General features: G+C 66.6%; 58 protein-coding genes, 1 tRNA gene and 1 pseudogene (2 of these 60 cut by a window edge). 29 read left to right on the top strand and 31 right to left on the bottom strand.

All coding sequences use genetic code 11. From position 1 onward, the window contains the following. On the bottom strand, positions 1–706 hold the 5' portion of the coding sequence (locus ACOGXQ_RS09030) for a hypothetical protein (RefSeq protein WP_419947075.1). It extends 68 nt beyond the left edge of the window; the window shows 706 of its 774 coding nt (coding positions 1–706); the start codon lies at positions 704–706; its stop codon lies off the left edge, out of view. Positions 707–778: 72 nt separating this feature from the next. On the opposite strand from ACOGXQ_RS09030, the gene ACOGXQ_RS09025 reads away from it, so the two are divergent. From ACOGXQ_RS09025 to ACOGXQ_RS09000, 6 genes are all read left to right on the top strand, one after another. Next, positions 779–970, top strand: coding sequence for a hypothetical protein (locus ACOGXQ_RS09025; protein WP_419947074.1), 192 nt, complete (start codon positions 779–781; stop codon positions 968–970). 90 nt (positions 971–1060) lie between these two features. Beyond that, positions 1061–1549, top strand: coding sequence for a prepilin peptidase (locus ACOGXQ_RS09020; RefSeq protein ID WP_419947073.1), 489 nt, complete (start codon positions 1061–1063; stop codon positions 1547–1549). Positions 1550–1940: 391 nt separating this feature from the next. Continuing rightward, positions 1941–3674, top strand: a complete 1734-nt coding sequence (locus ACOGXQ_RS09015) for an ABC transporter substrate-binding protein (protein WP_419947072.1) — start codon at positions 1941–1943, stop codon at positions 3672–3674. Positions 3675–3827: 153 nt separating this feature from the next. Continuing rightward, on the top strand, positions 3828–4784 hold the full coding sequence (locus ACOGXQ_RS09010; protein ID WP_419947071.1) for an ABC transporter permease: 957 nt from the start codon (positions 3828–3830) through the stop codon (positions 4782–4784). Beyond that, entirely contained in the window at positions 4781–6718 is a 1938-nt protein-coding gene (locus ACOGXQ_RS09005) for a dipeptide/oligopeptide/nickel ABC transporter permease/ATP-binding protein (RefSeq protein ID WP_419947070.1), read from the top strand. The genes ACOGXQ_RS09010 and ACOGXQ_RS09005 overlap by 4 nt, the downstream gene beginning before the upstream one ends. Further along, complete coding sequence (locus tag ACOGXQ_RS09000) at positions 6715–7773, top strand: ABC transporter ATP-binding protein (protein ID WP_419947069.1); 1059 nt, start codon at positions 6715–6717, stop codon at positions 7771–7773. The genes ACOGXQ_RS09005 and ACOGXQ_RS09000 overlap by 4 nt, the downstream gene beginning before the upstream one ends. A 97-nt stretch (positions 7774–7870) precedes the next feature. Here the strand turns inward: ACOGXQ_RS09000 and ACOGXQ_RS08995 are convergent, their stop codons facing one another. The 7 genes from ACOGXQ_RS08995 to ACOGXQ_RS08965 form a co-directional block, all read right to left on the bottom strand. Then, the gene (locus ACOGXQ_RS08995; protein ID WP_419947068.1) at positions 7871–8746 is read right to left on the bottom strand and encodes an amidohydrolase family protein; all 876 of its coding nucleotides are present in this window, start codon (positions 8744–8746) and stop codon (positions 7871–7873) included. Continuing rightward, entirely contained in the window at positions 8743–9810 is a 1068-nt protein-coding gene (locus ACOGXQ_RS08990) for a 4-oxalomesaconate tautomerase (RefSeq protein ID WP_419947067.1), read from the bottom strand. Before ACOGXQ_RS08990 ends, ACOGXQ_RS08995 begins: the two co-directional genes overlap by 4 nt. A gap of 22 nt (positions 9811–9832) precedes the next feature. Beyond that, a complete protein-coding gene (locus ACOGXQ_RS08985) occupies positions 9833–10741 on the bottom strand; it encodes an MBL fold metallo-hydrolase (RefSeq protein ID WP_419947066.1) in 909 nt (302 codons plus the stop codon). Between the two features lie 126 nt (positions 10742–10867). Next, positions 10868–11551, bottom strand: a complete 684-nt coding sequence (locus ACOGXQ_RS08980) for a 4-carboxy-4-hydroxy-2-oxoadipate aldolase/oxaloacetate decarboxylase (RefSeq protein ID WP_419947065.1) — start codon at positions 11549–11551, stop codon at positions 10868–10870. Continuing rightward, the gene (locus ACOGXQ_RS08975) at positions 11551–12618 is read right to left on the bottom strand and encodes an amidohydrolase family protein (protein WP_419947064.1); all 1068 of its coding nucleotides are present in this window, start codon (positions 12616–12618) and stop codon (positions 11551–11553) included. The genes ACOGXQ_RS08980 and ACOGXQ_RS08975 overlap by 1 nt, the downstream gene beginning before the upstream one ends. A 74-nt stretch (positions 12619–12692) precedes the next feature. Beyond that, positions 12693–12965, bottom strand: coding sequence for a ribbon-helix-helix protein, CopG family (locus ACOGXQ_RS08970; protein ID WP_419947063.1), 273 nt, complete (start codon positions 12963–12965; stop codon positions 12693–12695). After that, positions 12962–13225: a hypothetical protein gene (locus ACOGXQ_RS08965; protein WP_419947062.1), complete on the bottom strand. Its 264-nt coding sequence runs from the start codon at positions 13223–13225 to the stop codon at positions 12962–12964. Before ACOGXQ_RS08965 ends, ACOGXQ_RS08970 begins: the two co-directional genes overlap by 4 nt. Positions 13226–13341: 116 nt before the next feature. Between ACOGXQ_RS08965 and ACOGXQ_RS08960 the strand changes: the two genes are divergently transcribed. After that, positions 13342–14262, top strand: coding sequence for an alpha/beta fold hydrolase (locus ACOGXQ_RS08960; protein ID WP_419947061.1), 921 nt, complete (start codon positions 13342–13344; stop codon positions 14260–14262). Here ACOGXQ_RS08960 and ACOGXQ_RS08955 read toward each other — a convergent pair. Continuing rightward, a tRNA-Val gene (locus tag ACOGXQ_RS08955) sits at positions 14236–14309 on the bottom strand. The genes ACOGXQ_RS08960 and ACOGXQ_RS08955 overlap by 27 nt on opposite strands. A gap of 67 nt (positions 14310–14376) precedes the next feature. Here ACOGXQ_RS08955 and ACOGXQ_RS08950 point away from each other — a divergent pair. After that, positions 14377–15687 carry a cytochrome P450 gene (locus ACOGXQ_RS08950; protein ID WP_419947060.1) on the top strand — a complete coding sequence of 437 codons (1311 nt, stop codon included), beginning with the start codon at positions 14377–14379 and terminating at the stop codon, positions 15685–15687. 32 nt (positions 15688–15719) lie between these two features. Here the strand turns inward: ACOGXQ_RS08950 and ACOGXQ_RS08945 are convergent, their stop codons facing one another. The 4 genes and pseudogenes from ACOGXQ_RS08945 to ACOGXQ_RS08930 all read right to left on the bottom strand — a co-directional run. Next, positions 15720–16223 carry a PrpF domain-containing protein gene (locus tag ACOGXQ_RS08945; RefSeq protein ID WP_419947059.1) on the bottom strand — a complete coding sequence of 168 codons (504 nt, stop codon included), beginning with the start codon at positions 16221–16223 and terminating at the stop codon, positions 15720–15722. 23 nt (positions 16224–16246) lie between these two features. Continuing rightward, positions 16247–16507, bottom strand: coding sequence for a type II toxin-antitoxin system HicB family antitoxin (locus ACOGXQ_RS08940; protein WP_419947058.1), 261 nt, complete (start codon positions 16505–16507; stop codon positions 16247–16249). Further along, positions 16504–16707, bottom strand: coding sequence for a type II toxin-antitoxin system HicA family toxin (locus tag ACOGXQ_RS08935; protein ID WP_419947057.1), 204 nt, complete (start codon positions 16705–16707; stop codon positions 16504–16506). Before ACOGXQ_RS08935 ends, ACOGXQ_RS08940 begins: the two co-directional genes overlap by 4 nt. A 119-nt stretch (positions 16708–16826) precedes the next feature. After that, a pseudogene (locus ACOGXQ_RS08930) lies at positions 16827–17045 on the bottom strand (TrpB-like pyridoxal-phosphate dependent enzyme); the annotation flags it as partial. A 157-nt stretch (positions 17046–17202) separates the two neighbouring features. On the opposite strand from ACOGXQ_RS08930, the gene ACOGXQ_RS08925 reads away from it, so the two are divergent. From ACOGXQ_RS08925 to ACOGXQ_RS08910, 4 genes are all read left to right on the top strand, one after another. Next, on the top strand, positions 17203–18255 hold the full coding sequence (locus ACOGXQ_RS08925; RefSeq protein WP_419947056.1) for an LLM class F420-dependent oxidoreductase: 1053 nt from the start codon (positions 17203–17205) through the stop codon (positions 18253–18255). A 13-nt stretch (positions 18256–18268) separates the two neighbouring features. Further along, the gene (locus ACOGXQ_RS08920; protein ID WP_419947055.1) at positions 18269–19027 is read left to right on the top strand and encodes an SDR family NAD(P)-dependent oxidoreductase; all 759 of its coding nucleotides are present in this window, start codon (positions 18269–18271) and stop codon (positions 19025–19027) included. A 94-nt stretch (positions 19028–19121) separates the two neighbouring features. Beyond that, positions 19122–19385, top strand: coding sequence for a sulfatase-like hydrolase/transferase (locus ACOGXQ_RS08915; protein ID WP_419947054.1), 264 nt, complete (start codon positions 19122–19124; stop codon positions 19383–19385). Positions 19386–19439: 54 nt separating this feature from the next. Then, positions 19440–19796, top strand: coding sequence for a hypothetical protein (locus ACOGXQ_RS08910; RefSeq protein ID WP_419947053.1), 357 nt, complete (start codon positions 19440–19442; stop codon positions 19794–19796). Between the two features lie 78 nt (positions 19797–19874). On the opposite strand, the gene ACOGXQ_RS08905 is transcribed toward ACOGXQ_RS08910, so the two are convergent. From ACOGXQ_RS08905 to ACOGXQ_RS08895, 3 genes are all read right to left on the bottom strand, one after another. After that, positions 19875–20597: a hypothetical protein gene (locus tag ACOGXQ_RS08905; protein ID WP_419947052.1), complete on the bottom strand. Its 723-nt coding sequence runs from the start codon at positions 20595–20597 to the stop codon at positions 19875–19877. After that, entirely contained in the window at positions 20594–21478 is an 885-nt protein-coding gene (locus ACOGXQ_RS08900; RefSeq protein WP_419947051.1) for a DNA-methyltransferase, read from the bottom strand. Before ACOGXQ_RS08900 ends, ACOGXQ_RS08905 begins: the two co-directional genes overlap by 4 nt. Positions 21479–21833: 355 nt before the next feature. Further along, positions 21834–22262 (bottom strand): abortive infection family protein, encoded by a 429-nt coding sequence (locus tag ACOGXQ_RS08895; protein ID WP_419947050.1) that lies wholly within the window; start codon positions 22260–22262, stop codon positions 21834–21836. Positions 22263–22314: 52 nt separating this feature from the next. On the opposite strand from ACOGXQ_RS08895, the gene ACOGXQ_RS08890 reads away from it, so the two are divergent. Then, positions 22315–23160: a VOC family protein gene (locus ACOGXQ_RS08890; RefSeq protein WP_419947049.1), complete on the top strand. Its 846-nt coding sequence runs from the start codon at positions 22315–22317 to the stop codon at positions 23158–23160. A gap of 6 nt (positions 23161–23166) precedes the next feature. Here ACOGXQ_RS08890 and ACOGXQ_RS08885 read toward each other — a convergent pair whose 3' ends face one another. Further along, positions 23167–23898: a J domain-containing protein gene (locus ACOGXQ_RS08885; protein ID WP_419947048.1), complete on the bottom strand. Its 732-nt coding sequence runs from the start codon at positions 23896–23898 to the stop codon at positions 23167–23169. 158 nt (positions 23899–24056) lie between these two features. On the opposite strand from ACOGXQ_RS08885, the gene ACOGXQ_RS08880 reads away from it, so the two are divergent. The 5 genes from ACOGXQ_RS08880 to ACOGXQ_RS08860 all read left to right on the top strand — a co-directional run bounded on the left by ACOGXQ_RS08880 (position 24057) and on the right by ACOGXQ_RS08860 (position 28561). After that, positions 24057–25535, top strand: coding sequence for an acetyl-CoA acetyltransferase (locus ACOGXQ_RS08880; protein ID WP_419947047.1), 1479 nt, complete (start codon positions 24057–24059; stop codon positions 25533–25535). Between the two features lie 490 nt (positions 25536–26025). Then, positions 26026–26304, top strand: a complete 279-nt coding sequence (locus ACOGXQ_RS08875) for a hypothetical protein (RefSeq protein ID WP_419947046.1) — start codon at positions 26026–26028, stop codon at positions 26302–26304. Continuing rightward, positions 26289–26756 carry a hypothetical protein gene (locus ACOGXQ_RS08870; RefSeq protein ID WP_419947045.1) on the top strand — a complete coding sequence of 156 codons (468 nt, stop codon included), beginning with the start codon at positions 26289–26291 and terminating at the stop codon, positions 26754–26756. The genes ACOGXQ_RS08875 and ACOGXQ_RS08870 overlap by 16 nt, the downstream gene beginning before the upstream one ends. Positions 26757–27185: 429 nt before the next feature. Next, on the top strand, positions 27186–27968 hold the full coding sequence (locus ACOGXQ_RS08865) for a crotonase/enoyl-CoA hydratase family protein (RefSeq protein ID WP_419947044.1): 783 nt from the start codon (positions 27186–27188) through the stop codon (positions 27966–27968). Beyond that, positions 27953–28561 carry a class I SAM-dependent methyltransferase gene (locus ACOGXQ_RS08860; protein ID WP_419947043.1) on the top strand — a complete coding sequence of 203 codons (609 nt, stop codon included), beginning with the start codon at positions 27953–27955 and terminating at the stop codon, positions 28559–28561. The genes ACOGXQ_RS08865 and ACOGXQ_RS08860 overlap by 16 nt, the downstream gene beginning before the upstream one ends. Before the next feature lie 49 nt (positions 28562–28610). On the opposite strand, the gene ACOGXQ_RS08855 is transcribed toward ACOGXQ_RS08860, so the two are convergent. From ACOGXQ_RS08855 to ACOGXQ_RS08840, 4 genes are all read right to left on the bottom strand, one after another. Then, a complete protein-coding gene (locus tag ACOGXQ_RS08855) occupies positions 28611–28913 on the bottom strand; it encodes a hypothetical protein (protein ID WP_419947042.1) in 303 nt (100 codons plus the stop codon). Between the two features lie 75 nt (positions 28914–28988). Continuing rightward, a complete protein-coding gene (locus tag ACOGXQ_RS08850; RefSeq protein WP_419947041.1) occupies positions 28989–30659 on the bottom strand; it encodes a long-chain fatty acid--CoA ligase in 1671 nt (556 codons plus the stop codon). Positions 30660–30728: 69 nt separating this feature from the next. Further along, entirely contained in the window at positions 30729–31859 is a 1131-nt protein-coding gene (locus tag ACOGXQ_RS08845; protein WP_419947040.1) for an epoxide hydrolase family protein, read from the bottom strand. A gap of 61 nt (positions 31860–31920) precedes the next feature. Next, positions 31921–34308: a CoA transferase gene (locus ACOGXQ_RS08840; protein ID WP_419947039.1), complete on the bottom strand. Its 2388-nt coding sequence runs from the start codon at positions 34306–34308 to the stop codon at positions 31921–31923. Positions 34309–34507: 199 nt separating this feature from the next. On the opposite strand from ACOGXQ_RS08840, the gene ACOGXQ_RS08835 reads away from it, so the two are divergent. The 3 genes from ACOGXQ_RS08835 (at position 34508) to ACOGXQ_RS08825 (ending at position 38689) form a co-directional block, all read left to right on the top strand. Then, complete coding sequence (locus ACOGXQ_RS08835; RefSeq protein ID WP_419947038.1) at positions 34508–35416, top strand: polysaccharide deacetylase family protein; 909 nt, start codon at positions 34508–34510, stop codon at positions 35414–35416. A gap of 288 nt (positions 35417–35704) precedes the next feature. Then, positions 35705–37411, top strand: coding sequence for an ATP-binding protein (locus ACOGXQ_RS08830; protein WP_419947037.1), 1707 nt, complete (start codon positions 35705–35707; stop codon positions 37409–37411). A 174-nt stretch (positions 37412–37585) separates the two neighbouring features. Further along, entirely contained in the window at positions 37586–38689 is a 1104-nt protein-coding gene (locus ACOGXQ_RS08825) for a histidinol-phosphate transaminase (protein ID WP_419947036.1), read from the top strand. A gap of 56 nt (positions 38690–38745) precedes the next feature. Here ACOGXQ_RS08825 and ACOGXQ_RS08820 read toward each other — a convergent pair whose 3' ends face one another. Next, positions 38746–40206 (bottom strand): pyridoxal-dependent decarboxylase, encoded by a 1461-nt coding sequence (locus ACOGXQ_RS08820; protein ID WP_419947035.1) that lies wholly within the window; start codon positions 40204–40206, stop codon positions 38746–38748. 172 nt (positions 40207–40378) lie between these two features. Between ACOGXQ_RS08820 and ACOGXQ_RS08815 the strand changes: the two genes are divergently transcribed. The 6 genes from ACOGXQ_RS08815 to ACOGXQ_RS08790 all read left to right on the top strand — a co-directional run bounded on the left by ACOGXQ_RS08815 (position 40379) and on the right by ACOGXQ_RS08790 (position 45737). Continuing rightward, entirely contained in the window at positions 40379–41449 is a 1071-nt protein-coding gene (locus tag ACOGXQ_RS08815; protein ID WP_419947034.1) for a phosphotransferase family protein, read from the top strand. A gap of 32 nt (positions 41450–41481) precedes the next feature. Then, positions 41482–42147, top strand: a complete 666-nt coding sequence (ung, locus tag ACOGXQ_RS08810; RefSeq protein ID WP_419947033.1) for a uracil-DNA glycosylase — start codon at positions 41482–41484, stop codon at positions 42145–42147. Positions 42148–42254: 107 nt separating this feature from the next. Continuing rightward, complete coding sequence (locus tag ACOGXQ_RS08805; RefSeq protein ID WP_419947032.1) at positions 42255–42515, top strand: hypothetical protein; 261 nt, start codon at positions 42255–42257, stop codon at positions 42513–42515. An 83-nt stretch (positions 42516–42598) separates the two neighbouring features. Further along, positions 42599–43828 (top strand): ATP-binding protein, encoded by a 1230-nt coding sequence (locus ACOGXQ_RS08800; RefSeq protein ID WP_419947031.1) that lies wholly within the window; start codon positions 42599–42601, stop codon positions 43826–43828. Then, complete coding sequence (locus ACOGXQ_RS08795; protein WP_419947030.1) at positions 43825–43965, top strand: hypothetical protein; 141 nt, start codon at positions 43825–43827, stop codon at positions 43963–43965. Before ACOGXQ_RS08800 ends, ACOGXQ_RS08795 begins: the two co-directional genes overlap by 4 nt. Positions 43966–44873: 908 nt before the next feature. Next, positions 44874–45737, top strand: a complete 864-nt coding sequence (locus ACOGXQ_RS08790) for a hypothetical protein (protein WP_419947029.1) — start codon at positions 44874–44876, stop codon at positions 45735–45737. Positions 45738–45805: 68 nt separating this feature from the next. On the opposite strand, the gene ACOGXQ_RS08785 is transcribed toward ACOGXQ_RS08790, so the two are convergent. The 7 genes from ACOGXQ_RS08785 to ACOGXQ_RS08755 all read right to left on the bottom strand — a co-directional run bounded on the left by ACOGXQ_RS08785 (position 45806) and on the right by ACOGXQ_RS08755 (position 50427). Next, positions 45806–46198, bottom strand: coding sequence for a PIN domain-containing protein (locus tag ACOGXQ_RS08785; protein ID WP_419947028.1), 393 nt, complete (start codon positions 46196–46198; stop codon positions 45806–45808). After that, entirely contained in the window at positions 46185–46427 is a 243-nt protein-coding gene (locus ACOGXQ_RS08780) for a type II toxin-antitoxin system VapB family antitoxin (protein WP_419947027.1), read from the bottom strand. The genes ACOGXQ_RS08785 and ACOGXQ_RS08780 overlap by 14 nt, the downstream gene beginning before the upstream one ends. Before the next feature lie 137 nt (positions 46428–46564). Beyond that, positions 46565–47413, bottom strand: a complete 849-nt coding sequence (locus tag ACOGXQ_RS08775; RefSeq protein WP_419947026.1) for an AAA family ATPase — start codon at positions 47411–47413, stop codon at positions 46565–46567. A gap of 383 nt (positions 47414–47796) precedes the next feature. Continuing rightward, positions 47797–48165, bottom strand: coding sequence for a DUF5615 family PIN-like protein (locus ACOGXQ_RS08770; RefSeq protein ID WP_419947025.1), 369 nt, complete (start codon positions 48163–48165; stop codon positions 47797–47799). After that, complete coding sequence (locus tag ACOGXQ_RS08765) at positions 48162–48392, bottom strand: DUF433 domain-containing protein (protein ID WP_419947024.1); 231 nt, start codon at positions 48390–48392, stop codon at positions 48162–48164. Before ACOGXQ_RS08765 ends, ACOGXQ_RS08770 begins: the two co-directional genes overlap by 4 nt. A gap of 106 nt (positions 48393–48498) precedes the next feature. Further along, positions 48499–49794 carry an ATP-binding protein gene (locus tag ACOGXQ_RS08760; RefSeq protein WP_419947023.1) on the bottom strand — a complete coding sequence of 432 codons (1296 nt, stop codon included), beginning with the start codon at positions 49792–49794 and terminating at the stop codon, positions 48499–48501. Positions 49795–49965: 171 nt separating this feature from the next. Beyond that, positions 49966–50427, bottom strand: a complete 462-nt coding sequence (locus ACOGXQ_RS08755) for a MaoC family dehydratase (RefSeq protein ID WP_419947022.1) — start codon at positions 50425–50427, stop codon at positions 49966–49968. A 201-nt stretch (positions 50428–50628) separates the two neighbouring features. On the opposite strand from ACOGXQ_RS08755, the gene ACOGXQ_RS08750 reads away from it, so the two are divergent. Continuing rightward, complete coding sequence (locus tag ACOGXQ_RS08750; protein WP_419947021.1) at positions 50629–51918, top strand: ATP-binding protein; 1290 nt, start codon at positions 50629–50631, stop codon at positions 51916–51918. Here the strand turns inward: ACOGXQ_RS08750 and ACOGXQ_RS08745 are convergent. Further along, the gene (locus ACOGXQ_RS08745; RefSeq protein ID WP_419947020.1) at positions 51845–52714 is read right to left on the bottom strand and encodes a hypothetical protein; all 870 of its coding nucleotides are present in this window, start codon (positions 52712–52714) and stop codon (positions 51845–51847) included. The two genes, ACOGXQ_RS08750 and ACOGXQ_RS08745, sit on opposite strands and share 74 nt — an antisense overlap. 31 nt (positions 52715–52745) lie before the next feature. Further along, complete coding sequence (gene aceE, locus ACOGXQ_RS08740; RefSeq protein ID WP_419947019.1) at positions 52746–55448, bottom strand: pyruvate dehydrogenase (acetyl-transferring), homodimeric type; 2703 nt, start codon at positions 55446–55448, stop codon at positions 52746–52748. 21 nt (positions 55449–55469) lie between these two features. Here aceE and ACOGXQ_RS08735 point away from each other — a divergent pair, with 21 nt between their 5' ends. Beyond that, a protein-coding gene (locus tag ACOGXQ_RS08735; RefSeq protein WP_419947018.1) for an RNase H family protein crosses the window boundary here: on the top strand, positions 55470–55871 show its 5' end (the start). 669 nt of this gene lie beyond the right edge of the window; the window shows 402 of its 1071 coding nt (coding positions 1–402); its start codon is at positions 55470–55472; the stop codon falls past the right edge of the window.

The raw sequence follows: 55871 nt of genomic DNA, 5'->3' as shown, positions 1-55871 counted from the left end.
CGGCGCCCAGGCGCCAGATCTGACGGTCCTCGGCTCGCATGTAGCGACTCACCAAGTTCTGGATCTCCAATGCCCTCGCGGGCTCGACGACGTAGACGATGTTCCCGCCCTCCATGTGATCGAGAGAAAGCGTCCCCATGAGCGTGAGGTTTCCCGCGGGCGAGGCGGAACCGCCGATCAGCCCCTCGCCTGTCCCGAACGCTTGGCTCGGATCATTGGACGTCTCACGTCCGATGAGAGCGATCGTATCGCCGACTTCGAGCGCACCATAGGTGACCTCGTTGGCCGGGAGCGTCACCTGGATCGCGATGCTGCGGGACTCCTCTGCGCTGGACAGCGGCGGGGGACGGAACATTCGCGGCGTGACGAACGTGCCAGCGGGGATGAATCCCGAAGCCCATTGACCGGAGATGGCGCCGAGTTGGCCGACCGTCATCACGGAAGCGTCTGCGACGTTCGCCTCGACGGTTCTGAAGTCGTTCTGGCTCACTCGCTCCCAGCGGGATATGTCCCGAGACGACACGACGTACTGCTGACGCTCGTCGACACTCGCGAGAATGAACCAGAAGCCGAATGCGGTGCCGACCACCAGCACGACGCCGATGATGACCAAGCCGTAGCGGCGCTTCTCTGTGCCGCCGGGCATGGCCACCGGCCGCACCTGGCGCTGCATCTCACCGGCCTGCTCGTGGGTTGGATCGGACACGACACTGCCAACTTAGCCAAGACATCGAGACAACCCGGACATTCGAGACAACCGGGACATATGGTGAGCACGGTGAGCACGGTGAGCACGGTGAGCACGGTGAGCACGGTGAGCACGGTGAGCACGGTGAGCACGGTGAGCACGGTGAGCACGGTGAGCACGGTGAGCACGGTGAGCACGGTGAGCACGGTGAGCACGGTGAGCACGGTGAGCATTTGCCGTCTCGCCCGATCGAACGGGGGGCTATGGACTCGCGCGGGCTGAACGTCGGTCGGCCGGCGGCCGGCCATGCGGGCGGACCGCGCGTCCGGGACTGCTCGCGTTGTCCCTCCGAGAACCCGTCGGCATGACGGCATGACCTGGGCGTCGGCACTTGTGGCCACAGCCATGACGGTGTGGGGCGCTGCGGCGGTTGCGCTGTCGATCGCCGACCTCCGGACTCGCCTGCTGCCGACGAAGCTCATTTGGCCGACCGCGGCGCTCGTCTGGGTGCTCTATTCCGGGGCATCGCTGCTGCGCGGAGAAGTCGACGGATTGCTCGGCGCTCTCGCCGGAGCACTTGTCGGCAGCGCGCCCGTGTTGCTCATTCACCTGCTTCACCCGCCCTCGATGGGTTTCGGAGACGTCCGCTTCTGCGTGCTCAACGGTCTCGTGTGCGGCTGGTGGGGGTGGCACGTCGCACTGCTCGGCGTGACAGCGAGCTTTCTGGCGGCCCTCCCGGAGGCAGTGGTGATGATGGCGAGGCAGGGGATCCGCGCCAGTCGTCCCCTCGGCCCGTACCTTGCGCTTGGCACTGCTGCCGCTGCGATCTGGTCCGCCGCCACGTCTGGCTTTGTGCCGTAGACCCCCGCGACCCCCCGTTAGGGTGCCTCGCCAGCCCAACGGAACGACAACTATGCGCGTAGGAGTCCTCAGCAAGGACAATGGCCGCAAAGTTCCCGACGTCCACGATGCCACCCACATGCTCGCCGAGCCCAACAGGTGCGTCGAAGACCTCGGGTTCGCCGCGGTCTGCGTGAGCCCGAACCCAACCGGAACTCGTTCCTCGCCGCGACTGCACGCTGGTCAGCCGTCAGCGCTGAGTGTTTCCGCAACCGTCGGACATCGCTGAGTTCAAGCGGCAGCGCGAATGGGCACTGGCCGGGCACTAGTATCACAGCCACTCGCTGAACTGTTCGCCGTCGGCAATCGATGCGTGGCGGCATTCTCAGAACTGGGGAGAAGGGATGAGTCAATGAGCAGAATCGGATGGAAACGAGGCATCGGCCTTGCGTTCGCGTTCAGCCTGATCGCCGCGGCTTGCGGAGACGAAGGGGCCACAGGCACCCCGCCTGCGATCGTCGAGGATCCTGGGGCCAGCAACGACGACACCGCACCGGTGGCCACCGCCCCCGACGGGGCGAGTCCCGCAACGCCGAGCGAAGAGGAGCCGACCGAAGAGGAAGAGACCGCCGACTTGGGACAGGTAGTCGTCGCCGAGACTGCCAATTGCGCAGCCGACGTGCCACCACTGGCGCCAGGCACATTCGCACCGAGCGGGGACTTCACCTACGCGATATCAATCGCGCTCAATTCGCTGAACCCGCACGACGACCAAACCCCTGCGACGTTTGCCTACTACGGCTGGATCTATGAGGGCCTCGTCCGGCAGAATGCGGACGGCAGCGTCGTCCCTTGGCTCGCACGCTGTTGGGAGACCAACGACGACGGCAGTGAGGTGACGTTCTACCTGCACGAGGGCGTCACCTTCCACGACGGAACGCCATTCGACGCCGACGCCGTCGTCGCCAACGTCGAGTTCGTCAAGACGGCTGGGCCACCGCAGGTGATCCCGCCGGTTGCCGGCCAGCTCGGCATCGTGGACACGGTCGAGGCGATCGATGAGCACACGGTGCAGTTCAATCTCGCCGGACCCGGCGAGATCCTGCTGCTCAGCGGTCTGATCCGCAACTCCGGCTTGATGGTGTCTCCTGCAGCACTCGGCAGCGCTGCGGGCAGCCCAATCGGGACCGGCCCGTACGTGTGGATCGGATCGAACCCGGACTTCACCGAGAACGACTTGGCTGCCAATGCCGACTACTGGCAGCCGGGCCTCGTGGGCCTCGAGACAGTCAGCCTCATTGCTGCAATCGACCAGGTCGCGCGCGTCGACGCGTTCAACGCAGGCCAGTACGACGCCGCTGTCGTCCGACTGAACGATCTTGACATCCTGACGACCGGCGACATCTCCACAAACTTCACGGTGCGCATCGGTTTCGTCGTCGCGGACTGGACAGGAGAGCAGATCCCGCAGCTGGCGAATCGCGAGGTGCGGTGCGCCATGGCTCAGGCGCTCAACCGTCAGGGCATCCAGTCGCAGCTCAACGACCCGGACGCTGTCAACTACCAGTTCGCTACCAACCCGTCTGACTACGCCTACATCGACGACTTGGACGTGCCCGACTTCGACATCGAAGCGGCCAAGGCACGCTTCGATGCCACCGGCGAGGAGGGATTCACGTTCACGAATGGGCATCTGCCCGGAGGCTTCTGGCCCACGGTGTCCTCTGCGTGGAGCACCGCTCTGTCAGAGTTGGGCATCACCATGCAGAACGAGGCGCTGGACCCGCCGACCGGCGGCGAGATGTTCGGCCGGCTCGCACGGGGTGCTCACCCGGTTCAGATCATCCCCTTCAACGAGCCGAATGCGCTGATGTCGCTCGTTGCCCGCACGGGGACTGCGGGCTTCAACCCATCCGGATCCAGCCCCGAGGGCGTCGTCGAGCTCGTCACCGCAGCGAGGGGGAAGAACTTCGCAGACGGCGAGGCCGATGTGGCAGCGGCTTGGAAGATCATGCTCGAGGAGTGCATCTTCATCATCAACAACACGCTGACGACAGTCGTGGCGTATCAGGACGGTGTCGAGGGCCTGCAGCACACCCAAGGCCTGCCGATTCACTTCTGGCCCCACGGCGTCACGAAGAGCTGAGACCGCGCCGATTGAAACGATTGAGACCTGAGCCCGCGCCGACCCCGAGGACGTATGGCGTGCTCAGTGTCCTCTTCGGGACAGCCGACCTGCCCGGCTCTGAGCATCCGGGCAGGTCGGCGCGTCGCGACGTGATCTGAAGGCCGTCTGCTCATGGCTCGCTACATCGGCATCCGCCTGCTGGCGATGATTCCCCTGCTGTTCGCGATTGCCGTCATCTCATTCGCGATTGCCGTCGCGATGGAAGCGAGAGGCTCGATCGCCGGCTCCGTCTGCGGCGAGGGCGCCACGATGGAGTGCATCGACCAAGTCGAGCGCCAACTCGGTCTGGACGATCCGGTGCCGGTCAGATTCGTGCGCTGGCTCGGAAGTGCTCTCACGGGTGACCTGGGCACATCGCTGAAGAACGAGAGCGTCAGCGTGTCCAGCCTCATCGCCGACCGGATCGGACCCACGCTCAGCATCGTCACGTACAGCCTCGTCATAGGTGTCGTCGCCGGCATGGCAATGGGGATCGTGTCGGGGGTTCGGCCTGGCGGAAACGCCGATCGGGCACTCTCGATCGCCTCGGCTGCGCTGATCGCCGCTCCGGGGTTCGTGCTCGCCATGCTGCTGTCGTGGTGGCTGGCCGTGAAGTGGGGATGGCTCAGCCCAGCCGGCTACACGCGACCATCCGAGAGCGTGTGGGGGTGGATCCGCAGCATCACGCTGCCGGCACTCGGGCTGGCATTGCCGACCGTTGCGCTCGTCCAGCGCCAGCTGCGCAGCTCGATGAGCAATGCACTGCAGTCTCGCTATGTGCTCGCGGCCCGAGCCCGCGGCGTCGGGCGGACCTCGCTGATCGGCGAGCACGCGCTGCCCAACGCCATGATCCCCACCGTCACAGCTATCGGCTTTCGAGCGGCCGCTGCCCTCGGCTTGACCTTCACGGTGGAAGTGGTCTTCAACATCAACGGGATGGGCACGCTGCTGACCAACGCCATCCAGACGCGCAACGTGACGGTGTTGCAGGGCTCGATGCTCGTCGTCGGCATCGTGGTGCTCTTTGTCAACTTGCTCGTCGACATCAGCTACGGACTGCTGAACCCGAAGGTGAGGCTCACCAAGTGAGCGACATCTCGGCTGCTGCAAGGCCCACTGCCACGAATGCCCGCACACGATTCTGGCAGCGCATGTTCCGCAACCCCCTGACCGTTGCAGCAATGGTCTGGGTGACGCTGCTGGCGCTCGCTTGGGTCTGGCCCGGTCTCTTGGCCCCTCACGACCCCTACGCAGGCGACGTGACCTTGACGCGCACCTTCGAAGGCCCGAGTTGGGACTACTGGCTCGGAACCGACAGCCAAGGTCGCGACTACTACAGCCGGGTCGTGCACGGCGCACGGTTCGCAGTGACATCGATTCTCATCGCCATGGCGGTGGCCATCGGGATCGGCGTGCCGGTGGGGCTGTTCTCGGGTTGGCGCGGAGGCCGCACAGATCGCGTGGTCATGTGGCTGAACGACGTGCTGTTCTCATTGCCGATCGTGTTGCTCGCAATGGCGGTGATCATCATTCTGGAGCCGAGCCTGACATCGGCGATGCTCGGGGTCGGGCTTGCGATGGCGACGCGGTTCGCACGCCTCACGCGCGCCGTGACGCTCGCGGAGAAGGAAGAGCTGTACGTCGACGCAGCCCGAATCACAGGACTGTCGCCGACCACGATCCTGAGCCGCTACATCACCCCGAATCTGCTGCCGTCGCTCGTCGTGCAGGTGGCAATCATCTCGGGAGCAGTCATCCTGATCGGCGCCACGCTCAGTTTCTTGGGCATCGGCGCGAAGCTCGACGACCCCGACTGGGGGGTCATGCTCGCGCGCTCGCGCGCCGACTTCCGCCTCGAGGGCATTTGGCAGATCATTCCCCCAGGCGGGGCGGTGGTGCTGACAGTGCTCGCATTCAATCTTCTCGGCGACGCCATTCGCGACTCGCTGGGACGCGACGCCTCTCACAATGCACTGTCAGTCCCACGACGAGACTTCGTCCGGCCGGCGGCTGAACCCCACGCCGCTGGCGCTGCCCTGTCGATCCGCGAACTCAGCGTCGAGTTCCCCGCGCCGGGGGGGGGTGCAAGTCAGGTGCTCAGCGGTGTCTCGCTTGAGGTCTTCCCGGGAGAGACGCTCGGTGTGGTTGGAGAGTCGGGCTCGGGCAAGAGCATGACGATGTTGGCAGCGCTCGGACTGACCCCGGCACCGGGTTACATGACGCAGGGAAGCGTCGAGTTCGACCGACGCGATGTCACCCTCCTGCCGGAACGGGAGTGGCAGGAGATCCGTGGCAGCGACATCGGAGTGATCTTTCAGGAACCCGTTGCAGCGCTCAATCCGGCCCTGCGGGTGGGTCGCCAGTTGTCGCAGTCGCTGAGGATTCATACCGGCATGAGCAGGTCTGAGGCGTGGACTCGGGCAGCGGAACTGCTGGCAGAAGTGCAGGTGCCAGACCCTGAGCGGCGCCTCGATCAGTACCCGCACGAGTTCTCTGGCGGCATGGCACAACGAGTCGGCATCGCCATGGCGCTGGCCTGCGAGCCGAAGCTGCTGATCGCCGACGAGCCCACCACCGCGCTCGACGTGACCGTGCAGGGCGAGATTCTCGACCTGTTGGCCGACATTCAGGATCGCCATCACATGTCGGTCATCTTGATCACGCACGATCTCGGCGTGATCGCGGACGCTGCCGATCGGGTGCTGGTGATGTATGCAGGTCAGGTCGTCGAGACGGCAAGCGTCGATGACCTCTTCTCGCGCCCGCGTCACCCGTACACGCAGAAGCTGCTCGAGACGATGCCTCAGAGCCATGACGGACATGGCGAATTGCCGGTGATTCCGGGGATCGTGCCCTCAGCAGCCGCTTGGCCCTTGGGGTGCCGGTTTGCCCCGCGCTGCGAGTTCGCGGACGTTCAGTGCCGAGAGGCCGTGCCGCAGATGGAAATCGTCGGCTCGGGGTCGGTACGGTGCGTTCGTCACGCCGAGTTCACATTCGGCGCACCCGCTGAGGATTCCGCATGACGGTCCCCTTCTTGGAGGTCGAGAACCTGCACGTCCACTTCGTGGGCCGGCAGCGCTTGTTTGCGAGCGCGATGCCCACGATCAAGGCGGTGAACGGAATCAGCTTCTCAATCGAGCGGCATCGAACGTTCGGCCTCGTTGGGGAGTCTGGCTCCGGCAAGTCCACAGTGGCGCGGGCGATTCTTCAGCTCGCGGACATCACAGCAGGCACGATCCGTCTCGGGGGCGTCGATGTCACCAACGTCCGAGCGCACGAGGAGTTGGCATTCCGCAAACGCGTCCAAGCAGTCTTGCAGGACCCGTACTCGTCCTTGAACCAAGTGCACCAGGTCAGGACGATTGTCGGGGACGGCATCACACGTCACTTCGGCATACGGCCCGGTCCGGAGCGCGAGAAGCGCATCCTGAGCCTCTTGGACGAGGTGGGGCTGACGGACGACTTCCTCGACCGCTATCCCTACGAGATGTCGGGCGGGCAACGCCAGCGGGTTTCCATAGCCCGGGCGCTGGCGGTGGCGCCCGAGCTGATCATCGCGGATGAGGCGACGAGCGCGCTCGACGTGTCGGTCCAGAGTCAAGTGCTCAATGTCATGAAGCGAGTGCAAGCCGACACTGGGGTCGCTTTCCTGTTCATCGGTCACGACCTCGATGTCGTTCGGCATGTCAGCGATGACATCGGCGTCATGTATCTCGGCTACTTGGTCGAGCAGGGCGATGCGGATGGGTTGCACGACTCGCCGGCGCATCCCTACACCGAGATGCTGATCGCTTCGGTGCCGGTTCCGGACCCAGCGGGGCAAGCCGACCGTCGGACGCTGCGGCGCTCATTCAAGAGGGATTCGGAACCGCCGAGTCCGGCTGACTTGCCGATCGGGTGCCCGTTCGCGAGCCGGTGCCCGTTCGCGATGGACATCTGCACCGAAATGATGCCGACGCCGACCGTCGCCCGACACGGTGGCCACGTTCGCTGCCACTTGCATACCAGTGGTCCGATTCTCGCCGGAGAATCCGTCGTCCCCTACATCCGCTCGGCCTCGAGGTCGCCGAGCGTCTGACGACCGTCCGGTTCACATCGTGGAAGCGGGGCTGCTCGGCCAGTCCTGCGGCTTTGTGCCCGTGAATCGGCGATTTCGGCAACTGCTCAGCAGTCTCCTAGCCGAAGTCGTAGAGCGTCTCGGGATTGGCGACCAGGATCCGGTTGCGGGTCGACTCGTCGGGGGCGAATGCTGCCAGCATGTCGACGAGGTCGCCGTCGTCAGGCATGTGGCGCACGTTGGGATGGGGCCAGTCGGTGCCCCACAGGATCCGGTCGGGCGCGGCTGCGATGAGCGCCTGGGCGTAGGGCGCGACATCGTCGTAGGGAGGGGTTCCGCCGGCGGTGAGCCGCTCGGCGCCGGACACCTTCACCCATGCACGCTCGTCGCTCATCAGCTCGAGCAGCGCCTCGAACGGCTCTTGGCCGAGCCCGGCAGCGGCGTCGACCCGGGCCATGTGGTCGATCACGTACGGGCAGGGCATCCGGTCGAGCAGCTCGGCGAACTGAGGCAGGTCCTTCGCGTCGAAGTGCAGCACGATGTGCCAGCCGAACGGCTGCACCCGGTCGACGAGACGCCAGAACACGTCGAGGTCGGGCGCGCCGCCGAGGTGAGCGACGAAGTTGAAGCGGGTGCCGCGCACCCCGGCGTCGTGCAGGGCGCCGATGTCGGCCTCGCTGAACGACTCGTCGATCATCGCCACACCGGCGTAGCGGCCGTTGCCGCGCACCAGCGCGTCCACCATGGCGGCGTTGTCGGTGCCGTGACAGCTGGCCTGCACGAACACGGCGCGGGACAGCCCGAGGCGTTCCTGCAGCGCTTCGAAGTCGTCGATGCCCGAGTCGGGGGGGATGTAGGCGGCCTCGGGTGCGAACGGGAACCTGTGGGCGGGGCCGAAGATGTGGCAGTGGGCGTCGGTTGCGCTTGGCGGCGGCGCGAACGCTGTGGGCGCGTGCGGCGAGGGATGCGGCGGCAGGATGGTGGGTGTTGTCACGCGGTCTCGTCCGGCTCGGCAGCCCGCGGAAACACCACGCCGTCGAACAGCTTGCGGGCGGTGCGCACGATGCCCGACCGCCCGACCGTCGGGCCATCCGGGCCGTGGGCAAGCTCGACTCGGGCAGCGAACGTGCCCGTGGGATGCTCGATCTCGACGAGATCGGGATCATCTCCGGGCTCCAGCAGCTCGGCGCCGGCAGCGCCCGGCAGCCGGACGGCGGTGGCGGCGCTGACAGCGCCCAGCACGCCGATCGCCTCATGGCAGCGGTGCGGGATGAACGTGCGGGTGCAGATGCTCCCGCCCGCCCGTGGCGCTGACACCAGCGTCATCTTGGGCACGGTCGTAGTGCTGACGTCGCCGAGATTCATGAGCTTGCCGGCTTGGCGGCGGGCGTTCTCCAGCCTTTCGGTGAATGGCTGGTTCGCTTCCAGCTCGGCGGGCGTCTCGTCGCCGGCGATGCCCAGATCGGCTGCCCGCAGCACCACCGTCGGCATCCCGTTGTCAATGCATGTCACCTCGATGCCGTCGATCAGGTCGCTGACCGCTCCCGTCGGCAGCAGCGCCCCGCAGGACGAGCCAGCGGTGTCGGAGAAGTCGAGCCGTACCTCGGCTGCCGTGCCCGGCACGCCAGAGATCGCGGTGTCGCCGTCGTAGACCGGAAACCCCGCGCTGAGCGGGAACGAAGCCGTCGCGACCGAGTCGCTGTTGACCATGCGGATCCGCACTTGGGCCCGTGCTCCATCGGCCGGGACCATCCCGCGCTCGGTCGCGAACTGCCCGACGCCAGCCAGCAGGTTGCCGCAATTCTGCCGGTCGCTGACCGAGCCGTCGTCGACGCCGACCTGCAGGAACAGGTAGTCCACGTCGACGTCGGGGTCAGACGACGGCGACACCACCGCCACCTTGGACGTCAGCGGATGCGCGCCGCCGATCCCGTCGATCTGGCGCGGATCGGGCGAGCCCATGATCCGCGCCAGCAGTGCATCGCGCTCGTCAGGATCATCGGGCAGCTCATCGGCCACGAAATACGCGCCCTTGGACGTGCCGCCCCGCATCACCATGCAGCGCACGCCCCGGGTCACGTCAGCGGTGGCGCTCGATACGCGGCGGAACTCCCGCTTCGAGCACCACCTTGTCGAGGTCCCGGGCAACCAGCAGATCGCCGGTGTAGCCGCCCGCACGAATCGGTTCCTCGAAGTCCTGCTCGGTGACCTTGCCGTCGGGTCCCAGCATCGGCGCGGTTTCCGGTGCGGGGATCAGGTGGGTGAGCACGAGCGTCGGAATGCCCAGCGCCTCCGCTTGGGGGCCGATGAGCCGGGTGTCGGCGTGATAATCGAGGATGAAGTGGCGCAGCGGCGGCCCCTGCTCGATCTGGGGGAAGAGCATCGCCTCGTAGATGAGCACGTCGGCGCCTGCGGCGAGCTCGGCCATCTCGTCGCAGACCAGCGTGTCGCCGCTGATTGCCACGTCGCCGTCGGGAGTCGAGATGCGGTACCCGACCGCGGGGAACACCGGCTCATGACGCACCTGACCTGCGCTCACGACGACATCGCCCGAGCGCCACACCTCCGTGGGCGTGTCGGGCACTGCGAAGGCGACCAGCTCCGTCTCGGCGGACTTCGTGCGGCGGGCGTGCTCGGCCCGTACGGCGAGGTCGTGGCGCCACGGATGCAGCATCTCGCTCACGTAGTCCTCCGCCGGTCCCGCGGGCACCACGACCTGGATCGGAGTGAAGTCGTCGGCGCGTGCCATCACCCAGTTGCTGAGCACGACATCGGCCAGACCGGTCAGGTGGTCGCTGTGATGATGCGTCGCGAAGACGGCGGTGAGTTCCAGTGTCCACATGCCGACGCCGGCGAGCCGCTGCACGGTCGAGCGGCCGGCGTCGAACTGCAAGGCAATGTCTCGGTAGCGGACCAGCACTCCGGGTCCTGCGCGCTCCGCGTCGGGGACGGGCGAGCCCGTGCCGGTGATGATGACCTCGGTAGTCATGACCTCTTCCTAGCCGAGCCGTGCGCCGCCCTGCTCACGCAAGCGCAGTTCGTGCATCGGCGACTGAGCCGGATCGGTCGGCGAACCGGTCAGGGGCAGCCGAGGTCGCGACCAGGCGCGCTGTGCTCAGTCGACCCATTCCACGCCCAGTTCGGCCAGCTTCTGGCGCAGCCCGTACATGTCGAGCCCCAGCTCGCCAGATTGCAGGCGCGCCCGGCTGTCTTCCTCATTGGCGAGCCGAGCGTTGGACTGCTCGAGTGCCCAGGCGGCCTCGCAGCGGGGCACCGCCACCACGCCGTCGTCGTCGGCACAGATGACATCGCCCGGTTCGATGATGACGCCGTTGATGCTGATGGGCACGTTCACCGAGCCCGGGGTGTTCTTGACCGTGCCCTCGCAGGACACGTGCCGGGACCAGGCCGCAAAGCCCATCGCCCGCAGGTCCAAGGTGTCGCGGACTCCTGCGTCCATCACCAAGCCCACGACGCCGCGAGCCATGAGCGAGGATGCCAGCAGGTCGCCGAACATGCCGTGCGTGGACGGCGCCGTGTTGGTGACGACCAGCAGGTCGCCGGGCTGGCAGACCTCGACGGCGGCGTGGATCATGATGTTGTCGCCGGGATGGGAGAGCACGGTGATCGCCGAGCCCGCCAGCTTCGTGCCCTGCTGGATGGGTCGCAGAGCGGGGCCGAGATAGCCGCGGCGGCCGATGGCTTCGTGCACGGTGGCGGTGCCGGCGTCGCCCAGGCCCGCGACGACCTCGCTGTCGGCCCGCTCGATAGTGCGCTTCACGACGTGTCGAGCCGCCATCATCCCTCCCCGTCTGCCGCCGCTGCGGCGCTCTTCTGGGCTTCCAGGGCACCTGCCAGCCGCGGGTACACCCGCAGGGCATTCTCGCTGAAGATCATGCGGCGGGCATCGTCGCTGATGTCGGCGGCGTCGATGTAGCGCTTGGTGTCGTCGTAGTTGAAGCCCGTCGTGGGGTCGATGCCCCGCACCGCGCCGACCATCTCCGACGCGAACAGGATGTTCTGCGGCGGGATCACCTCGACCAGCGTGTCGATGCCGGGTTGGTGGTACACGCAGGTGTCGAAGTACACGTTTGGTAGCAGCGACTCGTCGAGCGGCCGCAGGCCCATGTCCTGGGCCATGCCCCGGAACCGGCCCCAGTGGTAGGGCACCGCTCCCCCGCCGTGGGGGATCACGAACCGCAGCCCAGGGTGATCGGAGAACAGGTCGCTCATCATCATCTGGACGAATGCAGTGGTGTCGGCGCCGAGGTAGTGCGAGCTGGTGGCGTGGAAGTTCGGGTTGCAGGTGCCGCTGACGTGGATCATCCCGGGCACGTCCAGCTCCGACATGGCATCCCACAGCGGCCACCAGTAGGGCTCGTTCAGCGGCGGGCCGGTCCAGTATCCGCCGGTGGGGTCGGGGCTGACATTGCAGCCGATGAAGCCCATCTCGGTGACGCAGCGGCGCAGCTCCCGCACTGAGCTGTCGATCGACACGCCGGGCGACTGCGGGAGCTGGCAAACCGGCACGAAGTTGTCCGGGAACAGGTCGCAGACCCGGCGGATGAGGTCGTTGCAGTGCTCTGACCAGAACCGGGAGGTGTGCTCGTTGCCCTCGTGGTGGCCCATCCACGACGCCCGCGGCGAGAAAATCGTCAGGTCCGAGCCGCGCTCGCGCTGCAGGCGAAGCTGGTTCTGCTCGATGCTCTCGACGATCTCGTCATCACTGATGCCGAGCACGCCTTTGGCGCCGATGTGGTCAGGGTCGGCTTCGAGCGCCGACCGCTGCGCGTCGCGGTACTCGCCCAACTGCGGCGGTGCCGTCGTGTAGTGGCCGTGACAGTCGATGATCACTGCAGCACTCATAGAGCCTCCCACGGCCCATCGGCGCAGAGTGAGCCGTCGAGGCAGAGAAGCTGCGAGCTAGGCCCCCCGAACACCTATGCGACGTCCAGGTAGTGGCGCAACGCTTTGCGGATGATGTCGCTGGTTGTGGTGCCTGACGCCTCGGCGGCCTGCAGCATGCGCTCGCGCAACTCAGGATCGATGCGCACCGGGACAACGTCTGCTGGCCCGGATCCCAGTGGTGGGCGGCCTCGACGACGCGCCTTCAGGGCCTCGACGTCGTATTCCGTTGACTCGACTTCTACCGCGAGGGCATCGAGGTCGCTGTCGCTCAGGACGCGGCCGGATCGGGTGCGTCGCGTCGTCACAAGTCGTCTGCGCTTTCTGGCGGTAGCAGTTCGTAGAAGGAGGGCCGCAGCCGCATCGCGTGAATCACCATCTCAACGCCGTCGTCGAGCTCGAGCCATATGACTTCCAGAGAATTCCCCGCGTGGTCCGGACCGATCGCGAGCACTCTTGGTGGGTCCATGTCTGGCTCAAGCTCGATGACTGTGATCGCATGTTTGATCGCATGGAGAATCGTCTGTTCGTCGAATCCGTGTTTATATGCCGAACGGTGGAACTCCACAGGATTTTAACGTATTACGAAACCTTCGTATGACCACTTGAATTTCGGCAGCACGCCGAGTGGCGCACTGCCACGGCATGCTGTCCGCCACTTTGCTCGCAGAAAGGCTGGCGGCAATGGCCGTGACGCATGATGTATCGACCACGGTGATCGAGGGGAATGGGCTTCGCTTCACTGCCGATGTTGCGGGGCCGGCTGACGGCCAGTTTGTGCTGCTGTTGCATGGGTTCCCGCAGACCCGGCACACGTGGCGTGCCGAGCTGCCGGCGCTGGCGGCGGCTGGCTTCCGGTCCTGCGCTCCCGACCAGCGCGGCTACTCGGCGGGTGCACGGCCCGAGGGCATCGACAGCTACCGCACTGAACTGCTGGTAGCCGATGCGCTCGCGATTGCGGACAGCTTCGGCGCAGAGCGATTCCACGTGGTCGGGCATGACTGGGGTGGCGCATTGGCGTGGTTCATGGCCGCGCACCACGCCGAGCGTGTCTACTCGCTGAGCGTCATCTCACGGCCGCACGCTGCGGCCTTCGTTGCGGCGATGCGCGACGACCCCGATCAACCGCGCCGCTCGCGGCACCACCCCGCATTCCAGAAGCCCGAGGCAACCGACAATCTGCTCGCAGACAATGCAGCGCCCTTGCGACGGGCCATGGCTCACGGCGCGGTGCCCGACGCCGACATCGACGCCTACCTGGCCACGCTGGGCGAACGCGACGCCCTCGATGCAGCCGTGAACTGGTACCGAGCCATAGGCAACTCGCAGCTTCAGCCGGCCGAGACACCACCGGTGGGCGTGCCGACGATGTTCGTGTGGGGGAATCAGGACGCCACGGTGGGTCGCATGGCAGCCGAGAAGACCGCCGACTTCGTGACCGGGCCGTATCGCTTCGCCGAGCTGGGGGGCATCGATCACTTCGTCACCGACCAGGCACCCGGCGCCTTCACCGGTCTGCTGCTGGCCCATCTCGCCGAGCACGGCGGCACCACGGCACGGCAACCTGCGTCGAAGGGGTGGGCGATACTGGACTCGAACCAGTGACCTCTGCCGTGTGAAGGCAGCGCTCTAACCATCTGAGCCAATCGCCCGTGGGCCGACGATGATAGGCGCTGTCGGAGCCGGCGAGCGCTCGGCGATCCGCAAGGAGGCAGCCCAGTGAGCACAGACTCGTACCACACCGCACCGGATCGGCTGGCTCCGCCGCCTCCTGGGTGCCCGGTGCACGAGAGCTGGTCGCCGCTGAGCAAGGAGTACCTGGCCGATCCGTACCCCATCGCTGCACGGCTGCGCGAGGACCACCCGGTCTTCTATGCCGCCGAGATGGGCCACGTCGTGGTGACGCGCATGGCCGACATCGAGGCGGTCTTCATGGATCCCGACACCTACGCCTCGTCCAACGTGCAGGACCCGATCTTCCCGCTGGCGCCCGAAGCAGCAGACGTGCTGTCGGCCCCTGACTACGACCCCCAGGCCGTCATGTCGAACCGGGCCGAGCCCGACCACGGGCGCATCCGGGTCCACACCCGGGCCGGCTTCTCGGTGCGACGCCTGCGGACGCTCGAGGACTACATGCGCTCCCGGGCGACCGAGCTGATCGACGAGATGCTGGCCGGACCGGCCCCGGCCGAGTATGTGAAGGCGGTGGCGTTCCCGCTACCGGCGGAGATCGTGTTCCGCTTCATCGGGTTCCCGGCCGACGACGACCTCATGCTGAAGTCGTGGTGCGTGAACCGCAAGGCGTTCGCCTGGGGCAAGCCCACGCCTGCCGAGCAGGCTCACATGGCCGAGGGAATGCTGGCGTACTGGCGCTACTGCCGGGAGTTCGTGGCCGAGCGCCATCGCAACCGCACCGACGACTTCTGCTCGGAACTTCTCGATGCGCACGATGCCGACCCGGACCCCGAGGGCGGCAGCGGCCTCAGCTACCGCGAGGTGGAGTCGATCATCTACGGCATCTCGTTCGCAGGCCACGACCCGGTCACGAACCTGCTGTGCAACACGCTGCGCTGCCTGCTGCCGCGGCGCGACCAGTGGGACGCCCTGTGCGCCGACCTGTCGCTCATCCCCACAGCGGTGGAGGAGACCCTGCGGTTCGACTCCAGCCAGGTGGCCTGGCGCCGCGTCACCACCCGAGCCACCGAACTCGCCGGGATGCACCTGCCGAAGGGAACGCGGGTGTTCCTGAACTTCGCAGCGGCAAACCGGGAGCCCTGCGCGTTCGCCGACACCGAGCAGTACGACGTCGACGACTACGACTTCACCCGGCCCGACCCGCACCGCCACATCAGCTTCGGCAAGGGCATCCACTTCTGCCTAGGAGCCAACCTGGCTCGCATGGAGGCCCGCATCGCGCTGGAGATCCTGACCCAAGCGGTGCCGTCGCTGCGGCTGCCGCCACAGGACTACCGGACGTTCCCGAACATCACGTTCCGGGGACCCGAGGAGCTCTGGCTCGACTGGGACTGAGCCGCCCGACGGCCGGCGCGCCAACTAACGAGTCAGCCTGACCACACTGCGGCGGGCACGTGAACGGTTCCGGACATGAGCTTGCGGGCAGTGCGGGTGACGCCGCCTGAGAGAATGCCAACAGCGCCATCGCGCCGATCCACGCCGAGGGACACCGCCAGCGAGGTGGTCGGATCGCCTGCAGGGACCAGTCCGTGCTCGATTGCGAACGGGCCGACACCGACCAGCATGTTCCCGCAGGTGGGCTTGGTGTCCACCGTGCCCCAGACCGGGTCGACCTGGGCGAACAGGTAGTCCACGTCAGCATCGGGATGCGACGATGGCCCCACCACGGCCACCTTGCTGGTCACCGTTGTGCCGCCGCCGAGCCCGTCGATCTGACGACCGGTCGGGCTGCCCATGACCGCGGCCAAAACCGCATCGCGCAACTCCGGATCGCTGGGCAGATCCTCAGCGGCGAAGAACGGCCCCCGAGACGTCCCGCCCCGCATCAGCACGCACGGAATCGCCCGCTGCGGAACAGCCAGCCCCCGCATCTGATTCTTGCCGCCTGTCGGAGCTAGGAATCCCCGTGATTCCAGCAGGGTGACCCGGTGGCGTCGGTTGGCACGTCAACAGCAGCCGCCGTTGAAGTCGGCTCGGGGATGTCATCGCCGTCTTCGCGCATCCATTCCAAGTGACAGGCGAGCGCCTCCTGCATCTGCTGCACCGTTTCCTCGTAGCTGGAGCCCGTAGCGATGCAGCCAGGGACATCCGGTACATAGGCCGAGAACCCGGTTCCCGTCGGCTCGATGATCGCCGTGTAGGTCAGGGTGCTCATCGGGATTGTCCCTTCGCCAGTCCGGCCTGTCGCAGGATGTTCTTCCAGGTACCTGGCGCTAGCTCGTCTCCGAGCTTGCCTGGAATGGTGACCTTACCGGGCTTGACCGGATGCTTGAAGTGCCGATGGCTGCCGCGCACGTTCCAGGGCTGCCAGCCGTCGGCGGTGACGATCCGTATCGCTTCTCGGGTCGTCGGCATCCGGACGAATATAGATTTTCACCATTTCTCAGTCTATTTCATTTCTCCACACAGCGGCGCGGGAGGCACCGAACTGCCTGAACGGGCTGGCAGGCGGAGAGGGTGGCTCAGCCGACGGCGGGGATGTCGATATAGGACTCGCCCGAGACCTCCTGCAGGATCAGCCCCATCGGGAACAGCGGGGCCAAGTCGTCGGGGCCGATCGGCTCGAGGGTGCCCGGATGCAGGGGCGGCGGTGGCGGGGCCTGCAGATCCGGCACGACGTTGTACCACTGGGTGGGCATCTCGGATTCGTCCAGAACGACCTTGGTGGGGCCGTCGCTGCGGTCAGTGCTCATGGCGTTTTCCTTCCCGTCCGCTTGCCAATCGCGCGGCCAGAGACCGCGTGCGCGCGGACTGTACCCGCCCGCTTCGGTACGCCTGACGCTGAGCGCCCATACTGGGCACTCCTGAAACCCCCAGAATCAACTCGACAGATTGGCAAGGCGGCGTGACATGAAGCTCGCAACCGGCGTCGGCTACTGGGCGGCTGGTCCGCCTCCAGATGCGTTGGAGACGCTGCAACTCGCCGAGCAGCTCGGCTTTCACTCCTTCTGGACCGCGGAGGCCTACGGCTCGGACGCCCTGACACCGTTGGCGTGGTGGGGCAGCCACACCGAGCGCATCGGCCTCGGCACCGGCATCATCCAGATCTCGGCCCGCACGCCGGCCGCTGTCGGCATGGCGGCGATCACGATGGACCATCTCAGCGGCGGCAGGTTCATCCTGGGCCTCGGCGTGAGCGGCCCGCAGGTGGTCGAGGGCTGGTACGGCCAGCCCTACCCCCGACCGCTGGCCCGCACCCGGGAGTACATCGAGATCGTCCGGGCAATCCTCGAACGCGACAAGCCGGTGAGCTTCACCGGCGACCACTACCAGATGCCCTACCCGGGAGGCATGGGCCTCGGCAAGCCGCTCAAGTCCACCGTGCATCCGCTGCGAGCCGACGTGCCCATCTACCTGGGCGCCGAGGGACCCCGCAACGTGGCCCTCGCAGCCGAGCTGTGCGAGGGCTGGCTGCCGCTGTTCTTCGCCCCCAAGGACAACCAGTTCTACGTGGATGCGCTGAACGCCGGCTTCTCCGCCGCGGGCAAGCCGCTGATCGGCGACGACGGCCGCGTCCCCGCCGATGCCGACTTCGAGGTGGTGTGCCCGATGAGCGTCGTGCCCGACGACGACATCGAGCGCGCCGCGAACCGGATCCGCCCGATGCTGGCGCTCTACATGGGCGGGATGGGCGCCCGCGACGCCAACTTCCACTACGACGTGTTCTGCCGGATGGGTTACCAGCACGTCGCGGACGAGGTGCAGGACATGTACCTCACCGGCCACAAGCAGGAAGCTGCCGGGACCATCCCGATCGAGCTCGTTGAGGAGGTCGCGCTCATCGGTCCGATGGACAAGATCGCGGCAGACCTGCGGCGCTGGGACGACACCGTGGTGACGGTGCTGCAGCTCTCGGGCCCGCCGACACTGCTCACAGCAATGGCCGAGCTGGTCGCGGACTGAGAGGCAACGAGCCATGGACCTGACAGGCAAGTTGTCGGTGGTCACCGGCGGCTCGGGCGACATCGGGCGTGCCATCTGCGTGGCGCTCGCGGCCGCCGGCTCTGACGTGATCGTGACCTACGTGGGTGATCGGGAACGCGCCGAGACCAGCGCCGGGCTGGTGCGCGATGCCGGGCGACAGGCCAGCATCCTGCAGCTCGACCAGCGCGACGAGGCGTCGATCGACGCTGCGGCCGCAGTCGTCGCTGAAGGTGGGCGCTGCGACGTGCTGGTCAACAACGCGGCATGGAACATCGGTATCCCGTTCCGCCATCTCGAAACGCTCGATTCGGCCACCTGGGACCGGGTGCAGGAGACCAACCTGCGGGGGCCGTACCTGCTGACCCGGGCGCTGGCCGAGCTGTTGGGGGCCGACGGCGGCGGGCGGGTCGTGAACATCGCCTCGGTCGGCGGGCTGTTCCCGGGCTCCAGCAGCATCGCCTACAGCTGCTCGAAAGCGGCGCTCATCCACCTCACCCACTGCCTGGCGGTGGCGATGTCCCCGACAGTCACGGTCAACTGCGTGGCGCCGGGCCTGGTGGAAGGCACCCGCATGGCGGCACGCTTGCCCGACGAGGTCTCCGAGGGCGCCCGGCGGGGAGCGCTGCTCGGCCAGGTGGGCAGCCCGATCGATATCGCCAACGCCACCGTGATGCTGTGCGAGGCCGAGTCCATCACCGGCCAGACCGTGGTGGTCGACGGCGGCAATCCCGCCGCCATGAACTTCGGCTGAGCCGCCCGCACCGCCCCGGTCACGCCACCATCCACACCATCGTCGGGAGATCGCCCTGACCGCAGCCGCCAACGGCGCTCCGGCGCAGCCGAATGTGCTGTTCATCATCACCGACCAGCAGCGGGCGGATCATGCCGGGTTTGCCGGCAACGACGTGGTGCGCACGCCGCTCCTCGATTCGCTGGCGGCGCGAGGCATGGTCTTCGACAACGCGTGGGTTGCCAACCCGGTGTGCATGCCGAACCGCTCCACGATCATGACGGGGCGCATGCCGAGTGCGCACGGCGTGGTGTTCAACGGCCGGTCCCTTGAGCCGGGCGCCAACACCCATGTGCGGCAGTTCCGCGAGGCCGGCTAACGCACGGCACTCATCGGCAAGTCGTACCTGCAGCACGGAATGTCTCGTAACGCCGTGTTACCGACAGGTGCGCCCGCCGGCGCAGTCGACCAGTACTGGCCGGCGGGCTGGGACACGCTCGAAGATGCCGAGCGCTACGTGAACGGAGCCCCCGAGTTCCCCGACAGCTTCTACGGGTTCTCCCATGTCGAGCTCGCGATCGACCACGGCGCCCGCGCTAGCGGGCATCACCTGCTGTGGGCGCTGGACCGCGGCGGACGCATGGAAGACCTGTATACGCCGCTGTCCGCCGAGTCGTCGTTCCGCCGCAGGTCGGATCGCTGGTGGCAGGTCTACGAGCCGCCCTACGACCCAGAGCTGCACTCCAGTTCGTTCGTGGCCGATCGCACCATCGCCTTGGGGCTTATGTAGGATAGGTGCCTGCAACGGTGCGACCAGCAAGAACGTTGTTGGATGCGAAAAGCGTTTCCGCAGGTCACAGCCGTGTCGTCAACTATCGTATGTAAGCCCCTTCGCGTCGGACCTATCCAGTGACACGCGGGCTGCCACTGAGTTCCCTTGGACTGAGCAGTCGAGCGTTGGACCATCGGCCTCGAATGCCGACAAGGGCAGCAAATGCAGTGATGCAAAGATCGCACTCGGTATCTCGACGAGCTGATAGCAGTACGGGATGGACTGCGGATCGTGGCGAAACGCCCGGAGCATGAGGATGGCATCGACCGCAGCGCTGTATTCCTCGAAGAGTTCCAGTGTCCGGGATCTACGGCTTCTCGGTGAGCGGACATCCTGAATCCACGCAGCCTCGGTGAGCTTGGAGATATGAATCGTGGACTTCGATAGCCGTTGAGCGGCCGTTGACTTCAGGGACAACCTTCGGTGCCGACCGTCACGCGTCTGAACCGTGACGTCCACGAAGCGTCGCGTCGCCGAGGCCGGCGGATCCACACCCCAGCCGACGGCCTCACAGGCATCCCGGAACGCATTCTCAAAGCCTGTCTCCTTGAGCGCGTCGACGGCTAATCCATGATGCGCTGAGATCAAGAGGCCGAAGTACTCGATCCAGTCGGATTCCGCGCTGATCCAAGTTGGCTCGGGTGCTGAGCCCTGAGCCTGAGGGGGATCCGACAGCGACTCGACCATGCGCGCGACGAAACGAACGCCCATCGGCGAGAGATCGTCGATCCTGCGCCTCAGGGCCTCGCCGTCGTTCATTGAGCCAGTCGTCGCTCGATGAGATCCACGAAGGCCGGATTGAGCTCTATGCCTGCCCATCTGCGTTCCAGGGCTCGCGCGACGAGCAGGGTCGTGCCGGAACCCGCATAGGGGTCCAATACCACGTCACCGGGCCTGCTGGTGATCGTGACGCACTGGGCCGCGAGCGTCAGGGGCATGACGGCCGGATGATCTTCGACCCCGCAGTCGTCGCGCCGTCGCGGCTCGGTGTTGATATCCCAGACGGTCCTCAGTCGGCGTTCGTTCGGCCCGCGGATGGCATCGACGTCGTAGACATAGTCCTTGTTCTTCGACAGCAGGAACACCGTCTCATGAGCCTTGGTCGGACGGTCGCGGACTGATTCTGGATGGGCATTGGGCTTGTGCCAGATCACTTCAGAGCGCAGCCACCAACCGGCATCCTGAAGCGCGAATGCCAAGCGCCATGGCACCCCGATGAGGTCCTTCGGCTTGAGGCCCTCAGGCGTCGGCGGCCGAACCCGCATCGCACGGGCCCGGTTCTTGCGGTCAGGGGCCCTGTAGCGGCGGTTGCCCGAGGTATAGCTGTCGCCGACATTGAGCCACACAGTGCCGTCGTCGGTGAGCACCCGCCGAACCTTGTCAAAAGTTGTGACGATGCTCTTGATGTAGTCGGTCAGAGCATCGTTTCGGCCGATCTGGTCATCGACGTCATAGTCCCGCAGCGACCAGTACGGCGGCGACGTGACGACAGTCTGGACGCTTCGATCAGGTAGCAGGTCCAAGCCATCTTCGGCCCGTCCGCAAATGAGCACCGGCCGATCGAGGTCTCGAAGTGATTCGGTGCACGGCAGATCGTGCCGTCGGTGGCTCTGCGGTTCTCCGGTTGCTGGGCGACCCATCACCGCCGACCGTAACCGTTTCAGGCCACCTCTCGGCGTATCCCTGTGGCAGTCGCCAAACAATTGTTCACTCATGTCCGCCACGGTAAGCGGTAGGTGTGACAAGCACCCATGGGGAACACACGTGCCGCGAGGAGTCCTCGGGCTAGACCTGCCTTCGCGGCTCGGTGTCAGTTCGCCTCAGGCAGAAACTATGGAAGCCCGCCGAGCCGATTCAGCTTCTGAACGAGCTTTGAGGCCTTCTTCCGCTGTTCCAAGAGAAGCTGGCCAGTCCCCTTAATGTCCCGAGCAAGGGAGCCCATCACGTCGTCGCAGTACCTGTCAACGCTGTGCTGGGACCACTCTGACCTGCAAATCATGCAGCAGTACGACAACGTGCCAACGAACGTCTCGAATGGCGATCACCCAGGGTCACCGGCGCCTGCAGCCGACCGTGACCAGTGCCACGCTCGTTGCGAAGCTCGTTGACTTCGATCGCTATCTGCAGGACCCCGCCGAGAATCTTGCGTACTGGCTCCAATAGGTCCTCTCGCTGGGTCGGATCGCTCTTCGGGTGCAGCTTCAGAATCTCAAGCGCCCTTGAGATGAGCCCGGGAAACTTCGTAGGAGGTTCCTCGTGGACTCGTTCCAGGACGATCTTGGCCGTCGATTCGAGCAACTCCTTGCTTGAGCCGAGCAGAAGTGCCGAATCGCCTTCGGTCAGCGTTGGAGCACATAGTCCACCAGCGATGACGTTGCCGAAGCGAGTCGCGAGCGCCCATGTACTGATCAACTCCCGAATCATCGTGACTCCGATACGTGGCGTGTATCGAGCGGTCTGCGTAGCCTCACCCGCCATGCCGACGGACAAGCTCGTCATGGACCACGTTGCGGTGGTCAGCGAACGCGCCTGGGACAACGTGATCCGCTACAGCCGCGACCTGGGCGGTCGCTGGATCGGCGGCCCGGACAACGACCCGGCATCGCAAGCCGGCGACGATTTCTACTTCTGCCAGGTGAGCTTCGACGGCGGGGCCAGGATCGAGATCCTCGAGCCGATCGAGCACCCCGGCAGCGACTTCCTGCACCGCTTCCTGGCACGCAACGGCCCCGGACCGCACCACTTCACGTTCAAGACCCCCGACTTTGACGACACGATCGGTGCGCTCCGCGGCGCCGGCTACGAAGTGATCGGCGTCAACGAGTCGAATCCGACCTGGAAAGAGGCGTTCCTGCATCCCAAGCAGAGCTGGGGCATGGTCATTCAGGTCGCGTGGGATGGCGGCGGGGGCTGGGACGACGCCCCGCCGCTGCCGCCCACCCGTCACGGGCGCTCCACGAAGATCGCAACGGTCGTGCATCTCGTGGGCGATGTTCAGGCGGCCGCCGCCATGTTCGACGGGCCGCTCGGCATGGAGCGGACCGACGAGTGGAAGGATCCCAACGTCGGCGCCGGCGTCGACCTGCGCTCAGGCCCGTGGAACCTGAAGCTCATCCAGCCGACCGACGCCAACCTGGCGCATTGGATGGGCAACCGTCCCGGCAGGCTGCAGCTGCTGCACTTCCAGCTCGACGATCCCGGCCTCGTCCCCGGCGCACAGCGGGTAGGCGTGTGCGGGGGCGGCGAGCAGCAGGACGCGATGTTCATCGTGCCGCCCGAGCACAACCTGGGCGTGCGCCTCCTGCTTACCGAACACGGCTGACGGCCGTTACTCCGCGGCGCGCGGCTCCCAGCGATCGACTGGCACCAGGCAGAGCCGGCGGCCCGCGATCGGTGCCGGGTGAATCACGGCATCGGGATGGCGGCACCGGTCCCCAGGCGACATCGTGATGATCTGATCCAACACGCCGTCGGACTGCGCCCGCTCGCAGTCGACCGCGCGCAGCGTGCCGTTGGGTGCCTGCCAGAAGCACTCCCCGACCTCCAACGCCGCGACCCTGGAGGGGCCCGGGTTGGTGTCGGCGGTCATGTACGCGCTGGCCACGAAGATCACCAGCCCCACGACGGCGATCGCCAGCCAGGGCAGCACCCGCACCACCAGCGCCGCGCTGCGGTGACGCACCACGAAGCCGCCCGGACCGCCGGACTCGACGGTCGGGGCGTCGTCAAGCCACGGGTTATCGGGCCCACCTTCACTGGTGTCGGCGCTTCCCGCCGACGGGGTCGGTCTCGCAGGCGACGACGGCTGGGGCGGCCGCGGTGCTGCAGCTGCGCGTTCCTCGTCGTAGGAACGGCGCGACTCCGCTCGCCCCAGCACCCGCCACGCCTCGTTCACCGCCCGCATGCGCCGATCCGAGCGCTCCGTCTGCTCCTGGTTGACGGCGCCGCGCTGATCGGGGTGATTGGCACGGGCCGCCCGGATCCATGCGCGACGGATCTCTGCCGCATCCGCGTCGGGGCGTACACCAAGCGCTGCGTAGTGATCGGGCAACTTGGCCACCGACGGCCTCCCGCCCGCGACGCTACTGCCGCCCGTCAAGCGCGACGCCGCTGCGCCGCATCGGCGACCGGGACACCCAGCCCGGCCCTGCCAGAACCCTGTTCGCTAACGTTGCGTCCCGGTCACCCCGCACTTCCCGAACACGAGGCCGTATCGCCATGACGAACAGCCAGCTCGATCCTCGCACCCCCGTCCTCGTCGGCGCAGGGCAGTTCAAGCAGCGCCCGGAAGTTCCTGTCGAAGCGCTCGAACCAGTCGCCATGATGGCCGAGGCACTAGTCGAGGCTGTGCACGACGCCGGCGCACCGGGCTTGACCAGCCGTGCCACGCACACCTGGGTCGTGAAGGGTGCCTGGCCGTATTCAGACCCGGCCGCTCTGCTCAACGAACGCTTCGAGGCCACCGGCAAGACCGGGCTCTCGACCGACGGCGGCAATGTTCCGCAGTCTCTGGTGAACATGGCGTGCAGCCGCATTGCCGCCGGCGAAGCCGACGTGGTGCTGATCGCCGGCGCCGAAGGGATCTGGAGCCGCCGGCGGGCGCGCCGCGCAGACCAACGCATCCCCTACACCTCCCAGACCGACAGAGTGCCCGAGGAGGTACTCGGTGCCGATGTCGTCATGAACAACAAGGTCGAGGTGGAGCGGGGCCTGCGAGACCCCATCAACCTGTACCCGGTGTTCGAGTCGGCCTTCAGGGCCTCACGTGGCGAAACCCTCGACGGGCATCGCGACCGCGTTGCAGCGATGTGGGAGAAGTTCAACCGGGCCGCCGTCGCCAACCCATATGCCTGGGTCCGCACGCCGATGACGGCAGACGAGATCCGCGAACCGAGCCCGTCGAACCGGTTCATCGGCTTTCCCTACACGAAATGCATGAACTCCAACTGGGACCTCGACCTCGCCGCGGCGCTCATCGTGTGCTCCGCCGAGACGGCCGCCTCGGCGGGGGTCCCACGTGATCGCTGGCTGTTCCCGCATGCCGGCACCGACGGGCGCGACACCGACTACGTATCCAATCGAGGCGACCTGCACAGCTCGCCTGCCATCCGTGTGGCCGGTCGCCGGGTCATGGAGCTGGCCGGCGTCGGCGTCGACGACATCGACTACGTCGATCTGTACTCCTGCTTCCCCTCGGCGGTGCAGATCTCGGCCACCGAGCTGGGCCTGAGCCTCGACCGCGATCTGACGCTCACCGGCGGCCTCACCTTCGCAGGCGGCCCGCTCAACAACTACGTCGGCCATTCGATCGCCACGATGGCGGGCAAGCTCCGGGAGGAACCCGGCAGCGTCGGGCTGTGCTCAGCAAACGGCGGCTATCTCACCAAGCATGCGTTCGGCATCTACTCCACGACACCGCCGGAGGCCGGGTTCCGCTACCAGAACTGCCAGGACGAAATCGACCGGTTCCCCTCTGTTGATCTTGATGCCGACTACAGCGGCGATGCCACCGTCGAGGCGTACACCGTCATGCACGGCAGGGAGGCACCCGAAGTGGCCTTGGCAGCGGTTCGCACGCCCAACGGACGGCAGTGGGCCCGCAGCACTGACCCCGAACTCATGGTCGAGATGACGCAGACCGAGTTCATCGGCACCGACGTCGTGGTCCGCGACGCCTTCGAGTTCGCGCCGGTCTGACCGCCGCGAATCGGCTGGCCCGACAGCGGGGCTGGAGGCGGCCCGGTAGCGACATGCGGATGCGGGAACCTCAGATTGGCTAAGACAGGAAAGGCTGTAGCGTGCAGTTATTGCTATTCAGTCAAGCAATTCTGAGGATTTACTTCTGTCAAAGTCAAGTTTGAGGCGCCGTCTAACCGTTGCGGCAGTCGCTGTCATCGTCACCTCTACCCTCGCATTCGCGACGCCCGCGTCCGCGTCAGGTGACAGCGACAGTGCACCAGATCAACCTGCAGAGACAGTTGATGAACGAGAACCTGAAGCGGGTGAAACGAGTGAGAGCGATCCGAGCGGAGCGATCGGGACGAAGGGCAGCCGCAGTCTGCGGGGCTGGCCTTGGGATACCTGCCTCCACTGGGGTGTCAGCGATGATGTGCACTGGTCACACACCCAGCCCGGTGCTATATCTGTTCATGCATGGTGGGATGGATTGAGCCCGGGATGCGATGGAGTGAAAGCTACCGTCACCGTCGAACTGCAGCGCTACAACTGCTACTACAGCAATGGTGAACTCAACTATTGCCGTTACGAGACAATCAGATCAAGGTCCAAGTCGAGGTTGTGGAGCGGCGGAGGCTCTTCCAATCGAGTCGCCGTGCACTACTACTGTGCTACGAATGCACGAGAGGTGTCGTGGCGGGCGCGAATCGATGTCGATCTCGAGGGACGCTGGGATGACTCCACTAAGTGGATTGACGGAAAAAGCGACCTGTGGTGCTCGACGTATTGAGTAGAGCCACTGTGCTGGGCGCAGTCTGCGAACTGGATGATGTCCGTGGCAGGCCCAGGTACCGACTGAGCCAATTCGTCGATTTGGAGGACGGCCGACGCGTCGTCTGGTCCGATGATCGAAGTTTTGGCGGAATGCCCACTGCTGAAAACCCTGCATTGCAGCGACGTCTCCAAGATGCGTTGCCGAATGCTCTGAATTTTCGAAGCGGTCGCCAATTGGTGCGCGAGGCGCTTCTGGTTCTCGACGAGGATCACCCTTACGACTACCCCGATGTCGTGCTTGCGGGACTCCAACGGATTGGTATGGACGTAGACCCAATCTCGGTGTACGCAGCACCGTTCCGAATCGAGTTCGGCCCGGTGCTGCAAGCTCAGTTACCAAAGGTCGTCGAGCAGAGTTGGAGACACTCACCGCCTCTAGGACGTCATCTCTGGCAGAAGCCGGACTGAGCCCACGGGGCACCGACGTCGTGTCCACCTGGTTCATCACGTACACCTCGCGATCAAGCAAGGACGTGACCTGACCCATGAGAACCTCCGCTGCGTTTGCTCGTCCTCAGGATGCCACGAGCACCGCCCTCGCACGGGCCGAATCTCGGCTACCGATGAGCACAGCGCAGGCCGCCGAGCCCACGGCTTCACCAACCATGCGAACTTCGAAGCCCGCGACATCCTCATCACCTAACCTGACCCCGCCGAGCCCAGCAGCCCAAATCCCACAAAAATGCGAAGGCTCGTTTTCTTCCGGGTATCATGCAGCTCGCTGACCTGCAAGAATGGGCTTGCTTCAGCTCCAGCCATTTCAGCGACGCACCACTGCAGCCGTGCTCGGAAGCTTGGGCAACTAAGTCAGTCACTCCCATCCAATAAGGCAGTCCCATGGGCAAAGAACCTCTCGTCCTCGTCGAGCAGCGCGGCTACGTGCAGATCCTGACACTCAACCGCCCCGATGCCATGAACGCGTTCAACATGGAGCTCTCGGTGGCGCTCGGCGAGGCGCTGGACGCTCTCGATGCGAACCCTGATGCTCGCGTCGGCGTCATCACCGGGGCGGGACGCGGCTTCAGCGCAGGCATGGACCTCAAGGCGTTCGTCAGCGGCGGCGGCATTGCGGGCATGCCCAACCCGCCAGGCCGCGGCTTCGCCGGCATTGCCGAACGCAGCGCCGCGAAGCCCCTCATTGCCGCGGTCGAGCGTTTCGCGCTGGCCGGGGGACTCGAAGTGGCGCTGTCGTGCGACCTGATCGTGGCCTCTGAGGGCACCAGGCTGGGCATCCCCGAAGTCGGCGTGGGGTTGTTCGCCGGTGCCGGTGCCCTGCTGCGGCTGCCTCGTCAGCTGCCGTACAGCCTGGCCATGGAGATGGCGTTGACCGCCGAGCCCATCACCGCAGAGGCGGCGCACCGGCACGGCATGGTGAATCGGGTGTGTCCCCCGGGCGAAGCCGTGAATGTGGCGGTGGAGCTCGGCGAGCGAATCGCACGAAATGCGCCCATGGGCGTACGGGCCTCGAAACTGCTCATCCGCAATGTGCTCGGCGTGGCCGAGGACGATTTCTGGGCATTTCAGCAGCCTGCGCTCGAGGAGGTTTTCGGCTCGGCCGACGCCATCGAGGGAGCGTCAGCATTTGCCGAACGGCGCGATCCGAATTGGGAGGACCGCTGAGCCGCTGGGAAGAGCGGGGCGACATTCCCCGCGGAGCCTCCTACGACGACCGCTGGGTCCGCAAGGCTGCACGCGGCGAGTCCATCCACGGCGAAGCCGATCTGGTCGACTCGCTGCTCCCTCAGGCTGGGAGCGTGCTCGACGCAGGCTGCGGGACGGGACGGGTGGCGATCGAGCTGGCGCGCCGCGGTCACCATGTCGTGGGGGTCGACCTCGATCCTGCGATGCTTGACTTGGCGAGGTCCAAGGCCCCTGACCTGCCGTGGATCGAGGGCGACCTGGCCAGCACGATCGTGACCGGCGCTGCCGGCGGCCAGCGCCAGTTCGATGCCGCTGTTGCCGCCGGCAACGTGATGATCTTCCTCGAGCGCGGCACCGAGGCTGCCGTCGTCGCCAACATCGCGGCGCACCTGCGGCCCGGCGGGGTGCTTGTGGCAGGATTCCAGCTCAGCGGCGGCTACATGGGACTGCACGTCTACGACGCACTCGCCCAGCGCAACGGGCTCGAACTCGAGTCTCGCTACTCAACGTGGGAGGGCACCCCATTCGATGGCGGCGACTACGCCGTCTCAGTCCACCGACTGTCCGAATGAGGGCAGGCCGGTTGACGGCGACGCGTTGAGCTGAATTCCGTAGATCTGCTCAGTCGGTGGGCAGCCGGGCGAGCAGCTCGATCTTGCGCTCTTCGTACTCGTCGAAGGTGATCTCGTCGTTGTCGAACTGCGTCTGCACTTCTTCGACCAGCCGGATCAGGTCGGCGGCAGAGAGCTCCTCGTCGAGATTGCCGTCGAGGACCGCACCGGTGCCCTCGGACTCAGGCTCGGCTGCGACCAGCGGGCCGCTCTGGGGCACCTTGCCCATGCGCTTGGCTCGCTTGGCCTCGGCCTTTGCCTTCTTGGCCCGGTCCCGTTGCAGCTTCTCAAACGTCGTGCGACCAGCAGCCATGACAAACACCTTGCGCCCCTATCCGATGAACCATGCTACTGGGGGTCTGCGTGATTTCGGGTGCAGTGCAGCGGTTCAGATCGAGGGCCAGGCGTGGTCGGCAAAACGGCTCCGCAATAGCTTCTTGTCGATCTTGCCAGTGCCGGTCAGCGGTATCTCGGGCACCTCGACGATGCCATCGGGCAACCACCACGACGCCACCTGCGGCCTGAGAGCGTCGAGCACCTTCTGCGAATCGAGCGCGGCACCGGGATCGAGCACGACGAGCAAGAGCGGCCGCTCGCCCCAGCGCTCGTGCGGCAGCCCGATGACAGCGGCTGCCGCGACGCCGGGGGCGTCGAGTGCCGCGTTCTCGAGCTCGATGGAGCTGATCCACTCGCCCCCGCTCTTGATCACGTCCTTGGACCGATCGGTGAGGGTGAGGTAGCCCTCGCCGTCGATGGCGCCCACGTCACCAGTGCGCAGCCAGCCGCCAACAGCCTCGCCCACAAACGAATCAACGAACGCGTCGGCGTCTGCCAGCGCGCCGCCGTAGTACGCGCCGCACATCCACGGGCCGCGTGCCTGTATCTCGCCGACACTGAGGCCGTCGCGGGGCAGTTCCGCCCCTTCGTCGTCGACCACCCGCAGCTCGATGCCGTACAGCTCGCGGCCCGCCTTCGCCTGGCGGACCCGCTGTGCGTCACGGCTGGCGCGCTCGACCCGGTGCGTGAAGCGTCCCGACGTGCCCTGGGTCATCTCGGTCATGCCCCACACATGGCTGACCGTGACGCCGTAGTCGTCCTCGAGCGTGTCGATGAGCACCCGGGGCGCGGCCGAGCCGCCCACCGCCACCTTCTGCAGCGAGGGCACCGTGCGGCCGCTGGCCTGCAGGTAGCTGACGACCCCCAGCCAGATCGTGGGGACCCCCGCCGAGAACGTGATGTCCTCGGCCTCGATGAGATTCACCAGCGCCTCCGGGCTCAGGTCGGGGCCCGGCAGCACGAGCTTGGCGCCGCTCATTGCGGTGGCGAACGGCAGCGCCCAGCCGTTCACGTGGAACATCGGCACTGCGCCCAGCACGGCCTGACCCGAGTGGATGTCGTGGCCGTCGCCGGTGCAGCAGGCCCACGTCTGCAGCACGATCGACCGGTGACTCTGCAAGACGCCCTTGGGATTGCCGGTGGTGCCCGAGGTGTAACAGAGCGTGGCGGCGCAGAGCTCGCTGAACTCCGGCCACGGTGCAGGGCCTGGCGCACCGGCGATCCAGTCCTCATAGGCGATCTCGCCGGGCAAGCCGACAGGCACATCGAGCCGGCCGAGCACCACCCACCGGCGGACCGCGGGCGAGCGCGGGGCCAGGCGGGCGGCGATCTCGACGAACGAAGCGTCCACCAGCACCACGCTGTCGGCGGCGTCGTTGAGGATGAATGCCAACTGATCGTCGTGGAGCCGCGGATTGACGGTGTGCAGCACGGCGCCGATGCCGGTGATGCCGTAGTAGGCCTCCAGGTGGCGGTGGTCGTTCCACGCGATGGTGGCGACGCGGTCACCGGGCCCGATGCCGTCGGAGACGAGCGCTGCTGACACGAGATGGGCCCGCTCGCCCACCTCCCGCCACGTGCTGCGAGTGGTGACGCCCGTTGAGTCCACGGCCACGACCTCGGTGGCGGCATGACTGCGGGCTGCGTAGGAAATGAGGCTCGGGACCAGCAGCGGCCGGTCCATGGTGTTGCCAGCCAGGAACGGCCCGACGTCAGCCGACATGCCGGCCAAGGGTCATGGCGAGCGATCTCCCGGCCGACCCCAGCGAGTCCTGGGCCATCGCAGTGCGGGTCATCGCAGCAGGCGGAAGAAGGCTCGCACGTCGTCGACGAACAGCTCGGGCTGCTCGAAGGCCGCAAAGTGGCCGCCTGCGGGCATCTCGGTCCAGTGCCGGATGTCGGAGTAGATCGACTCGGACCATGCGCGAACCGGCGGGATGATCTCGGCGGGGAACTTGGCAACGCCGGTGGGGACATTCACCGTCATGCGGGGGAGCTGCCGGAAGCTCTCCCAGTACAGGCGGCCGGACGAGGCCGCGTTGGCGTTCAGCCAATACAGCATCACGTTGTCGAGCATCTCGTCGCGGCCCAGCGCATTCTCCGGGTGCCCGTCGCAGTCGGTCCACGCCCAGAACTTCTCCAGGATCCATGCCGCCTGGCCGGCAGGAGAATCAGTCAGGCCGTAGCCCAGCGTCTGGGGGCGGGTGGACTGCTGCTTCGAGTAGCCGGAGTCCCAGTCGTTGTAGTGCTTTGCCTTGGTAAGAGCGGCGATCTCCTCGTCGTTGGGTTCGCGATCCTTGGGTCGGCTGCCGCGCATCACCATGTTCAGGTGGATGCCCACGCAGCGGTCAGGGTGGCGGCTGCCGAGCGCACTGGTGACCGCTGACCCCCAGTCGCCGCCTTGAGCGCCGAAGCGGTCGTAGCCCAAGCCGGTCATCAGCTCGGCCCAGCAGTCGGCGATCTTCTCGATTCCCCAGCCGGGCTGTGTCGGCTTGGCGCTGAAGCCGTACCCCGGCAGCGACGGGCAGATGACGTGGAAGGCGTCGGATGCGCTGCCGCCGTGCGCGACCGGATCGGCCAGGGGCTCGATGACCTTGTGAAACTCCACCACTGAGCCGGGCCAGCCGTGCGTGATGACGATCGGCATGGCATCGGGCTCGGGAGAGCGGACGTGGATGAAGTGCACGTTCATGCCGTCGACGTCGGCCGTGTACTGGTCGAACCGGTTGAGTGCGGCTTCGCGGGCCCGCCAGTCGTAGGTGTCGGCCCAGTAGCCGCATACTTCCTGGACATAGGCCAGGGGTATGCCCTGGGACCAGTCGTCGACCGGTTCTTCGTCCGGCCAGCGGGTTCTTGCCAGGCGCTCCCTGAGGTCTGCGAGCTGCTCGTCTGGGACGTCGATCTGGAACGGTTCGATCTGCATCCGAGCACGGTAGTCCGCGGTGTGCGTTTGCCTCCGTGGTGTGCGAGGGCAGGGGCGACGGTCAGTCGTAGACGAAGCCGAGCTCGGCGGGCGGCGGGAGCTCGCCGCCTATGTGGCCGGCGGCGCGGAGGTTGGCGATCTGGCCTGGGTCTAGGCCGGCTATCTCGGCCATGACCTCGTCGGTGTGCTGGTCGAAGAGGGGGGATGGGCCTGCTTGAGACGGGCGGTTCCCGTCGAGCGTGAAGGGGCTGGCGATGTGGCGTCGCCGTCCGGTGATCGGATGCTCGACTATCTCGATGTGTCTGGACAGCGGTTCGTGCGCCGGGGCGGTCCAAGGGTCGCGGCAGGGCTCGGCGCGCGCCCCGGCGAGGCGCAGGGCTGCATGCAGGTCAGCTCGCGACCAGGTGGGCCGGCCGCCGTTGGACTCGGTCTCGTCGAGCAGGCCGCGGATCACGCTGAGTGTGTTGAACCCGAGCGAAGAACCGTCGGCTACGACGGCCAGCCAGCCGTCGGTGCCTTCGATGAAGCCGCTCCACGCTGCGCCGGGTTCGCGGTTGCCCATCCGGCCGATGTCGCGTCCTGCCTGCGAGGCCAGCACGATGGCCTCGCCGCTGTGCTGCCAGGTGCCCTCCTGCTGGGAGACGTCGATCTCGATGCCACGCCCGGTGCGCTCGGCGTGCTGCAGGCCGCTCAGCAGGGCGAACCCGGCAGTGATGCCTGCGATCGGGTCGGGGAAGTAGATGTTGGAGATGCGCGCGCCCTCGTGCTCGTAGCCCTGACGGTGGCCCAAGCCGCCCATGGCCTCGATGATCGAGCCGTAGCCGACAGCGTCCGCGTAAGGGCCGTCGACGCCGAATGCCGGCATGCGCACCAGCACGAGACGCGGGTTCACCTCGGCCAGCGTTTCGAAATCGAGGCCGAGCTGTGGCAGCACATGCGCGGAGAAATTGGCCACGATCCCGTCGCAGTTGCGGACGAGCTCCAAGAACGCGTCCCGGCCTTCGGGAGTGGCGAGGGTGACCACGCAGTCGCGCTTGCCCTTGTTGACGGCGTTGAAGTGGCCGCCCGCCTCGAAGAAGCGGTTGTCGTTGACCAGATGCTCGAGGCCGGGCGCCATGCCGTGGTCGTAGGGTCGCTGGGTCCGGAAGCCGTCGAATGGATTCTGCGCCTCGATCTTGATCACGTCGATGCCCAGCGGGGTCAGCAGGTTGCCGACGTACGGTCCGGCCCAGGCGATGGTCATCTCGATGATGCGCAGGCGGCGCGCCGGGCGCATCCTTGTCACGGGCGTTCCTGGCGCGGCACCGGCATCGCGGTCTGCAGTCGCGGGGAACGGATCAGCAGCAATGTCGCTGACCCGCTGGTCCGGCACCGGCAGGCCGGGTGCGTTGAACGGTCGGATGGGTGACGCAGCGCTGCCAGCAGCGGTTGTGACCTTGCCCAGGAAACCTCTCGCAGCGAGGTGCTCGTCAGCCAGGACATCGAGCGGTGTCATCACCATGCCCACCGCCCAGGGCGTGTCCAGGGCAAACTGGAACAGATCGCGTTTGGTGCGTGCGGCGTACCAGGGCTCGATGACTTCGCGAATCTTGTCGATGTGGCGGACCCGGCGATGGCGGTGGCTGAGCTCCGGATCGTCGATCCACTCGGGCACGCCGACGTGCAGGCACTGCATCTCCCAGTCGTCCCGCCGCAGTGAGCCGGGGCATACGAAGCCGTCGGCACAGCGAATGGCTCCCGACGGGTAGGCCGTGGGCGGGTGGGGACCGACGAGCGGCCTCGGACGCTCGCAGTGCAGCGCGTCGCAGTAGCAGAGCTCGACGGCGGTGAGCAGCGCTCCCAGCCATGAGACATCCATATGGATCTCTGGCCGTCGCAGAATCAGGTGCGCGGCCCAGGCCGTCAGCCCGCCCGCGGTGTACTGGGCCTGCCAGCCGGGCAGCCGCAGCGGTTCGGCACCCTCGTCGCCATTGAAGCCCAGAAAACCCGTGGCGGTCTGCACCAGCAGCTCATCGGCGATCACGCCCGGATCGTCGGCACCGGCACCCCAGGCTGTCACCGTGACGAGCTTCGGTACTCGTTCACCGCCAGCGCTGTCCTCGGCCAATCGTTGCGGGTCCCACGGCCCTCCCGCAAGCCCCGCAACCGTCTCGCTGGCGATCACGACATCGGGCCAGGCCGGATCGACGTCGTCAGCCGCGCAGTTCAGCTTCCCTGCGTTCAGGTGCACGAAGAGCGGGCTCAGCTCGCCGTCTGCCAGCGGCACATCGTCCACCGGCTGGTGCCGCGCGGGATCGCCGCCGGCCGGTTCTACCTTGACGACAGTCGCGCCGGCACCGGCGAGCAGCCGGCCGGCAAACGGACCGGCGATGCCGGTGGACATCTCCAGCACTCGCATCCCGGCCAGCGGCGGCGCGACGGCAGCGGCCGCATCGGGCGATTCCGGCATCGGATCACGGTACTGCCCGAGACCTGCTGTATCGCGGGCCATGAAGCTCGCAGTGATGCTCCCGCCGTGGCTTCCCCGAATGCAGTTTCGCTAGTGGTGTGTCGCGGTTTTCTTGCGGGCAGGTCGCGGCCCGCTGACCTGCGGAAACAGGCTTCGGCAGGCCCTGTGCAAACTGCCGACGCACCGCTAGGGTCCTCAGATGAGCTTGTCCAATGGCACTGCCGCATCGAGCGGGGCATCCAACGGCGCACACGGCCCGGTCACGGTCTGTCTGAGCTTCGATTTCGACGCCATTTCGATCTGGACCGGTCCCCGCGGTTCGCGTTCGCCCAACCTGACCGCACGGGGCGAGTTCGCGTCGATCGGGGCGCACCGGCTCCTCGACCTGCTCGAGGAGCGCAGCATCCCGTCTACCTGGTTCATCCCCGGTCACACCATCGACACCTTCGGCGAGGTGTGCGCGCGGGTGGCGGCCGACGGGCACGAGGTGGGCTACCACGGCTACTGCCACGAGGCTCCGTCCTCGAAACGCGACGAAGCCGACGAGCGGGCGATCCTGACCCGCTCCATGGACTGTCTGGAACAGCTGTCGGGCAGTGCACCGGTCGGGCACCGGGTGCCGGGCGGCAATTGCGGCGACCGCTGGATCAGCCTGCTCATCGAGCACGGCTTCTCCTACGACTCCTCCATGGCGCGCCACGACTACGCGCCCACGTGGTGCCGGCTCGGCGACGTGCCCACCACCGACGGGCCGCACCGATTCGGCGACGAGGTGGACCTGGTGCAGTTGCCCTTCGAGTACATCTTGGACGACTGGCCGTACTTCAGCTACGACGGGCCGACCGTGCAGGGGCTGCGCACGCCCGATCACGTCTATGACGTGTGGTCGGCCGAGTTCGACTACCTCTACGAGCGGGTCGGCAGCGGGGTGTTCGTGCTCACCATGCATCCCCAGTGCATCGGGCGAGGCAGCCGCATGCTGATGCTCGAGCGCCTGATCGATCACATGGCATCCCGACCGGGTGTGACCTTCGCCACGATGGAGCAGGTCGCCGACGATTTCCGGGCCGCCGCCGCACCCGGCGACTGCGCCAACCGACGCCTCTAGCAGGATGCTGAAAAAGTCGATTTTCAGGCGGTGTCCAGTTGCAAACCCGCAGGTCAGGGGCTTGCGCTTCCGGCCAGACCAGCATGCTTCAGCAGTCTCCTAGCCGCAGTTGCGCTGATCGCCGCGTGTGCAGGCGACCGTGCCAGCCGTCGCCTGTCATCGACAGATGGTTCCAGCTGCGGGGCGACGTCGACCCAGCGTGAGCTTCAGCCCCGGGGATAATTGCTCAAGTTATGCAATATCACATTTGAATTTACAAATTGTATAAAACCCTGCTACCATCAGGTCATGATTGAGCGGGAGATCACATCGCTCTTGCAGCGGCTCGCCCGTGCGTCTCCGGTGGTGACGGTGACCGGTCCGCGCCAGTCGGGCAAGACGACACTCTGCAGGGCGACATTCGACGGGATGCGGTATCTCAATCTGGAGAATCCCGACGAGCGAGAGTTCGCCCAGACCGACCCTCGCGGCTTCTTGGCTCTGGCGCGCGGCGGGGCGGTCATCGACGAGATCCAGCGAGTCCCGCAGCTGCTCTCCTACATACAGGGCGAAGTTGACGAGACCGGCCGTGCGGGCCAGTTCGTCCTCACCGGGAGCGAGCAGTTCCGGCTCTCCGATGCGGTGGGCCAATCGCTCGCAGGTCGCACGGCGTTGCTTCGGCTGTTGCCGTTCTCGCTGGCCGAACGGGCCAGGACCGGCGCCAGCGACGACATAGACGAAATCATCGCTACAGGCTTCTACCCCCGCATCTACGACGAAGGTCTCGAACCGAGCAGGGCACTCGCCGACTACTTCGAGACCTATGTCGAGCGTGATGTCCGGCGCACGAACGAGATTCGCAATCTCACCAACTTCCGGAGGTTTGTGCGTCTGTGCGCCGGGCGGGTCGGTCAGTTGCTGAATCTCAATTCGCTCGGGACAGATGTCGGCATCTCTCATGGGACAGCACGCGAGTGGCTGACCATTCTTGAACGCAGCTACATCGTGTTCTTGTTGCAGCCGTACCACGCCAATATCCGCAAGCGGCTCGTGAAGTCTCCCAAGATGTACTTCTGCGACACCGGGCTGGCCAGCTACCTCATCGGCATCGACCACCCGTCGCAGGTCGCCGCTCACCCGTTGCGCGGCCAATTGTTCGAGAACATTGCCGTCACAGAAGCGCTCAAGCAGCGACTCAACCGGGGCCGCGACCCGCGGCTGACCTTCTTTCGAGACTCGAACGGGCTCGAATGCGATCTGCTGTGCGAGACCGGCGAGGGCATCGCCGCGATGGAGATCAAGTCCTCGACGACCGTCACGAGCTCGTTCTTCACGTCCCTGCACAAGGTTGCCGAACTGGTGCCCGATGTGGCGTCGAAGACAGTCGTGTACGGCGGCGCACAGCACACCCAGCGCAACGGCGCTGATGTGGTCCCCCTGGCGGGCGTGGCCGGCGTGCTCGACCGCCTGCACATCGCTCACGAGGTAGCTGAGTTCATCGAGCGCAAGCGAGGACCTGGTCCCAGTGAGCGGGATGTCGAGGTTGTCGACGCGGTATACCGGGCACATGTGCAGCCGCTGGTGGCCGGTGTCCTTCCGCACTGCGAGCAGATCGGATCCCGGCTGTTCAGCGAGCACCGGGCATGGGGCAGGATCGGCCGCGGCCAGAACAACATGGACACACAGGAATGGTTCGCTGAACCCGGATGGCTGAAGCTGCGCGAGGAACTCATCGCGGTGCCGGGCTTCCGGCTGAGTGGCGACGAGATGGTCAGGTTCAACTTCCGCTATCACTTCATGGGCTACGAGGGGGTGGGCACCTCAAGTGTCGGCACGCATCTGCGACTCGACTGGCTGATTGACGGTGCCACAACCCGGCGCACCGTCGAAGTCGGCACCGTGCCACAACCCCACCTCGATGCCCAGTTCTCTCACGAGGATGTGATGACGGCGTCACCGCAGACAGACAGTCTCGTCTCGCGGATCGTCGAAGCCTTGATGGCGTCGCTGGACTGACGCCGGTGCTGATGCGCCCGAACCGGTCGGCCTGCCCGGGACGCGATCCACAGCGCTGCGGGTATCGAAACTCCGGGCTGTCCAGCAAGCCTCGACGGCGCTAGCTTCACCCGGGCTGATCCGTCGCCGACCCTGTTGGCGGCGGTGCCGCGCAGGCGAGCGAAAGGCCGGCCAGTGATCGGACGACCCAGGGCGGCCGTGGAGGGTCTGCCGCAGTACAAGCCGGGGCGGTCGGCTGCGCAGGCTGAAGCCGAGCACAACCTGGCCGAGGCGATCAAGCTGGCGTCCAACGAGAACGCCAACGACCCGCTGCCCTCGGTGGCCAAGGCGGTCTCCGAGGCAGCGTTGGGCATGAACCGCTACCCGGACCATCGCTGCATGGAGGTCCGGGAGGCGTTGGCCGATCGGCACAGTGTCGGGCTGGACGAGGTCACGGTCGGCTCAGGCTCGGTGGGCGTGCTGCAGCAGCTGTTCGCCGCCTACGTCGACCCGGGCGACGAGGTGGTGTACCCGTGGCGCTCGTTCGAAGTGCACCCGGTGTTCTGCGCCGTGTCTGGCGCACAGGCGGTGACCGTGCCGCTGGTCGACCATGCGTTCGACCTCGACGGCGTCGCCGCGGCGGTCACCGATCGCACCAAGATCTGCACCAAGATCATCGTGCTGTCCACCCCCAACAATCCGACCGGCACCGCGTGCACGACGGCCGAGCTGCAGCGCCTGCTGGCAGCGGTGCCCCTGGAGGTGATCGTGGTGATCGACGAGGCCTACCGGGAATTCGTCACCGACCCGTCGGTGGCCGATCCGATCGAGGCGATCCTGCCGACCCACCCGAACGCCCTGGTGCTCCGTACCTTCTCCAAGGCGTACGGGCTGGCCAACCTGCGCGTCGGCTACGGCGTCGGGCACCCCGATGTCATCGGGGCACTGGACAAGGTGGCGCTCCCGTTCATCGTCAGCGGGCTCGCGCAGACCGCGGCGCTCGCCTCGTTGGAGCCCCAGGCCAGCGTCGAACTGGATGAACGGGTCGCCGGCATCCTGGCGGAGCGGGAACGCGTCAGCACAGCGATAGTCGCCCAAGGCTGGCCCGTGGTGCCGTCGCAGGCCAATTTCTTGTACCTGCCAGTCGAGGACAGCGCGATGGACCTGTTCGTCAGCCTGGAGAAGCAGGGTCTGGTGACGCGCCCGTTCGAGGGCGAAGGCGTGCGGATCAGCTTGGGAACGCCATCGCAGAACGACCGCCTGCTGGCCGCGCTCGGCACCTTCGAGCCGGTCGCCTGAGCTGGGCAGGCTGGCTGGGCTGGTCGAGCTGGCCGGGCTGGTCGAGCTGGCCGCAGTCAGACTGCTGCTTCGCTGATCAGCTTCCAGAGCATGTCCATCCGGGAGCGATCGGTACGCGACTGGCCGACGGCGACGCGGATGATGCTGCGCCCATCCAGCTTCGACGGCGTCAGGTACGCTAGGCCGCTGTCGTTGACGGCAGCGGCTATGGCATCGGTGGCGCTGTCGGCGGCGTCGTGCGCGGCCGGTGAGGCGTCCGCGGCCCGGCAGCGGAAGCACACCAGCGAGAACGGGTGCGGGGCCACGATCTCGAAGCGGGAGTCTTCGCTGAGCCGCTGCGCGAGCTCCTGGGCCATCGCCACATGATGGCGCACCATCTGGCGAATGCCCGACGCGCCGTAGCTGCGCAGCACCCACCACAGCTTGAGCGCCCGGAAGCGGCGGCCCAGCGGCACCTGCCAGTTGCGGTAGTCGATCACGTTGCCGGCATCGCTCTGGGTATTGCGCAAATACGGCGGGTCGATCGACAGGGCGTCGGTGAGGGCTGCCTTCTCCGCGACGTAGAACGCCGAGCAGTCGAAGTTCACCATCATCCACTTGTGCGGGTTGAAGACGTAGCTGTCCACGAGCTCGATGCCGTCCTGGTGGTGGCGGAACTCGGGGCAGATCATGGCGGTGCCGGCGTACGCGGCATCCACGTGGTGCCACAGTTGGTGCTCGATGGCGATCTCGGCGGTCGCCCGCACGGGGTCGACCGCAGTGGTGCCCGTAGTGCCGACGGTGGAGCCGACGAACGCGGGCACCAGTCCAGCGCCCAAGTCGGCTTGGACGGCTGACGCGAGGGCATCGGGCCGCATCGCGTGGCTCTCGTCGGTCTCGATGAGGCGCACCACACCGAAGCCGGCCACGTTGGCGCCCTTCTCCACCGAGCTGTGCGCCTGGGCTGAGGTGTAGGCGACCATCTGCGTTGCCGGCTGGGTGCTGCGCTCGGCGGCACGGTGGCGGGCCGCTACGAGGGCAACGTGGGTGGCGTCCGATGCGCTGCCCTGCAGGACGCCGCCGCCGCCGGCGGTGGTCTTCCAGTGATCGGGCAGGTCGAGGAGGTCGACGAGCCAGTCCAGCATGTGACTCTCGACTTCGGTCAGCGCAGGCGAGGCGGCCCACAGCAGGCCGATCAAGCCGAGCCCGGACGAGACAGCGTCGGCGAGCACCGAGGGCGGGGAGTTGTTGGCGGGGAAGTAGGCGAACCAGCCGGGATGCTGCCAATGGGTGACCCCGGGCACGATCACCCGGTCGAGGTCAGCGAGCAGGTTCTCGAATGGCTCTGGTTCTTCGGGCGCGGCGGCGGGCAGCAGCGCTCGGATGTCGCCGGGCTGGGTGGTCGAAGCCACCGGCAGCGATTCGATGCGCTCCCAGTAGTCGGCGATCCAGTCGATGATCTCCCGGCCGTGGCGCCGGAACTCATCCGGGGTCATGTGCAGGGGCGGGGAAGTGACTTCCGGATCGATCTCATCCATGGCGCCGACGCTACCGGCCAGTGCCGTGGTGCTTTGCGGCGATTTTGCTGCTCCGAATGGGCCATCTTCAGCGGTCGTGCACAGCCTGCGGTCGCGTGAGGCAGTTGCCGTAGTGTGTGCAGACCGCGTCGGCACCAGGCGAGCGAGCATCGGCGCAGGGGGGACAGGCGAGATGACGGACGGGGCGACCGACGGCGCTGTGGCTTCGGGCATTCTCGGGTATGACGTTCCCGCGGTGGAAGCGTGGATCGACGCCAACGTCGACGGTCTCGAGCCGCCGTTCGCTTGGAGCCAGCTCGAGGGCGGGCACAGCAACCTCACGTACAAGCTGACGGCCGCCGACGGCACGACCTCCGTCGTCCGGCGGCCGCCGATGGGGGAGCTGCTGCCCAAGGCCCACGACATGGGGCGCGAGTTCACCATCATCAGCGGCCTCGGGTCCACCGACGTGCCGGTCGCGAAGGCCTACGGCTACTGCGAGAGCCCCGACGTGACCGGGGCACACTTCTACGTGATGAGCTACGTCGAGGGCAAGCCGCTGTTCGAGTCGGCCGATGCCCGCGAGCACCTGACCGCCGAGGGCCGGGCACACGTCGGCATGTCGTTCATGGACGTGCTGGCGGCGCTGCATTCGGTGGACCCCGACGATGTCGGATTGGGCGAGCTCGGCCGCAAGGACGACTATGTCGGTCGCCAGATCCGCACCTGGTATCGGTCGTGGACGGCTTCGGCGGAATCGGCGAACTACGACACGCCCGTGGTGCACGAGCTGCACGACCTCTTGCAGGAACGCAAGCCCACCCAGGGTCCGGCCCGGGTCGTGCACGGCGACTACGGGCTGCACAACTGCCTGTTCAACCCCGCGGGTGAGCTGCAGGCGGTGCTCGACTGGGAGATCTCCACGCTTGGCGACCCACTGGCCGACTTCGCCTATGCGCTGAACAGCTGGACCGAGCCCGCCGACGAGATCCTCGAAGGTTCCGACCCGCCCACGCTGGTGGACGGCTTCGTGGGGCGCGCCGATCTCATCGAGCGCTACGAGCAGCAAACCGGTGCCGACCTGTCGGACTTGGCCTACTACGTCAGCTTCAATCACTGGAAGTCGGCGTGCATCATCCACGGCGTGTACGCCCGCTACATGCGCGGCCAGAAGCCCGCCGCCGATGTCGATCTCGACCTCTATCGAGCACGCATCGGGCGGGGCATCGAGATGTCGGCCGCCGCCGCCGAGACGATCTCCTAGTGCAGGGCTCCTAGGGCAGGGCTGACGCGGGCGTGCCGCGCACCGACTGGAACCCGATCCTGCGGGGCGAGTTCGACAAGCCGTACTGGCCGATCCTGCAGCAGTTCGTTGCCGACGAGCGTGCTCAAGGCGCGGTGTACCCGCCCCATGACCAGGTCTTCGCGGCGCTGCACCTGACGCCCTACGCCGACGTCAAGGTGCTGATCCTGGGCCAGGACCCGTACCACGGCCCCGGCCAGGCGCACGGGCTGTGCTTCTCGGTGCCTCACGGCATCCCGCAGCCGCCGTCGCTGCAGAACATCTTCGCCGAACTGCGCGACGACCTCGGCGTCGAGCCCCCCTCGCACGGCAATCTCGAAGGATGGGCACGTCAAGGCGTGCTGCTGCTCAACGCGTTCTTGACGGTGCGTGCCCGCCAGGCAGCGTCACATCGCTCGGCCGGCTGGGAGACCTTCACCGACGAGGTGATCCGGGCGGTGAACGCGAAACCCGAGCGGGTGGTATTCATCCTGTGGGGCGGGTTTGCACGCCGCAAGAAGCCGCTCGTGGACACCACTCGGCATGTCGTCATCGAATCGCCCCATCCGTCACCGCTGAGCGCGCACAACGGGTTCTTCGGCAGCAAGCCGTTCAGCCGGGCCAACGCTGCACTGGTTGCCGACAGCCGCCAGCCGGTCGACTGGCGCCTCGACGACTGACCCATGCGGCGACTGACCCATGCGGCGAGCGGTGCTCCGCGGCCGATTCGGGTCATCGCCTCGGGGACATCGTTGAGGCGGCCTGCCGTGGCGGCTGACCCGATCTCGTGCGCCGAGAAGCCGATGCAGCGACTGTGCAGCGTCTCATGCGCGGCTACCTCGACGAGATCAGCCGCACCGACATTTCCCGCGTCAACGGTGTCGATCGCAATCCGTCGGGCGTCCGCAGGCTGCTTGCCTCGTTGGCTCGCAACACCGCCGCCGAAGCCGGCGCTTCGACGCTCGCCGCGGACACCGCAGATCCCGCGGGCGCAGCATCCGCACTGGCTGGCCTTGTTTGCTGTGGCATCGAAGCAGCAATTGCATGAAATACTGGATCACTGCTGACATGAAATAACATCTGTCACTGAAAACATTTTACGTCACGGCCATCTCTCGCTAAGCTTGGCGTGTGGACGCATACGTGCCGCGGCATCTCGGCCCGCTCATCGAGGAGTACTTCGGAGAGCTTCCGGCGCTGATGATCGTGGGGCCAAGAGCGTGCGGCAAGACGACGACGACAGGTCGATTCGTGCGCACCACAGTGCGGCTCGACACCGAAGAAGCAGGCATCTTCCACATCAACCCCGACGCGGCGCTGCGAGACAAGACCGAACCGGTGTTGCTCGATGAATGGCAGGCAGTCCCGAGCGTGCTCGGAGCAGTGAAGCGGGCCGTCGACACCGAGTGGCGGCCGGGCCGATTCATCCTCACCGGCTCCGCACGAGCGCTGGGCGGCGGCGACATGTGGCCGGGCACCGGTCGCGTGGTGATCCTGCGGATGTATCCGATGACCATTGCCGAGCAGAAGCAGCGCCCGCTGAACCCCTTGATCGATCGTCTCGCTGCTGGGGAAACGCCGCAGCGAGCACTTGGGCCGCCATTGGACGTGACTGACTACCTGCGGCTGGCCCTCGCAGGCGGGTTCCCGGAACCGGCCTTGAGCTTGGGGGCCAGAGCGGCAGCGGCGTGGTACCAGAGCTACGCCGATCAAGTCGCACTGCGCGACGCCTCCGCCTATGGCGAGAGCCGAGACTCGACTCGCCTGCGGCGCTACTTGCAGGCGTGCGCGCTCGTCTCGGGGCACGTAGCCCAGCACAAGACGATCTACGACGCTGCAGGCATCAGCCGCAACGCGGCGACTTCCTACGACGCACTGCTCAACGACCTCATGGTGACAGGAGACCTGCCCCCATGGTCGAGCAATCAGCTGCGAAGGCTCGCTCGGACTCCGAAGCGATACATCATCGACTCCGGGCTGCTGGCCGGAATTCTCCAGATTGGGGTCGATGAGGCTGCATCGTCACCTGCCCTGCTCGGCAGCCTGATCGAGACGTTCGTCGTCGCGCAGCTCCGCGCCGAGGCGATCGTCGCTCGGTCCGGCTTCCGTCTCTCGCACTTGCGGACGCTTGACGGCCGCCACGAGGTCGACGTGGTAGCGGAGTTCGGCGGCACGCAGCTCGTCGGCATCGAGATCAAGGCAGCAGCTCGAATCGGCCGAAGCGACGCGCGCCACCTGGAGTGGCTGCGCGACGAGCTCGGTGAGCACTTCTCGGCGGGTGTCGTTCTCCACACCGGACCCGATACGTACGAATTGGCCGACCGCATCACCGCTGCACCGATCTCTACCCTGTGGGCGTGATTCCGGCAGAGGGCTCGCGCTTGCAGCTCGAGCTGCGCCTCATCACAGGCGCCGATCACCGCATCCGCCACGACCCTCGGGCCGTAGCCATCCTGCTGGGCTGGCTGGAGCACCAAGCCGCCGCCCAGTACGCCTGATTCGTCGGGCTGCCAGAAGAATGCGGTGATCAGTACTCGAATCGGCGGTTCGCCGGTGAGACTCGTGTCGGCCCGGCGCAGCGCTGATCGCCGGCGGTCAGGCGGCGCTGCCGGCTGCGGTGGAAGCCGTGAAATCGACCGGTGAATTCCCCCGGCGGTCTTGTTCGCGGCGCCGACGATCAGGTCGCCTTCCCAGCGGCCGGGCTCGGCGCGGTCCGCGGCGGCGGCAGGCCGCCCGCTGATGGGCCGACAGTCCCCCAGCGGGCTGGCCCTGAGGGCACCAGCGCGGCTGCGGGGCTTGCGGCAGCGGCGCCGGCGGGGCAGATCGCGCCACGCGTCGGCGCCGAGCGCGCAACTGCTGTACGCGCACCGGTAGATCGTCTCAGCGCACACCCGCTCGCCCGCAGCGAGGCCGGCGCTGACCGCACGCGGCGACCAGCCCAGCTTGAGGCGGCTCTTCGCCTCCCCTGCCGGCTCGGGATCCGCTGCGAGCCTGCAAACCCGAGACCGCCGAGCACGCCGGTCCGCTGCGGCCTGCGCGGGCCCAGCCCGATAGACGCCCTCCGGGCCGCGGCCGCGTTCCAGCTCCCGGCACACCGCCGAAGGAGCACGGCCCAACAGCACCGCCACCTCCTCAGGCCTCACCCCCGCATCCGCGCGCGCCTCGATCACAGCCCGCTCATCTCGTGACAGCCTCCCTGCCATACTGCACACCTCCACCGGTGGTTGCAGTACTCCAAGACCGGCCATCATGACCGATCACTCGCAACCACCAATGGAGTTCGCCCACCTTCACCAGCGTTACGTCAAGCGCAACTGCAAGCTGTGCTCTGCGTGCTGACGGCGGCATCTCGTGCTGGGACAGCGATGGTGTCGAGCAGGGTGTACCGAGCGGCAGCTACCAGTCGGTGGCCGTCGGCGACGCTCACGCTTGCGCTTTGAGCACTGAGAACAGGGTGACCTGTTGGGGTGGCGAGAGCGAGGAGTACTACAGCTGGTCCGATCCCGGGTTCATCAGGGACCATGGACAGCCGTTCAGTGGGACTTACTCGGCAGTGACTGTCAACGGACCCGACGAAGCGTGTGCGCTGGGCATGGACGACCAGTTGGTTGAATGCTGGAGCCGCAACCGCTCCTACGGCACAGGCCAACTTCAGGCCGATTTTGAAGGCGGGGGCATCGAGGTCGGACCCTTCAAGAGCATTGGCGACGGCTGCGGGATTCGACCCGATGGCAGCGTTGGCTGCTGGACGATTGCTTTGGACATGCCCGGCGCGGTGTCGGGCCTCACCGCGCTCGGCACCTTCAGCGCCCTAGGCGACCGCTGTGGCATCCGAACGGATCAGACGCTCGCATGCTGGTCCTACGACTGGGAGTCCCTCGAGTCAGCCCCGGATGGATCGGGTTTAGTGGTGCTGGACACCGAGATTCCCGGAGGCACATTCACGGAATTCAGCCAAGGCGCGAATCACTCGTGCGGACTCCGCACATCCGGAGCGGTCGCATGCTGGGGCAACAACTGGATGGGCAGTACAGATGCACCCGCCGGAACGTTCACCACCGTGTCCGTCTCCGGCGCCAGCAGCTGTGCCCTGCGAGTCGACGGCACCGCCGTCTGCTGGGGACCCGCCATTGCACGCACCAGCGACATCCCCGACGAGTCCTACAAGTCCATCGTGACCGGCGGCGGTTTCGCCTGCGCGGTGCGTACGAGCGGCGAGATCGACTGCTGGGGACCGATACCCCTCCCGACAGGAGTGACCTGGCAGTAAGCCCGCCGGGAGCATCGTCGCAGACGCAGCTGCCAGATTGGGGGCGCTTGTGTCGTCGCGGCGAGGGTTCAAGTCGGTGCGATGCGCAGGCTGGTCTTGTCGGCGATGAAGTCGAAGTCCCGGTCGCTGTGGAGGACTTCGAGGCCGAGCCGGATGGCCGCGGCTGCGATCAGAACATCGATGTGTGAGCGGATGGTGATGCCGTCACGACGCATCGCCTGGTAGATCATCGCGGCCTCGAGCCAGTCGCCGCGGGGCACCAGCGGCGCGGTGCGCTGCGACATCAGCAGACGGCGCGTGCGACCGAGCCGGTCGGCGCGTGCACCGGCGACGACCTCGAGCAGCACCGGGTCGATGACCACGGCTTCGCCATCGGCAATCGCTCTGCGCATGCGGAGCGCGACGGCAGTCCCGGTGCCCCGCAGGAACTCGATCCAGGCCGAGCTGTCAGGCAGCAGCATCGGCGTCTTGGCTGTGTCCCCATTCCATGAAGCGTCCGGCGCGCATGGCGTCGAGGTCGCCGTCCCACCCGGCGCCTTCCATCGCCAACTGCTCTTCGACGCTCATCGGCTCGCCGCCGACCAGGTGCTCCAGCGCCAGGTGCACTGCCTCGCGCTTGGTGCGCAACGCGTACATGCGCATGGCGCGCTCGAGCAGATCGTCGTCGATGTCGATATTGGTCCGGCTCATGCCGTCATGATACACCAAGAGGTGTATCAAGGTGTTCGGGCCCATGGCGCTGCGTCGCCTCGGAGGTCCAGAGCCGGCCAGCGGGCAGGCCGATCATGCGACCGCTGTCGTCGACCCTGCAATCACGCCCGCCCGCGCTACGGCGATTCTGCCGTGATGTTGCAGTTGGCTCTACCGGGCAACTGACGGATGCTCTGCCGTGAAATCGACCGGTGAATTCCCCCCCGGTCGGGACTCAGGGTCCGAGGGCCGTTATCGGGACAACCGATACGCCGTCGGGTCGTCGGTAGCCGAGACCGGTGGCGGTGATGACCAGCTTGGCGACAGGTGAACCGCGTTCGCCTGGGTCGACATGTTTGCACGACTTGATCAGCGAGGCGGCAGCCTCGTCTGCTCTCGAGCAACTCCGCAGACGCTGACGATGTTCGTCCGAGGTTTCGAGGCCACCCGCCTCTGCACAGCACTTCGGCCATGTCGGGCACGGACATCTCAGATGCGGCCGCCTCGCATTGACCGCCGTCAAGCAGCGATCCCAGCGAGACGCTGCCGTCGGATTCGCCGCTCTCGGCCAGCGACATCGGTCGCATGCGCACCCGGCTGACCCTTCCGGCGCCCGAGTGCAGGGTGACGTCATCGGCGGGCTGCGCAGAACCGGTCAGGATGAAGCAGCCGACATCGCGACCCTCATCCACCACGTGGCGGGCGGTCTCCCAGAGCCCGGGCACCGTCTGCCACTCATCGATGAGGCGTGGCCGCTTGCCGTCAAGCGTCCGGCGGGGCACGACCTCGGCGCCTTGCCTGGCAGCTGCGTTCTCGGACAGCAGCACTCGGCTTCGGGCGTGGCGCAGCCCGGTCCAGGTCTTCCCGCAGCCCTTCACACCGTCGATGACCACGATGGGCACCGATTCGAGCGCCCGCGTCACTTGCGCGTCGGCAATTCGGTGCAGATATCCCTGCGGAACCAAGGGACCCGGCGAAGATGCCACACAGGCAACCTAGCCGCAACGCGAACTTTGCGGCAACTGAAGTACGAACTTTTGAGTCTCTTGAGTATGAATCATCGGGACGCTTGGGTGCGAACTTTCCGGGCCCGGGCGCGGACTCTCACAGGCGCCAGAAGGCCGGGGCTTCACGTGCGGCGGGCGATCATCATGTTCGCCACCGAGCGCACGACGGTCGTGCCTTGGACTGGTCGGCAGCCGATGAGAGAGATAGGGCGCAATGGTGGTATTAGGCCAGAGCGTACCTTCGTCGTAGCAGCGTGCACCCTCGGCGGCGGGGAACACTGCGGTCGAAGCAGGGTAGCGACTCAGGCGATTCGGGACATCGTGCTGCGCGACCCTGAGGACGACGCGGCACGGTTGCAACCTCACCAGATGGGCCGGTCCCGGATGCGAGCGCTGGTCGGACTGAGCGAGACGATCGCGCCAGTCTCGAGTGCCGCCTCTAGGGCTGGCAGGTTTGCTGCAAGCAGTTCCGCATGCACTGCTGGCGGGCGGTGGGAAACGCCGCGTACATGGACGACGGAAGGTCTCGCCGAGCGGCGCCGAAACAGGAGCACCCCGAAGTCCGAGTCGGCCGTGGCCACGACGTATTCGTGCTCGGCGGCCCAGTCCAGAATGGTTTCATCGGCGGCGGTGAGCATGTCCACATCGCCGACGTGCAGCGCTTCATGGCCGTGGGAGCGCAGCTCGTCGACAAGCTGAGGGGACAGGTTTGCGTCGAGGAGGAGCTTCACGCAGAAAGCGAAGCAGGGACTTCTCGTTCGCTCACTCGCGCGGCGGCGAACTCAAGAGCTGCGCTGATGTCGTCCGCCTCCAGGTACGGATAGTCAGCCAGTAGTTCCCCGTGAGTTCTGCCGGCAGCGAGCTGTTCGAGCACCATGGCGACGGTCACTCGCAAATCCCGGATGCAGGGGCGACCGCCCATGCGGCGGGGATCAACGGTGACTCGGTCCAAGAGCACAATGACAGGCTAATTGGCGCACACCCGGAGCGTCGTGAGGGATGCCGTTGCCATCCTGCTGGCTGACTGGAGCGCCCGGCAGTCGCCCAGTACGCCTAGCCGGGATTCAGCGGTGACTCTGATCGATTGGCTCGAACGCATCGGGTGTCCAGAGCCGGTCGGCGGGCAGGCCGATCAAGCGGCCGGTGTCGTCGAGCCGGCTGCAGTGCGGCCCGGTGTGAAAGATCACGCCGGCCATGAAGCGGTCGCCGGCCAGCCGTCGCAAGCCTTCGAGGCCGCGGCGGTCGGCTGGCCGCAGCCGGGTGCCGGCCTTGACTTCCACGCCGATGATGGCGCCGTCGTGGCCGTTCTCGAGCACCAAGTCGACCTCGGTACCGTCGCGGTTTCGCCAGTGGCCGACGTTCGGCTGGTGTTCGAGCCAGGACGCCTGCTTGAGCACTTCGCCGACAACGAACGTCTCGAACAGATGGCCGAACTGTTGCAGCGCCGCGGGTTCGAGGCGCCCGAGTCTCGCCGGGGGCAGGCGGAGCAGCCGCGCGGCCACGCCCGAATCAACCATGTGCGCCTTCGGACGCGCTGTGCTGGCGACCCGAGCGGTCCGGCCCCAGGCCGGGAGCAACCTGACGAGGAAACTGGCTTCGAAGAGTCTGATGTAGTCGGCTGCGGTGGTGGCGGGAAGCCCCACGGCATCGCCTGCGCGGGACATGTTCAGCACTTGGGCGGTCTGGGTTGCAACACGACGCAGCAGCGGCGCGAGAGCACCAGGCTGCCGCACCCGACCCGGTTCGAGCAGGTCGCGTTCGAGGCAGAGTGCGATGTAGTCGTCGAACCACCGGTCGCGTGCTGCGTCCGAGCCGGCGAGCGCCATCGGCAGGCCGCCCCGCACAACGCGCCGCACGTAGTCGTCGCGCGTCGTTGTGGAGGCGGCCGGACACACCGCTGAGGCTGGATCCTCGAACAGCGTCTCGATCAGGGATTCGTGCTTGGCGTCGATCTCGCCTTGGGAGAACGGGTGGAGCTCGATGCGATGCAGCCTCCCGGTCAGCGATTGCGATACGAGCGGCAGCGCTGCGAATCGCGTCGATCCGGCAATCACGAATCGCCCCGGCGAGCCATCACGGTTCAACTCGGACTTGATTGCGTCCAGCAGCTCAGGGACATGCTGGTACTCGTCGATGAACACAGGGCCGGGTCCTGAGACGAACAGAGCCGGATCGTCAACGGCCGCATCTCGCACAGCAGGATCGTCGAGATCGACCACGTGAGCACGGTGCCGCTCAGCGAGCGTCCGCAGCAGCGTGGACTTGCCGACCGTGCGCGGTCCCTGCAGCAGCAGCACCGGGGTTTCGCGCATCCGCTGGTGCACGATGCGCTCGACGCGGCGCGTTATCCACTTTGGCATGTTCGACCCGCCCAAGTTGAGACAAGTCTACCGTGATATTGATGTGATTTCTACCGTGAAACTGCTGTTAGTTTTGCCGGGAAATTAACGGGTGTTTTGCCGTGAAATCGGCCCAAACATGCCTGCCCATTGACCGGACCATCGCGGTGAGGAGTCTGCGGCTGGGGGGTCTCAGAGGCGGCGGGCGATCATCATGTTCGCCACCGAGCGCACCACCGTGGTGCCGTGCTGGTTGACGAGTTCATGGGCCATCTTGACGATGCCCCGGTCGGGCTTGGAACGGCTCGGGCGCAGCTCCAGCACCTCCACCACGAGGGTGAGACGGTCGCCTGGATGCACCGGCGCCATCCATCGCAGCTCGTCGAGACCGGGCGAGCCCATGCTCGACGGTCCCAGCAGGTGCTCGCCCAGCAGCCTCATCATGATCGAACCGGTGTGCCATCCCGAAGCGATCAGCCGGCCGTAGACCGTGTCACGGGCGGCTTCGGGATCGATGTGAAACGGCTGGGGGTCGAACTTGCGGCCGAACTCGATGATCTCGGCCTCGTCGATCATCGTCGAGCCGAACGTGAAACGCTCGCCCGCCTCGTAGTCGTCGAACCATCGCTGCGGGCACGGGATATCGCTGGGCATCGAGACAGTCTGGCGGCTGTCGCCGTTCCGCGGTCGCCGTAACCAGCGACGCTCGATGTGCTGCCCTTGTTGGCGTATGAAGTGTCAACAAACTGGCACTTCATACGCCAATAAATTGGCATATGAACCTCGCGAACAGTAGACTCTTCGTTGCCGTGGTGACGAGTTGCGAGCGAGACAAGACCCAGGGCAAGCGAATTCATGACCGAGTCAGATCGACCCCATGACTATCTGCCGCGTGTCGTCGACGCGGAGATGCGCGAAGTGCTCCGTGCCGCGCCAGCGGTGCTCATAGAAGGCCCTCGCGCGTGCGGCAAGACGTGGACGGGACGACACTTCGCCGCAAGCGAGAGGTACATGGACGCCCAAGCACAGGCTCGCTTGGCGGCAGGCCTCGACCCGGCGGCATTGCTGAATGGGCCGACGCCGCTCCTGCTCGACGAATGGCAGATCGCACCGGATGTCTGGAATCCGATGAGGCGGGCCTGCGACGAGCGGGGCCTCCCAGGCCAGTTCATCCTGACAGGTTCGGCAGACCCTCCAGATGACATCACTCGCCACTCCGGCGCCGGCAGATTGCTGAGAGTGCGCATGAGGCCCATGAGCCTGTTCGAGTCGGGAGAGTCCGACGGGAGCATCTCGCTTGCCGGGCTCTTTCTCGGCGAGCGGTGCTCCGCCGCCGATTCGGGTCATCGGCTCGGGGACATCGTGGAGACGGCCTGCCGTGGCGGCTGGCCCGATCTCGTGCGTCGAGGTGCCGGCGCAGCGACTGCGCAGCGTCTCATGCGCGGCTACCTCGACGAGATCAGCCGCACCGACGTCTCCCGCGTCGACGGAGTCGATCGCAATCCGTCGGGCGTCCGCAGGCTGCTCGCCTCGTTGGCTCGCAACACCGCTGGTGAAGCCAGCGCTTCGACGCTCGCGGCAGACACAGCAGACCCTGCGGGCGCAGCTCCTGCGGTTCATCGCAGGACAGTCGCCTCGTACATGGCTGCTCTCGAGCGTCTGTTCGTCGTTGAGGACGTTCCGGCGTGGAAGCCTCATTTGCGATCGCGTGCCCAGCTCCGCGGTCAGCCGAAACGCCATCTGGCCGATCCCTCGCTGGCCGTCGCAGCTCTCGAGGCCGACAGCGATGCCGTGATGGCGGATCTGCGCTTCGCTGGGCTGCTGTTCGAATCGCTTGCCGTGCGAGACATACGCGTCTATGCCCAAGCGTGCGAGGCCGCCGTCTCGCACTACCGGGACAGCGACGGATTGGAGGTCGATGTCATTGTGACCCGGCCCGGAGGCCAGTGGTTGGCGGCGGAGATCAAACTCGGCGGCGAGGCGGCCATCGAGCATGCTGTGAGGTCGCTGAGACGCCTGCGCGACAAGATCGACGCCGCTCGAACCCGGCCCCCGGCGAGACTGGTCGTGCTCACTGCTGGCGGATACGGATTCGAGCATCCCGATGGCGTTTCGGTCGTGCCGGTGACATCGCTCGGGCCGTGACGCAGGCAGCCTGCCTGAGCGGTGGGCGGCTACGTAGGGCAGTCCGCGGTGGTGCGCTCGCTGTGCACCGACTGACGAGATGAACACGATGCATCCCCCGGAACGGTCGCGCATGGCGACTGCGGCCCGCTGAGCGCACCGATAGGGGCTGCGGATGGTCGATGGGGTGCAGTCGCTCGTGGATGTCGTGCAGCAATTCGACACGGTCGCCGACGGTCTCGCGTACGTGGTCGATCATCGCCAAGGTCGATGCGCTGTAAGCACGCGGATCGAAGTAGCTCCCCGCCGGAGCGTTGCGTGGCTGGGGCATCGGGGCCGCTGAGCCGCCATATGGCCCCAGTTGCACCCGGATGTGCCGGTAGCCCTGCTCGCGCAGCTCCTCGACGCTGTCCGTCACTTCGTGAGGGTCGTCGCCGCTTGCGTGGACATAGACCGCAGCGGCTTCGCGATTCTTCCCCCCGAACAGCTCGTACACCGGCATCCCGGCCCGCTTGCCCTTGATGTCCCACAGGGCCTGATCGACACCGGACACCGCGTTGTTGAGCACCGGACCGTTGCGCCAGTAGCCGTTGACCATCGACATCTGCCAGATCTCGCCGATGCGGTTCACGTCGCGTCCGATGAGGAACGGGGCGAGATGACGGTCGATGACGGTCTTCACTGCGAATGCTCGCTGGGTGAAGGTCGCGCAGCCCAGCCCATGCAAGCCGGGTTCGGAGGTCTGGATCTTGACGACGACCAGCCGCGCAGTGCCGGGCTGGGTGAGGATCGCTCTGACGTCGGTGATGGTGACCATCGTGGGGATGTTCCCGAAGACCGGCAGCGGCTCAGTGCGCCACAGATGACCAGGGATCGGCGCTGTCGGTGGCCAGGCCGTAGCGCTTGACGGCCTCCGCTGCCACGGTCGCGTCGATCTCTCCCAGCTCGGCGAGGCGCCACAGCACCGCGACGGTGATGTGCTCGGCGGTCACCTCGAAGTGCTCCCGCAGGCGGCTGCGCGTGTCGCTTCGCCCGAAGCCATCGGTGCCCAGCGACGTGTAGTCGCGACCGATCCAGCGGGACACCTGATCGGGCACGGCGCGCATGAAGTCCGTCACGGCGATGACAGGTCCGGTGCCGTCGGCCAGCTGGCGGGTGACGAACGGCACCTGCTGCGGCTCGTCGGGATGCAGCGTGTTCCAGCGCTCGCACGACAGCGCTTCCTCGCGCAGCGCCTTGAACGACGTGGCGCTCCACAGGTCCACGCCCACGTCATGCTCAGCGGCCAGCAGATCAGCGGCCGCTCGCGCAGCCCCCTGCGCCGAGCCGGAGAAGAGGATCGTGCCCGAGTGGGCGCGTCCGGGCGGCGACGGGGCGAAGCGGTACAGCCCGGCCAGCAAATCTTCGACAGCGAGATCTTCCGGCTCCGGCGGCTGGACGTAGTTCTCGTTATAGATGGTGAGGTAGTAGAAGACGTCCTCGCCCACGCCGTACATGCGCCGGATGCCGTCCTGCACGATGGCGGCCAACTCGTAGGCGAACGCCGGGTCGTAGGCCGCACACGGCGGCACCACCGAGGCCAGCAGCGGCGAGTGCCCGTCCTGGTGCTGGAGACCCTCGCCCATCAAAGTGGTGCGACCCGCCGTGGCCCCCATGAGGAAGCCGCGCCCGCGCATGTCGGCCAGCGCCCAGATCATGTCGCCCACCCGCTGGAAGCCGAACATGGAATAGAAGGTGTAGAAGGGCACCATCGCCACGCCGCGGGTGGCATACGACGTGGCCGCCGCCGTGAAGCTGGCCAGCGCGCCCGCTTCGGTGATGCCCTCCTCGAGGATCTGGCCGTCGATGTGCTCGGTGTAGGACAGCAGCAGGTCGTGGTCGACCGGCTCGTACAGCTGCCCCTGGCTGGCGTAGATGCCCAGCTCGCGGAACAGCGAGTCCATGCCGAACGTGCGGGCCTCGTCGGGAATGATCGGCACCACCCGGTCGCCGAAGCCGGGCTCACGCGTCATCGCCCGCAGCATCCGGGTGAACGCCATGGTGGTCGACACCGCCATCTTTCCTGAGCCCGCAGCGAACTCTTCGAACGGCTTGGAGCTCGGCATCGGCAGTGCCCTTCGGCACCAGTTGCGGATGCGCTTGGGCAGCGGCCCGTTGAGCGCCTTGCGGCGTGCCATCAGGTACTCGTGCTCGGCGCTGCCGGGCGCCGGCCGGCAGTAGGGCGGATCGTCGGGATCGAACTCGGCGTCGATCTCGTCGTGCAGCCGCAGCCGCTCGCGGATCGTCATGAGCTGGGTGCGGTTCAGCTTCTTGATCTGGTGCGTGGCGTTGCGGGCTTCGAGATCGGGCCCCAGCGACCATCCCTTCACGGTCTTGGTCAGGATGACCGTCGGGCTGCCCTCATGCTCTACGGCCGCCTGGTAGGCCGCGTACAGCTTCTTGTAGTCGTGGCCGCCGCGGGGCAGGGTCTGGAGGTCCTCGTCGGAGAGGTGCTGGACCATCTCGCGCAGCCGCGGGTCGGGACCGAAGAAGCGCTCGCGGATGTACTGCCCGCTCTCCACCGAGTAGCGCTGGTACTCGCCGTCGATGGTCTCGTTCATCTTGTTGAGCAGCACGCCGTCGCGGTCTCGGGCCAGCAGCTCGTCCCAGCGGCCGCCCCAGATCACCTTGATGACGTTCCAGCCTGAGCCGCGGAAGTTGGCCTCGAGCTCTTGGATGATCTTGCCGTTGCCTCGCACGGGGCCGTCGAGCCGCTGCAGGTTGCAGTTGACGACGAAGATCAGGTTGTCGAGCCGTTCCCGGGCAGCGAGGTGGAGCGCCCCGAGCGTCTCGGGCTCGTCGGTCTCGCCGTCGCCGACGAAGCACCACACCTTCGACGCCGCCGTGTTGTCGATGCGACGGTTGTGCAGGTATCGGTTGAAGCGGGCGTGGTAGATCGCCATGATCGGCCCGAGTCCCATCGACACCGTCGGGAACTCCCAGAAGTCGGGCATGAGACGGGGATGGGGATACGACGACAGCCCGGTGCGGCCGATCTCGCGCCGGAAGTGCTCGAGGTCGGTGTCGTCGAGGCGGCCCTCGAGATAGGCCCGTGCGTAGATGCCCGGTGCGGCGTGGCCCTGGATGTAGATGTGGTCGCCGGGCTCGCCGTCGTCCTTGCCGTGCCAGAAGTGGTTGAAGCCCACGTCGTACAGCGCCGCCGAGCTGGCGAACGTGGACAGGTGGCCGCCGATGCCGTCGGCCCACGAGTTGGCGTGGGTCACCATCGCCACGGCGTTCCAGCGGATGAACGCCCGCAGCCGCTTCTCGATGCCGTCGTCGCCGGGGAACCACGGCTCCTGCTCGGGAGGGATCGTGTTGATGTACGGCGTCGAGACGGTGGCGGGGAAGTCGACCTGCATCTCGCGGGCCTTGGACATGAGCCGCCTGATGAGAAAGCGCGCCCGGTTCTTGCCCCGCTCCTCGACCACGGCAGCGAACGACAGCAGCCAGTCGTCGGTCTCGTCGGGATCGATGTCGGGGATCTGCTCATGCAACCCGTCGAAGAGCATGGGCTCTAGTGTCGCACCTGGATGAGTCCCCAGCCGAACGCGACAGCGCGAGACGTCTATACCGACGGGTCATGCCTGGGCAACCCGGGTCCCGGCGGCTGGGCATACGTAGTCGACGGCGGCCCGTGGGCATGCGGCCACGAGTCCGCCACCACGAACCAGCGGATGGAGGTGGCGGCTGCGGCCCGCGCCGTCGAGACGCTCGAGGGCCCGTTGAGAATCGTGAGCGACTCCACCTACGTCGTCAAGTGCTTCAACGACGAGTGGTGGAAGAGCTGGCACCGGCGCAATTGGCTGAACGCCGCGAAGAAGCCGGTGGCCAACCGGGACCTGTGGGAGCCGTTCATCGACGCGGTGCTGGCACGCGGCGATGTCACGTTCGCCTGGGTGAAGGGACATGCCGGGCAGCGGCTGAACTCCGCC

This window comes from Candidatus Poriferisodalis sp. (assembly GCF_965208485.1).
GTDB lineage: Bacteria > Actinomycetota > Acidimicrobiia > Acidimicrobiales > Poriferisodalaceae > Poriferisodalis.
The sequence above is the reverse complement of the archived record's forward strand: the minus strand, read 5'-3'. Positions and strand labels throughout refer to the sequence as shown.

Excerpts from the sequence above, each read along its gene's own strand:
- ACOGXQ_RS08975 (WP_419947064.1), bottom strand. The coding sequence starts at position 12,618 with ATGAGTGCTGCAGTGATCATCGACTGTCACGGCCACTACACGACGGCA.
- ACOGXQ_RS08945 (WP_419947059.1), bottom strand. The coding sequence starts at position 16,223 with ATGCGGGGGCTGGCTGTTCCGCAGCGGGCGATTCCGTGCGTGCTGATG.
- ACOGXQ_RS09015 (WP_419947072.1), top strand. The coding sequence starts at position 1,941 with ATGAGCAGAATCGGATGGAAACGAGGCATCGGCCTTGCGTTCGCGTTC.
- ACOGXQ_RS08980 (WP_419947065.1), bottom strand. The coding sequence starts at position 11,551 with ATGGCGGCTCGACACGTCGTGAAGCGCACTATCGAGCGGGCCGACAGC.
- ACOGXQ_RS08895 (WP_419947050.1), bottom strand. The coding sequence starts at position 22,262 with ATGATTCGGGAGTTGATCAGTACATGGGCGCTCGCGACTCGCTTCGGC.
- ACOGXQ_RS08785 (WP_419947028.1), bottom strand. The coding sequence starts at position 46,198 with ATGCTGCTGCCTGACAGCTCGGCCTGGATCGAGTTCCTGCGGGGCACC.
- ACOGXQ_RS08960 (WP_419947061.1), top strand. The coding sequence starts at position 13,342 with ATGGCCGTGACGCATGATGTATCGACCACGGTGATCGAGGGGAATGGG.
- ACOGXQ_RS08750 (WP_419947021.1), top strand. The coding sequence starts at position 50,629 with ATGACCGAGTCAGATCGACCCCATGACTATCTGCCGCGTGTCGTCGAC.
- ACOGXQ_RS08850 (WP_419947041.1), bottom strand. The coding sequence starts at position 30,659 with ATGTCGGCTGACGTCGGGCCGTTCCTGGCTGGCAACACCATGGACCGG.
- ACOGXQ_RS08830 (WP_419947037.1), top strand. The coding sequence starts at position 35,705 with ATGATTGAGCGGGAGATCACATCGCTCTTGCAGCGGCTCGCCCGTGCG.
- ACOGXQ_RS08745 (WP_419947020.1), bottom strand. The coding sequence starts at position 52,714 with ATGGTCACCATCACCGACGTCAGAGCGATCCTCACCCAGCCCGGCACT.
- ACOGXQ_RS08925 (WP_419947056.1), top strand. The coding sequence starts at position 17,203 with ATGAAGCTCGCAACCGGCGTCGGCTACTGGGCGGCTGGTCCGCCTCCA.
- aceE (WP_419947019.1), bottom strand. The coding sequence starts at position 55,448 with ATGCTCTTCGACGGGTTGCATGAGCAGATCCCCGACATCGATCCCGAC.
- ACOGXQ_RS08890 (WP_419947049.1), top strand. The coding sequence starts at position 22,315 with ATGCCGACGGACAAGCTCGTCATGGACCACGTTGCGGTGGTCAGCGAA.
- ACOGXQ_RS08840 (WP_419947039.1), bottom strand. The coding sequence starts at position 34,308 with ATGCCGGAATCGCCCGATGCGGCCGCTGCCGTCGCGCCGCCGCTGGCC.
- ACOGXQ_RS08755 (WP_419947022.1), bottom strand. The coding sequence starts at position 50,427 with ATGCCCAGCGATATCCCGTGCCCGCAGCGATGGTTCGACGACTACGAG.
- ACOGXQ_RS08935 (WP_419947057.1), bottom strand. The coding sequence starts at position 16,707 with ATGCCGACGACCCGAGAAGCGATACGGATCGTCACCGCCGACGGCTGG.
- ACOGXQ_RS09000 (WP_419947069.1), top strand. The coding sequence starts at position 6,715 with ATGACGGTCCCCTTCTTGGAGGTCGAGAACCTGCACGTCCACTTCGTG.
- ACOGXQ_RS08835 (WP_419947038.1), top strand. The coding sequence starts at position 34,508 with ATGAGCTTGTCCAATGGCACTGCCGCATCGAGCGGGGCATCCAACGGC.
- ACOGXQ_RS08990 (WP_419947067.1), bottom strand. The coding sequence starts at position 9,810 with ATGGTGATGCGGGGCGGCACGTCCAAGGGCGCGTATTTCGTGGCCGAT.
- ACOGXQ_RS08780 (WP_419947027.1), bottom strand. The coding sequence starts at position 46,427 with ATGAGCCGGACCAATATCGACATCGACGACGATCTGCTCGAGCGCGCC.
- ACOGXQ_RS08985 (WP_419947066.1), bottom strand. The coding sequence starts at position 10,741 with ATGACTACCGAGGTCATCATCACCGGCACGGGCTCGCCCGTCCCCGAC.
- ACOGXQ_RS08760 (WP_419947023.1), bottom strand. The coding sequence starts at position 49,794 with ATGCCAAAGTGGATAACGCGCCGCGTCGAGCGCATCGTGCACCAGCGG.
- ACOGXQ_RS08880 (WP_419947047.1), top strand. The coding sequence starts at position 24,057 with ATGACGAACAGCCAGCTCGATCCTCGCACCCCCGTCCTCGTCGGCGCA.
- ACOGXQ_RS08855 (WP_419947042.1), bottom strand. The coding sequence starts at position 28,913 with ATGGCTGCTGGTCGCACGACGTTTGAGAAGCTGCAACGGGACCGGGCC.
- ACOGXQ_RS08865 (WP_419947044.1), top strand. The coding sequence starts at position 27,186 with ATGGGCAAAGAACCTCTCGTCCTCGTCGAGCAGCGCGGCTACGTGCAG.
- ACOGXQ_RS08905 (WP_419947052.1), bottom strand. The coding sequence starts at position 20,597 with ATGAACGACGGCGAGGCCCTGAGGCGCAGGATCGACGATCTCTCGCCG.
- ACOGXQ_RS08815 (WP_419947034.1), top strand. The coding sequence starts at position 40,379 with ATGACGGACGGGGCGACCGACGGCGCTGTGGCTTCGGGCATTCTCGGG.
- ACOGXQ_RS08940 (WP_419947058.1), bottom strand. The coding sequence starts at position 16,507 with ATGAGCACCCTGACCTACACGGCGATCATCGAGCCGACGGGAACCGGG.
- ACOGXQ_RS09010 (WP_419947071.1), top strand. The coding sequence starts at position 3,828 with ATGGCTCGCTACATCGGCATCCGCCTGCTGGCGATGATTCCCCTGCTG.
- ACOGXQ_RS08920 (WP_419947055.1), top strand. The coding sequence starts at position 18,269 with ATGGACCTGACAGGCAAGTTGTCGGTGGTCACCGGCGGCTCGGGCGAC.
- ACOGXQ_RS09020 (WP_419947073.1), top strand. The coding sequence starts at position 1,061 with ATGACCTGGGCGTCGGCACTTGTGGCCACAGCCATGACGGTGTGGGGC.
- ACOGXQ_RS08900 (WP_419947051.1), bottom strand. The coding sequence starts at position 21,478 with ATGGGTCGCCCAGCAACCGGAGAACCGCAGAGCCACCGACGGCACGAT.
- ACOGXQ_RS08820 (WP_419947035.1), bottom strand. The coding sequence starts at position 40,206 with ATGGATGAGATCGATCCGGAAGTCACTTCCCCGCCCCTGCACATGACC.
- ACOGXQ_RS08845 (WP_419947040.1), bottom strand. The coding sequence starts at position 31,859 with ATGCAGATCGAACCGTTCCAGATCGACGTCCCAGACGAGCAGCTCGCA.